Genomic DNA, 57,671 nt, shown 5'->3' with positions numbered 1-57,671 from the left:
AGCCTTAGTCAAAGGTAATCCCCTGCGCCAACGGCAACTCCAGCGAGTAGTTCACGGTGTTGGTCTGGCGGCGCATGTAGCCACGCCAGGCGTCGGAACCGGATTCGCGACCGCCGCCGGTTTCTTTTTCGCCACCGAATGCACCGCCGATTTCCGCGCCGCTCGGGCCGATGTTGACGTTGGCGATGCCGCAGTCGCTGCCCACCGCCGACATGAACTGCTCGGCTTCACGCACGTCAGTGGTGAAGATGCAGGACGACAGGCCTTGGGGCACTGCGTTGTTCAGGTGCAGGGCCTCGGCAAAGTCCTTGTAGCCGACCACGTACAGGATCGGGGCGAAGGTTTCGCTGCGCACCACATCGCTCTGCTCCGGCATCTCGACGATGGCCGGCGAGACGTAATAGGCATTCGGGAACTGGTCTTCAAGCTGGCGCTTGCCACCAAATACTCGCCCGCCTTCGCTCAAGGCCTGCTCCAGCGCATCCTGCATGTTGTCGAAGCTGTGCTTGTCGATCAGCGGCCCGACCAGGTTGCCTTCCAGTGGATGGCCAATGCGCACTTTCGAATAGGCGGCCTTGAGGCGGGTGACGATTTCTTCCTTCACCGACTCGTGGGCAATCAGCCGGCGCAGGGTGGTGCAACGCTGGCCGGCGGTGCCGACGGCGCTGAACAGGATGGCGCGCACGGCCATGTCCAGGTCGGCGCTCGGGGCCAGGATCATGGCGTTGTTGCCGCCCAGTTCCAGAATGCTGCGGGCAAAGCGCGCGGCGACTTTCGGCGCCACTTCACGCCCCATGCGGGTGCTGCCGGTGGCGCTGATCAAGGCCACGCGCGGGTCATCCACCAATGCTTCACCGGCGTCACGCCCACCGATGATCACCTGGCTCAGGTACGGCGGTGCATCGCTGAAGTTCTTCAGTACACGCTCGAACAACGCCTGGCACGCCAGGGCGGTGAGCGGGGTCTTTTCCGACGGTTTCCAGATCACTGCGTTGCCGCACACCAGGGCCAGCGTGGTGTTCCAGGCCCAGACCGCGACGGGGAAGTTGAAGGCACTGATCACCCCGACCACGCCCAGCGGGTGCCAGGACTCACGCATATGGTGGCCCGGACGCTCGGAGGCGATGGTCAGGCCGTACAGCTGGCGGGACAGGCCGACGGCGAAGTCGCAGATGTCGATCATCTCTTGCACTTCACCCAGGCCTTCCTGGGTGATCTTGCCGGCTTCCCACGACACCAATTCGCCAAGGTCAGCCTTGTATTCACGCAACAGGTCACCGAATTGACGTACCAGCTCGCCACGACGCGGGGCCGGTACCTGGCGCCACAGGTCGAAAGCGTGTTCGGCACGGCTGACCTGCTGCTCGACTTCAGCCGCGCCTTCCCAGTTCACGGCGCCGATGCGACTGCCATCAATGGGCGAATGCACCGGTTGTGTGCCGTTCTGGTACAGGGCCGAGTCGACGCCCAGGCGATCAAGCAATGCAGCAACCATGGAAAATTTCCTCACACGAAAGACAAAGAATTGGCAGCCGGACGAATACGGCTGATCAGACCTGTAGTTGTAGCTGGCCCGAGACTTGCCAACAAACGACCTTTAAGCGAGATATCATTCCGTTTATTCATGCTGGCCATGACCGGATAAGCAGAGCCACAAGAAATAAGGCCTCATCATGCTCAATAAACGCTATTTGCCGTCGATCACGGCACTGCAGTGCTTCGAAGCGGTGACCCGCCACCTGAGCTTCACCCGCGCCGCCGAAGAGCTGAACCTGACCCAGAGCGCAGTCAGCAAACAGGTCGCGCAATTGGAAGAGTTGCTACAGCACTTGCTGTTCCGGCGCGTACGCCGCCGCTTGCAGCTGACGCCAGCCGGAGACTTGTACCTGGGAGAAGTGCGAAAAATCCTCACGCAGGTGGAGATGTCTACCCATTACCTGCGCTCCTACGGCGGCGATACCGAAGTCTTGCGCGTTTCCACTCCCCCGACCTTCGGTGCCCGCTGGCTGGTGCCGCGTCTGAAGGGCTGGCGACTGCGGCATCCGACGATTCACCTGGACCTGTGCAGCGAGCAGGAGGCCGACGACTTGCTGCAAGGGCGCAGCGACCTGGCGTTCTATTTCGGCCAGGGTTCGCGGCCCGGCACCGAATCCCTGAAGCTGTTTGGCGAAGAACTGGTGCCGGTCTGCGCGCCCGGCAGCCTGCCTGAGCAGCCTTTCACCGACCCGACCCAACTGGCCGAGCTGGTGCTTCTGCAAAACGCCTCGCGCCCCCAGGCCTGGCACGACTGGTTCGACAGCCAGGGCTACCACACCGAACACAGCTACCACGGGCCGCGTTTCGAAACTTTCTACATGTGCATCCGTGCCGCTCAGGTCGGCTGCGGCGTCGCCCTGTTGCCGAGGTTCCTGGTGGAAGAAGAACTGGCCGACGGCAAACTGATCATCCCCTGGCAGCATGCGATGCCGAGCACCAATGCTTATTACCTGGCTTACCCCGAGCACTCGGCGGAAGTGCCCAAGGTGCGGTTTTTCGTGGAGTGGATGCTGGAGCAGATCGAGAGCCCGGATATGCCGCAATAGCAGCGCCAACACAAAATCCGTGGCAAAAATCACTGGCAATACCCACCCAGGTTATGCGCCACTAACCCTTCACCACAAAACGCAGCACCCCGTTGCCCACCGCAGCGGCCTGTCTGGAGATTCCCGTTATGAGCGAGAGCGTATTTGCCGATCGTATCGTGCAGAACCTGCTCGACACCGACTTCTACAAACTAACGATGATGCAGGCAGTGCTGCACAATTACCCCAACGTCGAAGTCGAGTGGGAATTTCGTTGCCGCAACAGCGAAGACCTGCGCCCGTACCTGGCGGAGATCCGCTTCCAGATCGAGCGCCTGGCCGAGTTGAGCCTGAGCACCGACCAGCTGGGCTTCCTGGAGCGCATCAGCTTTCTGAAGCCGGACTTCCTGCGTTTCCTCGGACTGTTTCGCTTCAACCTGCGCTATGTCCACACGGGTATCGACAACGGCGAGCTGTTTATCCGCCTGCGCGGGCCGTGGCTGCACGTGATTCTGTTCGAAGTGCCGCTGCTGGCGATTGTCAGCGAGGTACGCAACCGCTATCGCTACCGTGAAATTGTCCTGGAACAGGCCCGCGAGCAGTTGTATCGCAAGTTCGACTGGCTGAGCGCCAACGCCAGCGCCGAAGAACTGTCCGAACTGCAAGTTGCCGACTTCGGCACCCGTCGTCGTTTTTCCTTCCGCGTCCAGGAAGAAGTGGTGAACGTGCTCAAGCACGACTTCCCGGGGCGTTTCGTCGGCACCAGCAACGTGCACCTGTCCCGAGAGTTGGACATGAAACCGCTGGGCACCATGGCCCACGAGTGGATCATGGCCCACCAGCAACTGGGCCCGCGACTGATCGACAGCCAGATCGCCGCCCTCGATTGCTGGGTGCGCGAGTACCGCGGCCTGCTGGGGATCGCCCTGACCGATTGCATCACCATGGATGCGTTCCTCAAGGACTTCGATCTGTTCTTCGCCAAGCTGTTCGACGGTTTGCGCCACGACTCCGGTGACCCGGTGATCTGGGCCGAAAAAGCCATCGCCCACTATCACAAGCTCGGCATCGACCCGATGAGCAAGACCCTGGTGTTCTCCGATAGCCTGACATTGCCCAAATGCCTGGAGATTTTTCGGGCATTGCGTGGTCGCATTAATGTCAGCTTCGGTATTGGCACCAACCTGACGTGTGACATTCCTGGTGTAGAGCCGATGAGCATCGTGCTTAAAATGATCAGCTGTGACGGGCAACCCGTGGCCAAGATTTCAGACGAGCCCGGCAAGACCCACTGCAAAGACCCGAATTTCGTCGCCTACATGCGACACGTTTTCCAAGTACCTGCCGCCCTTTCTGACACATCAAGCAAGGAGTGAATTCATGCAAGCCGTACAGCGTGAGATTGCTGAACAGCTCAAGGTCCAGCCACCGTTCGCCGATGACGCCGCCCTCAAGGCCGAAATCGCCCGCCGGGTGAGCTTTATTCAGGATTGCCTGGTCAACTCCGGGCTCAAGTCCCTCGTGCTGGGCATCAGTGGCGGGGTCGACTCGTTGACCGCCGGCCTGCTGGCCCAGCGTGCCGTGCGCGAACTGCGGGAGAAAACCGGTAACACCGCCTATAAGTTCATCGCCGTGCGCCTGCCGTACGAAACCCAGTTCGACGAACATGAAGCACAAGCCTGTGTGGACTTCATCGACCCGGACGAGCGCCATACCGTCAACATCGGTCCGGCGGTCAAGGCCTTGGCCGAGCAAGTCGCGGCGTTCGAAGGCAAGGCGGCGGTGTCGCGGGATTTCGTGCTGGGCAATACCAAGGCGCGGATGCGCATGGTGGCGCAATACACCATCGCGGGCACCGAGCACGGCCTGGTGATCGGTACCGATCATGCAGCAGAAGCGGTGATGGGTTTCTTCACCAAGTTCGGTGACGGTGCTTGCGACCTGGCGCCGTTGAGCGGCCTGGTGAAAAACCAGGTCCGGGCCATCGCCCGTGACTTTGGCGCGCCGGAATCGCTGGTGGAAAAAGTCCCCACCGCCGATCTCGAAGACCTGTCGCCAGGCAAGCCGGACGAAGCGTCCCACGGCGTGACCTATGCCGAGATCGATGCGTTCCTGCACGGCGAGCCGGTGCGGGACGAGGCGTTCAAGATCATTTGCGAGACCTATCGCAAGACCGAGCACAAGCGGGTGATGCCGTACGCGCCGTGACCGGCAGTCCCTGTGGGAGCGAGCCTGCTCGCGATAACGGTGGATCAGTTTGCATTGATGTTGAATGTGCCGCCGCCATCGCGAGCAGGCTCGCTCCCACATGAGATGCGATTATTGGCCGGACAAAAAAAAGCGCCCTGAAACGGGCGCTTTTTGGTGCCTGAAGCGGATTACTTCAGGGTAACGGTGCCTTTCATCATCGAGATGTGGCCCGGGAACGAGCAGAAGAAACCGTATTTTCCAGCGGCATCCAGTTTCGATACATCGAAAGTCACCGAGTCTTTCTCACCGGCACCAATGATTTTGGTGTGGGCGATGACGCGAGCGTCATTTTCTTTCAGGTAGTTCTTGTCGATACCAGCAGCCAGGCCATCGGTGGCGATCGGCTGCATGTCCGCCTCTTTGCTCAGCACCCAGTTATGGCCCATGACGTTTTTCGGCAAGCTGCCCGAGTGAGTCAGTTCAACGGTGAAGGTCTTGCAGCTCTTGTCGATCTCAATGGCCTTGGTGTTGAAGGACATCTGGTCGGTCGAGTCGATGGTGGTCTTGCACTCCGCTGCCATCAGTTGGCTGCTGGCCAGCGTCAACAGGGATACTGCAACAAGTTTGGCAAACATCGTGAATCTCCAAGGCATGGTTAACAAAATTCCGTCAAAGGGGAAGACTGCCTGAATTTGAGACAAGTTCCTATGACCTGAATCAAACATTGTATACAACTTAAGGCTATCAGCCTGATGGACACAATCAACCAGCCAGAGGAATGACACCTCTCTATGATTGGCCCCATCACCTCTCTGGAGCGCCCATCATGAACCTCAACAGCCTGTTGTGCAGCTTGCTCGCCGCCTATGCCTGCGGCGCCAGTGGCACCTACGAAAAACCCCAACGCGAGGTTTAATCACTTTGCGCAACCCAGGCCAGGCTTTACTCTGGATCGGTTACTGATCATGGAGTAAAGCATGTCCATAGCGTCTGTTTGTGTATTTTGCGGCGCCAGCACCGGCAGCCACCCAGCCTATCGTGAAGCGGCTCAGGCCCTGGGGCGAGCGTTGGCTGAACGAAAGCTGACCCTGGTCTACGGCGGTGGCGCCGTCGGCCTGATGGGCATCGTTGCCGACGCGGCCCTGGCGGCCGGCGGCGAGGTCATCGGCATCATCCCGCAAAGCCTGAAGGACAAGGAAATCGGCCACGCCGGCCTGACCCGCCTGGAAGTGGTGGACGGCATGCACGCCCGCAAGGCGCGCATGGCCGAGCTCAGCGATGCCTTCATCGCCCTGCCCGGCGGCCTCGGCACACTGGAAGAGTTGTTCGAGGTCTGGACCTGGGGCCAGCTCGGCTACCACGGCAAGCCGCTGGGGCTGCTGGAAGTGAACGGCTTCTACAGCAAGCTCACCGGTTTTCTCGATCATATCGTCGGCGAAGGCTTCGTCCGCCCGGCCCATCGTGACATGCTGCAAGTGAGTCAATCACCGCACAACCTGCTCGATGCGCTGGACGAATGGCAACCATCCATGCAGCCAAAGTGGGCCGAACAAAAACCCAGCTAACGGCTCGGCCCCGATACAGGGCAGAATATGCGCCGCTCAACCTCACCTTCGACCCCAGAGGATCGCCCATGGCCAAACCCAATTATTCCTTCGCCAAACGTCAGAGAGACTTGGCCAAGGAGCAGAAGAAAGAGGAAAAGCTGCAGCGCAAGAAAGCCACAGCTGAAGAAGAAGCCGCACTGAGCCCGGATACCGAAGGCGAAGTAGCAGCAGAAGATGACGTTGATGCACCGAAAGATCAGGCACCCGACGCCTGATACCCCATCCAGGGCCGACAGCTCCTGCTGTCGACCCTTACAATCCCAGCGCCTTGGTAATCGACAGGCGATAACCGACAGGCAGGTTCACCGGCAATTGGCCCGGTGCGAACAGCCCGATCTCTTTGTGCTCATGACTGATGGTCGGCACGAAACCGCCCAGCAACTGGCAGCGGTACGTGGAGATGAAGACGTGCTTGCCGGGGATGACCTCGAACAGATACGAATCCAACGGCTCCCCCACACTCACCTCAACCGCCAGTTCCTCGGCAATTTCCCGCGCCAGGCATTGCGGCGCCGTTTCGCCCAGTTCGATCCGCCCGCCGGGCAACTCCCACTCATCGCGCTCGTTGAGCATCAGCACAACCAGGCCTTCGGGAGATTGCAGCACGCCTTTGATGGAAACCGGGAACATGCACCCTCCTTATCAATTCGATACATACCCCTGTGGAGCGAGCCTGCTCGCGATAGCGTCACGACAGTCAATTACATGTTGGATGTGATGGCCTCATCGCGAGCAGGCTCGCTCCCACAAGGGAACACTTCACGATTCAAGCGGCATCACCGTCACCCGCACTTCAGGATCATGGGCACCGCCCCCCAGGATCACCCCCCGCAACGGCGATACATCGGAAAAATCCCGGCCCCAGGCCAGGGTGATGTGCTCCAGGGCTGGCTGTACGTTGTTGGTCGGATCGAAGTCCACCCAGCCCAACACCGGACAATACACCGAGACCCAAGCATGGGACGCATCGGCGCCAATCAGCCGTGGTTGGCCAGGTGGCGGCTGGGTCAACAGGTAGCCGCTGACGTAACGCGCCGCCAAACCGCGAGAGCGCACGCAGGCCAGCATCAGGTGGGCAAAGTCCTGGCATACGCCTCGCCGCCGCTCCAGCACCTCCACCAGCGGCGTCGCCACCTGGGTCGCCTCGGCATCGAAGGTGAATTCCTCGAAAATCTTCTCCATCAGCGCTCGAACCCCCACCATCAAGGGGCGCCCCGGCGGGAAGCAGCTTTCGGAAAACTCGACGAAGCTGCGCTTGAGGTGCACATACGGTGACTCGAAACGAAAACGGCACGCCTCCAGCAGCGGCGCCGCGAGTGGTCGACCACTGTAGGTCAGCGCGTTGCAGGTCGACTCCCAGGCCGGGGACAGGTTGAAATCCAGCTCGGGGCGAGCCAGCACCTCGACACTCAAGCGGGCATTGACCAGCAACTCGTCATGGGGCCGTTCAAAGGCCAGGCGCGTCAGCGGATTGCCGAACACATCCTGCTCATCGCGACGGATCGTCGGCTCCGGGCTGATCAGCAACTGCTGTTCGGTGCACCGCTGCCAGTCACAGGCGCGCGGCCACAAGTGAGCGAGCTGCTGGGCCAGAGACACCGGGCTGTCGTAGTGATAATGGGTGTCGTGGAGAATCTGGTAACGAGCGCTCATCAGACGGACACCGTGCGTTGGCTGACATCATCGACATGGGCGAAATGACGCAATGCCAGGCGATCGGATACCTGGCCGCTGACGTCGGCCACTTCCTGCAACAGGTCGGCCAGCCCATCGAGTGCGGCGCGCAGGCTGGCTTCACCAAACAAGGGGTTTTCCAGGCATCGCAGGTCAAAGCGTGACAGACGTGCGACCAAATCCGGCAATGCGGTTTCCCTGGGCGCGGCAAAATCATCGTTCAAGCGCTTGAGGGTACGGGCCACCAGTTTCAGCTGGAAGAGCACCGCATGGGGGTTCTGTTCGTCCAGTAGCAACAGGTCCAGCACCGGGATCAACTGCGCCACCGCCAAATAGCGCGAGCGGTAAGTGATGCTGCTGTTGCCCAGTTCCAGCAACCACTCCAGGCCGGCCTGGTCGAACACTGCCTCGCCCCGCAGGAACGCGGCCAGGCTGCTGCTGAGAAACTGCAAGCGCTCCAGGCGCCGGCCCATCATCAAGAAGCGCCAGCCCTCGTCGCGGGTCATGTCGTCCAGGGCGAACCCGGACAATGCCGCCAGGGACATCACCAATCGGTTGAGGAAATCCAGCAGTTCGCCAAAATCCGGCTCCTCGGTTTCCAACTCCATGGCCTCGCGCTGCAACTCCACCAGCGCTTGCCAGTTTTCCCGGGACAACTTGCCGCGCACCTGCGAGGCTGCCCACTGCAAGCGTTGCAGGTTGGCGCGCAGGCTGAACGACCAGTCGTCCCCCAACAGCGCCGCCAACAAACGCTCGGGCAATTCGCCCTCCTCGGGCAGCAGCATCAGGCTTTCGCCCAGGGACACCGCCGATTGCAGGGCCTGCGGATCGTCGCCATCGACATAGCGCGCCAGCATGATCCGCAGCAGCCGCGCGCTGTCGTCGCAACGCTCGCAGTAACGACCGAACCAGAACAGGTTTTCCACCACCCGCGAAGGCAGATATGGATCGCGTCGAACCAGGTCGTGGACCCCCACGGTTCGCTGGGCCTTCCATTGTTCACCGCCGGGCGCCTGCTCCCCCAGCACCCAGGTGTCCTTGCTGGCGCCACCACGCTGCATCGACACCACTTCGGCGTCGGCCTCGGCGGCCACGCGGGTCAGCCCACCCGGTAGCACCCGGTAATCGTCCTTGCCGGACACGGCATACATGCGCATGCCAATCGCCCTGGGCTGGATCTGGCCATCTTCGGCCTGCCAGACCGGTGCCTGGGACAATTGCGCCAGCTCCTGGGCGACATAGGCATAGGGCCGTGCCTGCATGCGCGCCGCCAGTTGAGCGCGCTGCTTCTCGCTCAGGTCGCGGCCGAACACCGGGCTGAAACTCTGGGAAGGAAACGCCGGCTTGATCAACAGCTGCGGCAATTTTTCCAGGGCCTGGGCCAGCACCGGCGGCTCACCGCACCACCAGGTGGCGATGGACGGCAGCAGCAGTTCTTCGCCGAACAGATACTGGTTGATCTTCGGCAGGAACCCCAGGAGACCCGGCGATTCCAGCACGCCGCTGCCCAGGGCATTGGCTACCAGCACCCGGCCCTGACGCACCGCTTCCAACAACCCTGGCACGCCGAGGGCTGAATCGGTGCGCAGTTCCAGGGGATCGCAGAAATCGTCGTCGAGCCGGCGCATGATGGCGTGGACCCGCCGCAGGCCGCTGAGGGTCTTGAGGTAGACCGTGGCGTCCCGGACGGTCAGGTCACCCCCTTCTACCAGCGGATAACCCAACTGGCGCGCCAGGTAGAGATGTTCGAAATAACTTTCGTTGAACCGCCCCGGCGTCAACAGCACCACCAGTGGCGATTCGCCGTCGCTGGGGGCCTGTCGTGCCAGGGTTTCCTGCAAGGTGCGGAAAAAGCCGGACAAGTGCCGCACCTTCAGGTCGCGGTACAAGTCGGGGAAGGCGCGGGAAACGATCATGCGATTTTCCAGCGCGTATCCGGCACCTGAAGGCGCCTGAGTCCGATCCGCCGTGACCCACCAGCGCCCATCGGGCGTGCGCGCCAGATCCACCGCATACAGGTGCAGGAAGCTGCCGTCCGGCGGCACGATGCCCTGGCAAGGCCAAAGGAAATTGTTGTGCCCATACACCAGCTCTGCCGGCAACAGCCCTTCGCTGATCAGCCGTTGCGGCCCGTACAGGTCGGCCAGCACCGCGTTGAGCAGCCGAGCACGCTGGGCGATTCCGGCCGACAGTTGCTTCCACTCTTGCGGGTCGATCACGTGGGGCAACAGGTCCAGCTCCCACGGCCGGTCGGCGCCTTTGGGGTCCGCGTAGACGTTATAGGTCACGCCGTTTTCCTGGATCTGCCGGGTCAGCAAGGCCTGGCGCTGGACCAGTTGGGCCGGCGTGCTGCGCTGCAACTGGTCGAACAGCCGCCGCCAGTGCGTACGCACGGCACCGCTGTCGTCCAACAGTTCATGATAGGTGCCCGTTGTCAGCGGGTAATGGTCAAGCAGGTCAGGCATGGAAAGCTCGGCAGACGGCAATGAAAGGTGAGACTAGCGCAAGCGCATGACGCCCGGATAGTTGAAATATCCGGGCGTCGCGTAAGACTCAGAACCGTCGCAGATCGAGCGTGAGGGGAAACTCGTCATCCATGGCCAGGCTGGGTATAGGAAGTTTCCCAGGCGTGTGTCCGAGACGGAAGAAACGCGCCATCCGCCGGCTCTCAGCTTCATTGGCATTCACTGGCAGGCTGTCGTAGTTGCGCCCGCCCGGATGGGCCACGTGATACTGGCAGCCGCCCACGGAACGTTGCATCCAGGTGTCGAGCAAGTCGAAGACCAGCGGCGCATGCACCGGGATGGTCGGTTGCAGGCAGTTGGCCGGTTGCCAGGCGCGGAAACGCACCCCGGCGACGAACTCGCCAACCCGACCGGTGGGTTGCAACGGCACCGGCACGCCATTGCACGTCAGCAGATAGCGTTGCGGCGCCAGGCCGCTGAGCTTGACCTGCAAGCGCTCCAGGGAGGAGTCCACATAACGCACAGTGCCGCCCACCGCGCCCTCTTCTCCCAACACATGCCAAGGCTCGAGGGCCTGGCGTAATTGCAGTTCGATACCGCTGACCGCGTAATCGCCCACTTTCGGGAAGCGGAACTCCAGGTGTGCGGCGAACCACTCGGCCCGCAGCGGGTAGCCAGCAGCGTTCAGCTCATGGATGACGTCGGCAAAATCCTGCTCGATAAAGTGCGGCAACAGGAAACGGTCGTGCAGCTCCGTGCCCCAGCGCGCCAATTTCGCCGGCGCATAAGGCTCACGCCAGAACCGCGCCACCAATGCCCGCAACAGTAATTGCTGGGCCAGGCTCATGCGCGCGTGGGGCGGCATCTCGAAAGCCCGCAACTCCAACAGGCCGAGACGCCCGGTGGCGCCGTCCGGCGAATAGAGCTTGTCGATGCAGAATTCGGCGCGGTGGGTATTGCCAGTCACGTCGATCAGCAGGTTGCGCAGCAAGCGGTCGACCAGCCACGGCGGACATTCCTCGCCCGGCTGGGGCATTTGCGCGAAAGCGATTTCCAGTTCGTACAACGCGTCGTTGCGCGCCTCGTCCACCCGAGGCGCCTGGGAGGTCGGGCCGATGAACAATCCGGAAAACAGGTAGGACAATGAGGGGTGGTTATGCCAATAGCTGATCAGGCTGCGCAACAGGTCGGGACGTCGTAGGAACGGTGAGTCAGCCGGTGTCGCGCCACCCAGTACGAAATGGTTACCGCCACCAGTGCCGGTGTGCCGGCCATCGATCATGAATTTCTCGGTGGTCAGCCGAGTCTGCCGCGCCTGCTCGTAGAGGAACTCGGTGCGCTCGACCAACTCATCCCAGGTCGCCGAGGGTTGCACGTTGACCTCGATCACACCGGGGTCGGGGGTGATGCGGAAATTGCTCAGGCGCGGGTCGCTCGGCGGCTCGTAGCCTTCCAACAGCACTGGACAGTGCAGCTCCTCAGCCGTCGCCTCGATGGCGCTGACCAGCTCCAGATAATCCTCGACCCGCTCCAGCGGCGGCATGAACAGATAGAGCCGGCCTTCACGGGCCTCGGCACAGAAGGCGGTGCGGGTCAGCCAGTCAGCGGACTGGTCGATCTGTGGGACACGCTCCTGCTCGGTCGCCGACTCGCCATGACGCGCCAGCGCCTCGGTGCCGGGCAGTTCAGGCAAGTCCTGGTTCGGGTCGGTGGGATGAATGTACGGATACTCGGCCGCCGTCACCCAAGGCTGGGACGCCAGTGGCAAGCGATAGCCCAGGGGCGAATCCCCCGGCACCAGGCGGCAGTGGTTGTCGCGCAGGTACCAGCGACCGCTCTGCCATTGATCGCCCTTGGCGGTGCGAGCCAGCGGCAGGACCTGGCCAATCACTTTATCCAGGCCCTGGCTGAAGACCTTGCGCAATCGGGCCCGCTCGAGGGCGTCGTCCAGGCGTGGGTCCTCGGCCGTGACATTCGACGGCAACGCACCTTCGCGCCAGAGGTAATAGAAATTGTCTTCGTAGGCCGGAAACACGAACCGCGCAGGAATTTTCAAACGCTCGGCGACGCTTGCCAGGAAGCGTCCAGCCAGTTCGCCATCGGCGCCGTAGTCCTCCTGCTCGTCGGCAATCAACGCACTGTTGTGCCAGATCGGCACGCCGTCGCGCCGCCAATAGCAGTTGAGCGACCAGCGCGGCAATTGCTCGCCCGGGTACCACTTGCCCTGGCCGAAATGCACCAGCCCCTGGGGCGCATAGTGCTTGCGCATGCGCTGGAACAGCTCGGCGGAGAGCCGGCGCTTGTCCGGCCCGAGCGCCGCGGTGTTCCACTCGGCGCCGTCCGGGTCATCGATGGAGACAAAGGTCGGTTCGCCGCCCATGGTCAGGCGCACATCGCCCTCCAGCAGGTCGGCGTCGATCTGGCGCCCCAGTGCCTGGATCGCCAGCCATTGCGCTTCGGTGTACGGCTTGGTCACCCGCGGCGCTTCCCAGACCCGTTCGACGGACATTTCGTGGCTGAACTCACACTCGCAAGGCTCCACCAAGCCGCTGATCGGTGCCGCCGAGGACGGATCGGGACTACAGGCCAACGGGATGTGGCCTTCACCAGCGAACAGCCCGGACGTCGCATCCAGGCCGATCCAGCCGGCACCGGGCAAGTAGACCTCGCACCAGGCATGCAGGTCGGTAAAGTCCACCTCGGTGCCGGATGGACCATCGAGGCTCTTCACATCGGCGGTCAACTGGATCAGGTAACCGGACACGAAACGCGCCGCCAGGCCGAGGTTGCGCAACAACTGCACCAGCAGCCAGGCCGAGTCGCGGCAGGAGCCGGACGCGTGCTCCAAGGTGTGCTCCGGCGTCTGCACGCCGGGCTCCATGCGGATCAGGTAGTTGATGTCTTCGCTCAGGCGCTGGTTGAGCGCCACCAGGAAATCCACCGCCGGCAAGGGCGTGCGGTCGATGCCATCCAGGTACGCCTGGAACCTCGGCGTCAGCGGCAGGGTTTCCAGGTAAGGTGCCAGCTCCTTGCGCTCATCGGCCGCATAGGCGAACGGAATCTTTTCGGCGTAGGGCTCGAGGAAGAAGTCGAACGGATTGAACACCGCCATTTCCGCCAGCAGGTCGACCTCGATCCGCAGCTCCCGGGTTTTCTCGGGAAACACCAGCCGCGCCAGGTAGTTGCCCTGGGGATCCTGCTGCCAGTTGATGAAATGCTGGTCGGGCGAAACCTTCAGCGCATAGGAAAGAATGCGCGTACGGCTGTGGGCCGCCGGGCGCAGGCGAACGATCTGCGGGCCGAGCTCGACGGCGCGGTCGTAACGGTAATGCGTGACGTGATGCAATGCGACATGGATCGACACGACGTGCCTCCTGCGAGCCTGGGCGATATCGAAAGCGGCGCAAGACTTATGCCATGCAGGCAGGCCGGACACTTTCTTGATCTACTCAAGGCAGTAGAGCACTAAAAACGCGCGATGCCCGTATTCATCTGCAAAGCAACGCACATAAATGCGGCGCGGGCAGCGCGAATCGACTCAGCGACGCGGTCGTGGAGTCTTGGCGGCGTGGGTGATGAGCGCGCGTTGGCGGCGGATCTCCACCAGTTTTTTGCGCATTTCCCGGTGGCGTCTGCTGTTGAGCAACAACAGCCCCAGCAGTGGCAACAGCAGCGCGAACAGGTACACCCCCTGATGCGGTCGATAAGCGAGCATCGGCAGCACCGCCACCAGACAGGCCAGGAAATACCCCGCCACCCACCAGACTGCCCAGGCGCGCCCGCGAGCGATCAAGAGGTTGCCCAGGACCAGGACGAGCACCAGGGCCAAAGTGCCGAGCCCGATATAGTCGGTCCTGGCTGACGGCTCCAGGGCGCGCCAATAAGTGGTCCCGGCCAACACAAGCAGCGTCGACCCGGAAAAGCAGCCCAGCAGGATCGTCCCCATGAAAACCGGAAAATAACGGGCGAGGAATTGCTTGAGCGATCCGCCACCGATCATTCCGTGAATTCCTCATACAGGCCGACGGCAACCGTCCTCACGGCGCCCTCGCCGGTATAACTGCCAATGATCCCCAGCGCGCCTCCGAGGGAGTCCTGTATTTGCGTCAGCGTCGCATGCCTGATCTGCGCTGAAGAATAACGTTTGGGCAGGGCCCCCGCGCGTTGCTGCAGCTTGAGTAATTTGGCGGTCAGGCTCGGGTCCTTGAGCGTCAAAAGCTCCTTGGTCAGCTTGCTTCGCTCTTGCCGATTCAAGCCCTTGAGCAACTGATACCAACTCTTTCCCGTGCCAGCCGCTTTGTTGGCCTTGAGCAGTCGGACAGTCGTCAGGGCCGAGCCACCGACACCCACCAGGGAAACCCCATCGAGGATCGGCGTCACGATGTTGTACCAGTCGGCATCATTCATCTCATCGTTGCCAGTCGGATTGGTCAGCTCATTGGCCACCCGCATCCCGCCAATGACGCATTGCGCGGTGCTGGCCGTCGCGGCAGCGGCACCCAGGGCAACGACAAAGGCACTGGCCCCGGCCGTAAAGGGCACCGCGACGCTGCCACTGAACACCACCACCCAGCCAATCACCGCGGCGATACAGGACAATCCGGCATTGGTTGCTTCAAGCCCAAGCTTGGATTCACGCGGGCTGCTTTTTACCTGGTCGATGAACTGCTGCGGCGCGATGTATTTTTTTGCCTCGCGCAGAATGACGCGCTTGGGCGCGATGCTGCAAATCGGCTTGAATTCGCGCAGGGTCACGACGTTGTATTCGGAATCGACATACACCACACCCGCTCCGGCGATGCCAGGATCAGCGTCGATGGCAGCGAACAGGCGTGGCAGGTTGATCTGGCTTTCGATGCGTTTGCGGGCCATGAACTGGGAGAAGCTCAAGTCCATGCCGATGCCCGTTGAAGCGCTGCTCATATGAATCATCCTTGAGAGTCGGAGGGTGAAGTCTTTATCCCCACTGAACCCTGTGGCGAGGGGATTTATCCCCGCAGGGCTGCGCAGCAGCCCTAAAACAGGTTTAACACAATCAGCCTGCCCCACCGAGGCGGCAGATTTTTGGGGCTGCTGCGCAGCCCAGCGGGGATAAATCCCCTCGCCACAAGAGCGGTGTCCGGCTCAACTGGCTGGTATTGGCGGGCGCCACGATAACAAACAGCCAGCACCGTCGCTAGAAAGCAAAACGCCAGCACTCAAGGCTGGCGTTTTACGTTGTCGCTCAAGGATCAGCGTGGCACGACAGGCTTGCGCGCCGGCTTCGGACCTTTGCCCTTGGCGGCGTCCTTGCGTTCCTTGGCGGCCTGCTGGTTACGGGCAAATGCCGCGGCCTTGGCTTGCTCGCGCTTGTCCCACGGGTTGCCGCCGTCACTGGCACGCGGTGGCAGACCGGTGTGCTGGGTCAGGATCTTGGTGGTTTCCTTGCCCACCTTGTGGCTGCCAGCCGGCGTCGAGTTCTTGCGCCGGGCGCTCTGGTAGCTGTCGGTGGCCGGCTGGTGCAACGGAATCAGCTGGTTCTTGCCCGGCCCGATCAGGTCGGCGCGGCCCATGCGGGTCAGCGCCTCACGCAGCATCGGCCAGCCCTTGGGGTCGTGATAGCGCAGGAAGGCCTTGTGCAGGCGGCGCTGCTCCTCGCTCTTGACGATGGTCACCGCGTCGCTCTTGTAGGTGACCTTGCGCAGCGGGTTCTTGCCCGAGTGGTACATGGCGGTCGCGGTAGCCATCGGCGACGGGTAGAACGCCTGCACCTGGTCGGCGCGGAAACCGTTGCTCTTGAGCCACAAGGCCAGGTTCATCATGTCTTCGTCGGTGGTGCCCGGGTGGGCGGCGATGAAGTACGGAATCAGGTACTGCTCCTTCCCGGCTTCCTTGGTGTACTTCTCAAACATCCGCTTGAATTTGTCATAGCTGCCGATGCCCGGCTTCATCATCTGGTTGAGCGGGCCTTCCTCGGTGTGCTCCGGGGCAATCTTCAGATAACCACCAACGTGGTGGGTCACCAGTTCCTTGACGTATTCCGGCGACTCGACCGCCAGGTCGTAACGCAGGCCGGAGGCGATCAGGATCTTCTTCACCCCAGGCAAGGCACGGGCGCTGCGGTACAGCTGGATCAGCGAAGAATGGTCGGTATTGAGGTTCGGGCAGATGCCGGGGAACACGCACGATGGCTTGCGGCACGCGGATTCGATTTCCGGGCTCTTGCAGGCGATGCGGTACATGTTCGCGGTCGGGCCGCCGAGGTCGGAAATAACGCCGGTAAACCCCGGGACCTTGTCGCGGATCTCTTCGATCTCGCGAATGATCGATTCTTCAGAACGGTTCTGGATGATCCGGCCCTCGTGCTCGGTGATCGAGCAGAAGGTACAGCCGCCGAAGCAGCCACGCATGATGTTCACCGAAAAACGGATCATCTCGTAGGCCGGGATCTTTTCCTTGCCATAAGCCGGGTGCGGGACACGTGCGTAAGGCATGCCAAACACGTAGTCCATTTCCTCGGTAGTCATCGGAATGGGCGGCGGGTTGAACCAGACATCGACCTCGCCGTGTTTCTGCACCAGGGCACGGGCGTTGCCCGGGTTGGTTTCCAGGTGAAGTACACGGTTGGCGTGGGCGTACAGCACCGCGTCACCACGAACCTTTTCCACCGATGGCAGGCGAATCACGGTTTTGTCGCGGGTCATCTTCGGGCTCGCCAGGATCTGCACGACCTTGGCTTCGCTCGGATCCTCAACCGGCCCCTTCTCCTGCTCGATGGCGCAAGCAGCAGTGTCCTGGGTATTCACATACGGGTTGATGATCTTGTCGATCTTGCCCGGGCGGTCGATACGCGTGGAATCGACTTCGTACCAGCCTTGCGGGGTGTCGCGACGGATGAACGCCGTGCCGCGCACATCGGTGATGTCTTCGATCTTGTGGCCGTAGGACAGGCGCTGGGCGACTTCGACAATCGCCCGCTCGGCGTTGCCGTAGAGCAGGATGTCGGCGCAGGCGTCGATCAGGATCGAGTTGCGCACCCGGTCCTGCCAGTAATCGTAATGGGCGATACGGCGCAGCGAGGCTTCGATGCCGCCGAGCACGATCGGCACATGCTTGTAGGCTTCCTTGCAGCGCTGGCTGTAGACCAGGCTCGCACGGTCCGGACGCTTGCCCGCCAGGCCACCGGGGGTGTAGGCGTCGTCGGAGCGGATTTTCTTGTCGGCGGTGTAGCGGTTGATCATCGAGTCCATGTTGCCGGCCGCGACGCCGAAAAACAGGTTGGGCTCGCCAAGCTTCATGAAGTCGTCTTTGGACTGCCAGTTCGGCTGGGCAATGATCCCGACGCGAAAGCCCTGGGCTTCCAGCAAACGGCCAATGATCGCCATGCCGAACGACGGGTGATCGACATAGGCATCACCGGTCACGATGATGATGTCGCAGGAATCCCAGCCAAGCTGATCCATCTCCTCCCTGCTCATGGGCAGGAACGGCGCCGGACCGAAACATTCGGCCCAGTACTTGGGATAGTCAAATAACGGCTTGGCTGCTTGCATGTCGATGACCGGTATAAAGGATGAAAAATCGCGGGCGCGGAATATAGCACAAAAATTAACCAATTCCGACGGCTATGGTCGGAAATCGGTGGCGCACCTATCGCGAGCAGGCTCGCTCCCACAGTTGACCGAGTTCCTTCAGGGGGAATGCGATCCAATGTGGGAGCGAGCCTGCTCGCGATGAGGCCGGATCAGACGACGACGAACTTACTCATCGTCATCAAAATTGTAGCTACCCGGCGCCAGGTTCTCGAATCGGGTGTATTTACCGATGAACGCCAGGCGAATGAAGCCGATCGGACCGTTCCGCTGCTTGCCGATGATGATTTCGGCGATGCCCTTGTGTTCCGTCTCAGGGTGATACACCTCGTCGCGGTAGACGAACATGATGACGTCGGCGTCCTGCTCGATCGCTCCGGATTCCCGCAAGTCGGAGTTCACCGGGCGCTTGTTGGGGCGCTGCTCCAGGGAACGGTTCAACTGGGAAAGTGCCACCACCGGGCAGTTGAATTCCTTGGCCAGGGCCTTGAGGGACCGGGAGATTTCGGAAATCTCGTTGGTCCGATTGTCGCCGCTGGAACCGGGGATCTGCATCAATTGCAGGTAGTCGATCATGATCAGCGCGATATCACCGTGCTCACGCACCAGGCGACGGGTTCGGGCGCGCATCTCCGATGGGCTGATACCGGCGGTATCGTCGATGAACAGCTTGCGGTCGTTGAGCAGGTTGACCGCCGATGTCAGGCGCGGCCAATCGTCGTCTTCCAGTTGGCCGGAACGGACCTTGGTCTGGTCGATACGCCCCAGGGACGAGAGCATACGCATGATCAGCGATTCGCCTGGCATCTCGAGGGAGTACACCAGCACGGCCTTGTCGCTGCGCAGCACGGCGTTTTCCACCAGGTTCATCGCAAAGGTGGTCTTACCCATGGACGGACGGCCGGCGACGATGATCAGGTCGGACGGCTGCAGGCCACTGGTCTTCTCGTCGAGGTCGGTGTAGCCGGTGGACAGGCCAGTGATGGCGTTGTCGGTGTTGAACAAGGTATCGATGCGGTCGATGGCCTTGGTCAACAGGTCGTTGACGCTGACCGGGCCGCCGGTTTTCGGCCGAGCCTCGGCGATCTGGAAGATCTGCCGTTCGGCTTCGTCGAGGATCTCGGCGGCGGTGCGGCCTTCCGGGTTGAAGGCGCTGTCGGCGATCTCGGTGCTGATGCCGATCAACTGACGCAACGTCGCCCGTTCGCGGACGATCTGCGCATAGGCCTTGATGTTGGCGACAGACGGCGTGTTTTTCGCCAGTTCGCCCAGGTAACCGAGGCCGCCGACCTGGGATGTCTGCCCTTCCTTGTCCAATTGCTCGGCCAGGGTGACGACGTCGATCGGCATGTTCTGATCGGCCAGCCTGGCGATCGCACGGAAAATCAGGCGGTGGTCATGCCGGTAGAAATCGCCGTCGGAGACTTGATCGAGCACGCGTTCCCAGGCGTTGTTGTCCAGCATCAGGCCACCGAGCACGGCCTGTTCGGCCTCGATGGAATGCGGAGGTACCTTCAGGGCAGCGGTTTGCAGATCGTATTGCTCGGGAGCGGTGATTTCGTTCATGGCCACGTCTGGTTATGAAATTCAGCAATTGCAGAAAGACAAAGGGCACGACCTGTAAACAGGATCGTGCCCGATGTTACCGGCAAGCACCCGAGGGTGCCAGCCGACAGGTGTTGCTTAGGCTGCTACCACGACAACGCGTACGGTGGCTTCAACTTCGGCGTGCAGGTGCACGGCTACGTCGAATTCGCCTACGTTGCGGATGGTGCCGTTCGGCAGACGAACTTCGCTCTTGGCAACTTCAACGCCAGAGGCGGTCAGTGCGTCAGCGATGTCGTGAGTACCGATCGAACCGAACAGCTTGCCTTCGTCGCCAGCGGTGGCAGTGATGGTCACTTCCAGCTCGGCCAGTTGGGCAGCACGGCTTTCAGCCGATGCTTTACGGTCTGCGGCGGCTTTTTCCAGCTCAGCGCGACGCTCTTCGAACGCAGCCAGGTTGGCAGCGGTCGCAGCGGTGGCTTTGCCGAAAGGCAGCAGGTAGTTACGACCGTAGCCGGCCTTAACGTTTACTTTGTCGCCCAGGTTGCCCAGGTTGGCGATTTTTTCCAGAAGGATCAGTTGCATGTGAAAATCCTCTAACTTTTAACCTTCACCGTTCGCGTTGTCGGCGTCTTTCGGCGCCATACGACCGCGAAAATCAATCAGGCTGTCGACGATGGCCATGACCACGAGCAACGGACCGAGCAAGTGCATGAAAGGCAGCAACGTCACGTATATCCCCACCAGCCAGAACGAGGCCAGTCGTTTCTGCGCCACCAGCCCGTGAATCAGGGCCAGGCCGGCGAAGACCAGCGGTACACTGCACAACGGCAACAGGATCAGTGCATGCAGCCCGAAAAACGGAGCCACACACATGACGGCCAGCAGTGACAGCGCCACGCTCTTGGGGAATCGGATGGCGCGAAACTCGCGACCGAAACCACCGGGGTTATACAACGACGCCTGCCAATAGCGCCCAAGAATCAGGCACAGCACGCTAAAGATCTGCAGCGAAGACGCTATCGAGATGATCATCAGCGGAGCGCTCAGTGCGGCGAGAAATGCCTTCTGGTCTGCCGAGAATGTCTCGTAGACCTCACCCATCGCCAGCGGCAGGACGTGTTCGAACGTCTGCGCCAGTGACTCGATGAAGGAACCAAATACAGTCCCCAGGCTCACCGCGCCCAACAACCCCACGGCCACGCTGCACAGCAGCACGCGGTTCCAGGTATGGCCGGCGCGCAAAACCAACGCCAGGCCACTAGCCCCGAGCAACACCAGGAGTGTTGTCGGGTCCTTCAGGAAGTACCAGCTCACCAACGCCGATAACAACCCGACACCCAGGACGCTCAAGGCGTCCGAACCGCGCCGCAGGAGCACAAGGCACCCAGCGGCGGCACTCAACCAGAACAACAGCGGCAATGCCGCGGATCCGGCCACAACCAACGTGGCCTGCACACGTCCCCGCATGATGAAGTCAGCTAAGGCGCGCATGCATTCAATCCCTTACTACTCGTCGACTGCCCGGTCTCAGCGGCCGTGGCTGTCGGTGTAGGCCAGCAGGGCCAGGAAGCGGGCGCGCTTGATAGCGGTGGCCAGCTGACGCTGATAACGAGCTTTGGTACCGGTGATACGGCTTGGAACGATTTTGCCGGTCTCGGATACGTAGGCTTTCAGAGTGTTGAGATCTTTGTAATCGATCTCTTTCACGTCTTCAGCGGTGAAGCGGCAGAATTTACGACGACGGAAGAAACGTGCCATGTGATTGGCTCCTTAAAAGGTCCGTGGATTACTCGTCAGCGTTATCGCTGTTGTCGCTGTCGCTATCGCTGTCATCGCCATCGGCGCTGTCAGAGTGCTCAGGACGGTCGCGACGCTCACGGCGCTCACTGCGGTTTTCTTCAGCCTTGAGCATCTCGGATTGGCCGGTGACGGCTTCTTCGCGACGGATGACCAGGTTACGGATCACTGCATCGTTGTAGCGGAAGTTGTCTTCCAGCTCGGCCAGGGCCTTGCCAGTGCATTCAACGTTCAGCATCACGTAGTGAGCCTTGTGAACATTGTTGATTGCGTAGGCCAGTTGACGACGGCCCCAATCTTCCAGACGGTGGATTTTGCCGCCGTCTTCTTCGATCAGCTTGGTGTAACGCTCAACCATGCCGCCGACTTGCTCGCTTTGATCCGGGTGGACCAAAAAGATGATTTCGTAATGACGCATGAATGCTCCTTACGGGTTGTAGCCTGCCGCTCAAAAACGGTCAGACAAGGAGTGAATGACACTTATGGACTTGTGGACGCTAGACACATAAGTGCCTGCCATCACAGCAAGGGGCGCAATTGTAGAGAAGGGTCGAGGGAGGCGCAAGGTAATTGGCGATTATTTGAACAGCCGCCGATCCTCACCTCAACACAAACAATGTGGGAGCGGGCTTGCTCGCGAAAGCGGTCCGACATTCAGCCTATTTGCCGAATGACACTCCGCTTTCGCGAGCAAGCCCGCTCCCACAATTGATTTGCGTCTGGCTTAAGGCTTTTTGGCGACAGCCTTGACGCTACGCTGGCGCAGCGCTTCGAACAGGCACACCCCAGTCGCCACCGAGACGTTGAGGCTGCTGACGCTGCCAGCCATCGGCAACTTGACCAGGTAATCGCAATGCTCGCGGGTCAGGCGGCGCATGCCCTTGCCTTCGGCCCCCATGATCAGGATCGTCGGGCCGGTCAGGTCCTGGTCATAGATGCTGACCTCGGCCTCGCCCGCCGTGCCGACTACCCACAGACCGCGCTGCTGGAGTTTTTCCAGGGTGCGCGCCAGGTTGGTCACCGCCACCAACGGAATCACTTCTGCGGCGCCGCAGGCGACTTTACGCACCACTGGCGTCAAGGTGGCCGACTTGTCCTTGGGCACGATCACCGCCAACGCACCGGCGGCATCTGCCGAACGCAGGCAGGCGCCCAGGTTGTGTGGGTCGGTCACGCCATCGAGCACCAGCAGCAAGGGCGCGCCCTCGGTGCGATCGAGCAGTTCGTCGAGCATCGCTTCGCCCCAGACCTGGCTCGGGCTGACCTCGGCCACGACGCCCTGGTGCACGCCTTCGACCCAGGCATCCATCTCGCGCCGTTCGGCCTGGCCGACCGCGACGCGGCTTTCGTTGGCGAGTTCGACCAGGGTCTGGACCCGCGGATCGCTACGGCCTTCCGCCAACCAGATCTGCTTGACCCGCTTGGGGTGATGACGCAACAACGCTTCCACGGCATGCACGCCGTAGATTTTTTCCAACTGACTCATGACTTGGCCTTGGGTTTACGCGCCCCGCCGCTCTTGGCAGGGGCTGAGCCCGCTTTCGGCGGGCCTTTACGGTGCTTGCTCGGCTTGCTCGACGACTTTTCCGCCCCGTGGGACTTTCCCCCAGACGCCGCTTTACCACCGCTTTTGGCTTCGTTGAGCAACTGCTGCTTCAACTCGCGGCTCCTGCGCAGTTCGGCATTCTTCGCCGCTGCGTCGCTGGGGCGGTAGGCTTCGGGAGCCTTGTCCTTGACGGAAGAACGACGACCGGCCTTGGCTGGCTCAGGCTCTGCGGTCTTGGCAGGAGCACCTTTACCTTTGCCCTTGGTCGCAGGCGCTGCGGTCTCGCCGCCACGCTTTTTACGGCCAGTCGGTGCTTCGGCGGGCTTGTCAGACATTCCGAAGTCGATCTTGCGCTCATCGAGGTCGACGCGCATGACCTGCACTTCCACGGTGTCGCCCAGACGGAAGCTGCGGCCGGTGCGCTCGCCCGCCAGGCGGTGGTGCACAGGATCAAAGTGATAGTAATCACCCGGCAAGGCGGTGACGTGCACCAAGCCCTCGACGTAGATGTCGGTCAGTTCGACAAACAAACCAAAGCCGGTCACCGCCGTGATCACGCCTGGGAACGACTCGCCCACGCGGTCTTTCATGAACTCGCACTTGAGCCAGTTCACCACGTCACGCGTGGCTTCGTCGGCGCGGCGCTCGCTCATGGAGCATTGCTCGCCCAACTGTTCCAGGGCCGCTTCGTCGTACGGATAGATCCGTGCCTTCGGAATGGTCATGGCACCGGCGCGCTTGACGTGCGGGGTGTTCTGCTTGGAATGGATCACGCTGCGGATCGCGCGGTGCGTGAGCAGGTCCGGATAACGGCGGATCGGCGAGGTGAAGTGGGTGTACGCCTCGTAATTCAGACCAAAGTGGCCCTGGTTGTCGGCGCTGTACACCGCCTGGCTCAGCGAGCGCAGCATCACCGTCTGGATCACATGGTAATCCGGGCGGTCCTTGATGCTGGCCAGCAGCGCCTGGTAGTCCTTCGGCGTCGGGCCGTCCTTGCCCTTGTGCAGGGACAGGCCGAGCTCGCCGAGGAAAGCGCGCAGTTTTTCCAGGCGCTCCGGCGGCGGACCGTCGTGCACGCGATACAAGGCGGGAATCTCGTGCTTCTTGAGGAACTCCGCAGTGGCCACGTTGGCCGCCAGCATGCACTCTTCGATCAGCTTGTGCGCATCGTTACGGGTCGTCGGGGTGATTGCGGCGATCTTGCGCTCGGAACCGAAGACAATCCGGGTTTCCTGGGTCTCGAAATCGATCGCGCCACGCACGTGACGGGCACCCAGCAACACCTTGTACAGCGAGTACAACTGCTTGAGGTGCGGCACCACGCCAGCGTATTCGGCACGCAGCGCCTTGGCTTCACTGCTCTTCGGCGTCTCCAGGATGGTGCTGACCTTGTTGTAGGTCAGACGCGCCTGAGAGTGGATCACCGCTTCGTAGAACTGGTAGTCGGTCATTTCGCCGGTCTTGGAGATGGTCATCTCGCAAACCATGGCCAAACGGTCGACTTTCGGATTCAACGAACACAGGCCGTTGGACAACTGCTCAGGCAGCATCGGGATCACGCGTTCAGGGAAATACACGGAGTTGCCGCGCACCTGGGCTTCGTTATCCAGGGCCGAACCGATCTTCACGTAGCTGGACACGTCGGCAATCGCGACGAACAGCTTCCAGCCACCGGAGAACAGGCGCAGCTTGCCGGGCTTGGCTTCGCAGTAGACCGCATCGTCGAAGTCGCGGGCATCTTCGCCGTCGATGGTGACGAACGGTAGATGGCGCAGGTCGATGCGTTTTTCTTTGTCTTTCTCTTCGACTTCCGGCTTGAGCTTGGCGGCTTCCTTGAGCACTGCCTCGGGCCAGACGTGAGGAATGTCGTAGGTGCGCAGCGCAACGTCGATTTCCATGCCCGGCGCCATGTAGTTGCCGACCACTTCGACGATATCGCCCTGTGGCTGGAAGCGCGCAGTTGGCCAATGGGTGATTTTCACCTCGACGAACTGACCCACCTTGGCCGCGCCATTACGACCCGGGGTAATCAGCACTTCCTGCTGGACCTTCGGGTTATCCGGCACAACAAAACCGATGCCGCCTTCTTCGAAGTAACGGCCTACGATGCTTTCATGGGCACGGGACACCACTTCGACGATCACGCCTTCACGACGACCGCGGCGGTCCAGACCGGACACGCGGGCCAGGGCCCTGTCACCATCGAACACCAGGCGCATTTGCGCCGGGCTCATGAACAGGTCGTCGCTACCGTCGTCCGGGATCAGGAAACCGAAGCCGTCACGGTGGCCGGCGATGCGGCCCAGGATCAGGTCGAGCTTGTCCACCGGCGCATAGGTACCGCGCCGGGTGTAGATCAGTTGAGCATCGCGCTCCATGGCGCGCAGACGGCGGCGCAGGGCTTCGAGCTGGTCCTCGGTGGTCAGACCGAACTCTTCGACCAACTGTTCGCGGCTAGCAGGCGAACCCCGATCGGCGAGATGCGCCAGGATCAGTTCGCGACTAGGAATAGGGTTTTCATATTTTTCCGCTTCACGAGCGGCCTCGGGATCGAGGGACTGCCAATCGGCCATTAGAGAGTTTTCACCTTGTCTATATGCGGGTTAGTTTGGCATAGGCTTAATGAAACGGGAAATTTCAAACATGCAATGGCTTTTCCAGATCGATTTGGCCTGCCTTTGAAGCCCCGGAAAAGCACCGCTCGTGAAATTTAGCGGTTTTTTTCTCAGGAGGGGTTTACAGTTAAAAACACGCTCCGTATAGTGCGCGCCATCGACGACGTACACACGTTGCCGATACTGCCCAGATGGTGAAATTGGTAGACACGCCAGCTTCAGGTGCTGGTGACCGCAAGGTCGTGGAAGTTCGAGTCTTCTTCTGGGCACCAATTTCGAGCAACAGGTCAATGACCTGCAAGCCCAACAAAAACCCGCGAAAGCGGGTTTTTGCATTTCTACCCCCCTGGAATTGCGTTTGGCAATTACTAAAACAAAAACAGGGGTTTACAGATCAAAACGCGCTCCGTATAGTGCGCCACATCAACAGCGGCAACGCTGAAGATGCTGCCCAGATGGTGAAATTGGTAGACACGCCAGCTTCAGGTGCTGGTGACCGCAAGGTCGTGGAAGTTCGAGTCTTCTTCTGGGCACCAATTCAAGCTTCAAGGTCACGACCTTGAACCTCACAGAAACCCGCGAAAGCGGGTTTTTGCGTTTCTACCATCTGAACCTTTGCTCCCCTGGAGGACAAAGCCCTCCCCGACCGAACCAGGCCTGATGGAGGCACGACCGGAGAGACAGGTCGGCCGTAAGGCCGCCTCGAGCAAGCTTTGCTCCCACAAAATCTGATTGGTGTACCACCGGGAAGAACCAGGTCGGCTGTCAGGCCGCCTCGTGGTGGGGTGGACGTTGATCTCGGCGCCCCGTTAACCACGCTGGCCGAACGCAGGCATTGCGTAGTGGGCATCCCGGCATGGATGCCGGGATAGCCGCGCTGGACCATGGATGGTCCTTCGCGGCGGGCCCACGGAGCAATGCCGGAGTGAGGGCACACCGAGCCTAGGCGAGGTGCCGAGTGGTGGGGCATGAGCGCTTTGGTTACTTTCGCCTGGGCCGGCATTCCGGCTTTTCGAAAGTGACCCGCCGTAAGGGCGGAACCCTAAGCGGCCGTTACCGCAGAAATGGATATGTACTCAATCAAAGCAAGCTCGCTCCCACACAGGTTTTGGTCGCGCATAAGCCTGCGCAAACCCGATCAGGCCCTGAACTGCCCCAAACTCGCCTTCAACTGCGCCGCCAAACTATCCAGCACTTTACCGCTGGCCGTAGTCTCGACCACAGCCTGGGCCGCTTTCTCAGCCTGGGCGTGAATGGTCTCCACCCGCCCACGCACTGCTTGCGCACCCTGGGCCTGATGGGCCGCCGCTTGAGTCGCCAGGCCAATCGCCGCATGCACCTGCTCTACAGAGGCCTGCACCGACTGCTGCAACCGCGCGCTGTCTCGCAGCACCAACAACCCCTCGCTGGCCTGGCGCCCAGCCTGGCCAATCGCAGCCACGGCCTCGCGAGCCCCCTGCTGCAAGGCCACGATATGCGCCTGTATATCGCCCGTCGAGCTTTGGGTCTTGCTCGCCAATGCCCGCACCTCATCCGCCACCACGGCAAACCCGCGCCCGGTTTCCCCTGCCCGCGCCGCCTCGATGGCCGCGTTCAAGGCCAGCAAGTTAGTCTGCTCGGCGATGCCATGGATCACCGTCAACACCACTTCGATCTGCTCGCTTTGCTGCGCCAGCCGCTCGATCACTTTCGCCCCTGTGTCCACCTGCCCAGCCAGCGCCTCGATCAAGCCACTGACCTTGGCCGAAGTGCGGGTGTTTTCATCGGTGGCCTGGCGAATCTCTACGACCTGCTGCAAAGCCGCCTGCATCGCCTGGCTTTCCGACTGAGCTTCATCAGCCATTTGCGACAGTGCACGCAGACTCTCGGCCACTTCATCACGCTGCATCCCGGCCGCCGCGTCGGCACCGGAGTTACGCAAGGTCATCGCACCGATTTCCACACCGGTACGCTGGGCCACATCACCCGCCTCGCGCACGATGGGCTGCAACTTATCCACAAAGCGATTGACCGCCGAAGCCATGTCGCCGATTTCGTCCTTGCTGTTGATTTGCACGCGCTTGGTCAGGTCACCCTCGCCCGCCGCCAGGTCGTTCATGGCCGCGATCAGCAGCTTCAAGCGATTGACCACCCGACGCCCCAGCACCACAGCCAGCAGCGCCAGCACGCCAAAGCCCACCAGCGCCAAGCCCAGGCCGATGCGCCAGCGCAGGGTAGCCGCAGCTTCCTGCACGGTGGTGGCGGTGTTGGTCTGCATCTGCGTGGCGGTGGCCTGGGCCGACTCCAGGCGACCACGCATGGCGGTGGCGCTGTCGGCTGCCGCCCCCTTGAGGCTGTCGCCGACCAACTGGTCGCTGCTGGCGATCAAGGCCGAGAAGCGCTGGTCCAGCGCCTTCAGATCGGTTTCAACGGCAGCCGTGGAAACCCCCATCAATACTTTGCCGATCTCCACGCCGTTGGGATTGATCGACGCTTCAAGGTAATACACGGAAGGGTCGTTCTTCGCCGCATCCAGCACCTTGTCCAATGCCCGCTCGCCCTTGCCTTTTTCCAGCAGCGCCTTGTTGATCGGGTTTTCCCGGTTCAGGTAGCGGGTGAGGTGCTCACCATTCGCGTCGTCATAAATGACAAACAGCACATTGGGATTGCGCTGGGCCCGACGGGCGAATTCGGAGAGCGTGGGCACGTCGCTGTCCCACATGGCGCGAGGAGCGACGGAAGCCAGGAGTTGCGCCATATCATTGGCGGAATCCCTCAAGTCCTTCTCCAGTGTCCCACGCAGTTGCGCCTGCTCATCCTTCAGGCGAGCCGACAACCCGGCGTTGAGCCGCTGGCGGGTATTGGCAGAAAGACTATCCAGGCTCGACGTGACTTCACGCCCCGCCTGCTCCAGCTCGCCGGAAAGCTTCTGGCTGTCAGCCCCCAGCCGCGCACCGAGGTCGGCTTCTAGCGCCGTGACCGTGCTTCGGGTCAGCGCAACGGCCACCAGTACCTGCACCAAAAGGGCGATACCGAGGGTAATGAACACAGGCCGCAACAAACGGCTTTGTAACAGTGAGAGAACGGCCGACACGTGAAATCCCTCTACCAAACGCCATTAATTTGATGGCACTTATGGAAGCGGTGCCTTAATGAAGATGCATAGCAAGTGTCGTGCCGTGCGGCAACCAGAAACGACAAAGGACCCAAACGAGGGTCCTTTGTGTTTTACATCAATGACTTATCAGGCAAACGGATGACGCAGAACGATGGTTTCGTTGCGGTCCGGCCCCGTCGAAATAATGTCGATCGGCGCACCGACCAACTCTTCGACGCGCTTGATGTAGTTGCGAGCCGCTACAGGCAGTTCCTCCAGGGTCTTGGCACCCACGGTCGATTCAGTCCAGCCAGGCATCTGCTCGTACACCGGCTCCAGGCCAATGTAGCTGTCGGCGTCGGTCGGAGCGTCGATGACGGCGCCGTCCTGGTTCTTGTAGCCCACACAGATGTTGATGGTTTCCAGGCCGTCCAGCACGTCCAGCTTGGTCAGGCACAGGCCCGAGATGCTGTTGACGTCGATGGCGCGACGCAGGATGACGGCATCGAACCAGCCGCAACGACGGGCACGGCCAGTGGTAGCACCGAACTCGTGGCCACGCTTGGCCAGGAAGGCACCAACGTCGTCGAACAGCTCAGTCGGGAACGGACCGGAACCCACGCGAGTGGTGTAGGCCTTGGTGATGCCCAGGATGTAGTCCAGGTACATCGGGCCGAACCCCGAACCGGTGGCGATGCCGCCGGCGGTGGTGTTGGAGCTGGTGACGTACGGGTAGGTGCCGTGGTCGATGTCCAGCAACGAACCCTGGGCACCTTCGAACATGATGTCCTTGCCGGCACGACGCAGCTCGTGCAGTTCGGCAGTGACGTCGAGCATCATCGGCTTGAGCAGCTCGGCGTACTCCATGCACTCGTCCAGGGTTTTCTGGAAGTCGATGGCCGGCTCTTTGTAGTAATTGACCAGGACAAAGTTGTGGTAGTCCAGCAACTCGCCCAGCTTGGCGGCGAAACGCTCACGGTGGAACAGGTCACCGATGCGCAGGCCACGACGGGCCACCTTGTCTTCGTAGGCCGGGCCGATGCCGCGACCGGTGGTGCCGATCTTCAGCTCGCCACGGGCCTTTTCACGGGCCTGGTCCAGCGCAACATGATAGGACAGGATCAGCGGGCAGGACGGGCTGATACGCAGGCGCTCGCGCACCGGTACACCTTTTTCTTCCAGCTTGATGATTTCCCGCAGCAAGGCGTCGGGAGCAACCACCACACCGTTGCCGATCAGGCACTGGACGCCTTCGCGCAGCACGCCCGAGGGGATCAGGTGCAGGACGGTTTTTTCACCGTCGATCACCAAGGTGTGACCTGCGTTGTGGCCACCCTGGTAGCGCACTACGGCGGCAGCATGTTCGGTCAGCAGATCAACGATCTTGCCTTTGCCCTCATCACCCCACTGGGTGCCCAGGACTACGACATTCTTACCCATAACACTTGTCCTCATTCGCGCAAACTTGGTGCCGGCCGCGGCCGGCAGGAAAACTCAAGAAGCCAGCGGCAATACTTGCCAAAGCCCGTTCTGCTGAATCAATTGCCGGTCGCAGTCCGCTTCACGGGCGGCGGCCAATGGTTGCCCAGGCAAGGCCTGGACGACACGCTGACCCTCACTGCGCAACTGGCAGACTGCTTGCCAGAGTGCCGCATCCGTACTGTCAGGCATCCAGATACCGCCAGACGGTAGCTCGACTTCAGCACGCCCCAGGGTCACCAGGGTTTTCAAATCGGTAGAGAAACCGGTCGCCGGACGGGCACGACCGAAGTCGGCACCTATGTCGTCATAACGGCCGCCCTGGGCGATGGACTGGCCCACGCCCGGGACGAACACGGCGAATACCACGCCGGTGTGGTAGTGATAACCGCGCAACTCACCCAGGTCGAAATACAGCGACAACTCAGGGAAGCGCACCGACAGACGCTCGGCAATCGCCAGCAAGTCGTCCAGCGCCGCCAATACAGGCGCCGGCGCACGAGCCAGGCGCTCACGGGCAGCGGTCAATACCTCACGTCCGCCACACAGGTCCACCAGCGCCCGCAGCATGTCCGACAGATCGGCCGGCAGGCCCTCTGTCAGGCTGATGACTTCGTCGATGGCCTTGCGTTGCAGGGCATCGAACAACTGTTGCTCCACTTCGCCGGACAAACCGGCCGCACGCGCCAGGCCGCGATAGATGCCGACATGCCCCAGGTCCATGTGGACATCCGGCACATCAGCCAGTTGCAGCATGGCCAACATCAGGCTGATGACTTCTACGTCGCTGCTCGGGCTGGCGTCGCCATACAACTCGGCGCCCAGTTGGATCGGGCTGCGTGAAGACGACAAGGCACGCGGCTGGGCATGCAGCACACTGCCGGCGTAGCACAGGCGGCTCGGACCTTCGCGGCGCAGGGTGTGGGCATCGATGCGCGCCACCTGCGGCGTGATGTCCGCACGAAAACCCATCTGCCGGCCCGACTGCGGGTCGATAACCTTGAAGGTGCGCAGGTCCAGGTCCTGGCCCGCACCGGTGAGCAGGGATTCCAGGTACTCGATATGCGGGGTGACGACGAACTCGTAACCCCAACTCTGGAACAGATCCAACACCTGCCGACGCGCTACTTCGATACGCGCAGCTTCCGGTGGCAGTACTTCTTCGATGCCATCTGGCAGCAGCCAGCGGTCTACCGTTGCCATTACGCCATTCCCCTATGGTCCGGGCGGCCAGCCCTCGGGCAAGCCTTGAGTGAAGCAGAAAACGCCTGGCCCACACGCAAAACACGCGCATGAGCGACGTGACGAATGGCCCGCAATCGGCCTCGCCCAGCGCTTTCCTCGAAAAACCTGTCGAGTCGTTCAACCCGACGCCTGCAACCAAAACCGCAATCAAACGTGCAGACGCAAAAAAGCCGGGAATTTCCCGGCTGCCGCATCATACACACGTTTTCCCAAAGGATCACCCCGCCCGACGCTTTAGCCGCCGGGCGGAGTGTCTCAGGTCAACGTCGCATCAAGGCTTGGACTTTTCCAGGTAGTGGAAGAAGTCGCTGCTTGGGTCCAGGACCAGGACGTCGGATTTGTTCGCGAAGCTTTCACGGTAGGCACGCAGGCTACGATAGAACGCGTAGAACTCCTGATCCTGACCGTAGGCCTTGGCATAGATCGAAGCGGCCTGGGCATCACCATCACCACGGACCTCTTCCGATTCACGATAGGCTTCGGCCAGCAGCACACGGCGTTGACGATCGGCGTCGGCACGGATGCCTTCGGCCAGCTCGTTACCCTTGGCACGGTGCTCGCGGGCTTCACGCTCACGCTCGGTGCTCATGCGCTCGAACACGCTGCGGTTCACTTCCTTCGGCAGGTCGATGGCCTTGACCCGGACATCGACCACTTCGATACCCAGCTCTTTTTCCGCCATCGAGTTCAGCGAACGGGTGATGTCGGCCATGAGCGCATCACGCTCACCGGACACCACTTCATGCAATGTGCGCTTACCGAACTGGTCCCGCAGGCCCGATTCCAGGCGACGGGACAAGCGCTCGTCGGCGATCTGCTTCAAACCCGAGGTCGCGGTGTAGAAGCGCTCGGCATCCTTCACGCGCCACTTGGCATAGGCGTCGACCATCACGGCTTTCTTTTCCAGCGTCAGGAAGCGTTGCGTCGGTGCGTCCAGCGTCATCAGGCGGGCGTCGAACTTGCGCACCTTGTTGACGTACGGCACCTTCACATGCAGCCCCGGCTGGACATCAGCCTGGACCACGCGACCGAATTGCAGCAACACCGCACGCTCGGTCTGAGCCACGATGTAGAAGCAGTTCCAGGCAGCGATCGCCACGACGACACCGACAATAAGGGCGATCAGCGATTTATTGCTCATCAGCGACTCTCCCTGGTACGTGCTTGCTGTTGCTGCAGATCCGCCGCCGCACGAGCGTTGGCTTCATTGGTGGCGGCCGCCGAACTGGTCGCTGGCACGCTGGTGTTGCGACCGCTCTCGACCATCTTGTCCAGTGGCAGGTACAGCAGATTGCTCTGGCCGTTCTTGTTGCCGGTCACGAGGACCTTGCTGGTGTTGCTGAAGACTTCCTGCATGGTGTCCAGGTACAGACGCTGGCGGGTCACTTCAGGGGCCTTGCGATACTCGGCCACCAGCTTGGTGAAGCGATCAGCCTCACCCTTGGCGCGGGAGACCACTTCGTCGCGATAACCGTTGGCATCCTCGATGATGCGCTGGGCCTGGCCACGGGCTTCCGGCACGACGCCGTTGGCATAGGTTTCGGCCTGGTTACGCGAACGCTGCTCGTCTTCACGGGCACGGATCACGTCGTCGAAGGCTTCCTGGACCTCACGCGGTGCCGCTGCGCTCTGGACGTTGACCTGGGTCACGGTGATACCGGTGCGATAGGTATCGAGGAACCGTTGCAGGCGCTCCTTGATTTCGCTGGCCATCAGTTCACGACCTTCAGTCAGCACCTGGTCCATGGCGGTGGAACCCACCACATGGCGCAAGGCGCTTTCGGTCGCGTGCTGCAGGCTGATTTCCGGCTGGTCGACGTTCAGCACGAAGTCCTGCAGGTTGGTGATCTTGTATTGCACGGTCAGCGGCACTTCGACGATGTTCTCGTCTTCGGTCAGCATCTGGCCCTGCTTGGTATACGCCCGCTCACGCGTGACGTTTTCCATGTACTTCTGGTCGATCGGCGGGAAATAGATGTTCAGGCCCGGGCCAACCGTCTCGTAGTACTTGCCGAAGCGCAGCACCACGGCCTGCTCCTGCTCGTCCACGACATAGACCGCGCTGTATAGCCAGACAGCCGCCAGCACGACGAGGCCGATGCCGAGCAGGCCGAAACCGCCGCCCTTGCCCGGACGACCACCACCCTCGTCACCGCGTTTTTTACCACCACCGAACAAACCGTTCAGGCTTTCCTGCAGCTTTCGGAAGGCCTCGTCGAGATCCGGCGGCCCCTTGCGGTCGCCGTTGTTACGACGCTTGCCACCCCAAGGATCCTGATTATTCGAGTTGCCACCCGGCTCATTCCAAGCCATAGCGCTCTCCATCTGATAAAGCAAAGACGCACCCACGGCGCGCCGACCAATGCTACAGAATGCCTGACACAGCTTTCTCAGGCTTTTATTGCAAAGTGTGTTGCTCGATGAATTCCATCGGTTGCAGCCCTTCGCGGCTGACCAGCCGGTTGAGCTCCGACCGAGGCAGGCGAACAGCCAGCAGGCAGACGCCTTCGTCGTCGTGTTCTTCTTTTTGCACGGCCCCCAGCTCGAAAAACTGCGCACGCAGCCGGGCGAAACGTTGCGGCAACTTCAGGGTGCCGACAAACAGATCGTTGCCCAACAGCTCGGCCACGGCCTGCTTGAGCAGGTCCAGGCCGGTGCCATCACGGGCCGACAGCCAGACCCTTTGCGGCTTGCCATCGGCATCGCGCTGGATCTGCGGCTCCACGCCTTCGAGCAAATCGAGTTTGTTGTATACCTCGAGGATCGGCAAGTCCTGGGCTCCGATCTCGCCCAGCACCACCATCACCTGCTCGATCTGCAGCATCCGGTCCGGTTCGGCGGCATCGATCACGTGCAGCAGCAGGTCGGAGTTGCTCGACTCTTCGAGCGTAGCCCGGAAAGCCTCGACCAGCTTGTGCGGCAGGTGACGGATGAAGCCTACGGTGTCGGCCAGCACGATCGGCCCGAGGTCGTCCAGGTCGAGCCGGCGCAGGGTCGGGTCGAGCGTGGCGAACAACTGGTCGGCGGCGTAGACGTCGGATTGGGTGACGTTATTGAACAGAGTCGATTTGCCGGCGTTGGTATAGCCCACCAGTGAAACCGTCGGGATATCTGCGCGCTTGCGGCCGCGTCGCGACTGCTCGCGCTGGCTGCGGACCTTTTCCAGACGCCCCTTGATCTGGCGCAGGCGAACCCGCAACAGGCGCCGGTCGGTTTCCAGCTGGGTTTCACCCGGGCCGCGCAGGCCGATACCGCCCTTCTGCCGCTCAAGGTGGGTCCAGCCGCGAACCAGCCGCGTACTCATGTGCTCAAGCTGGGCCAGTTCGACCTGGAGCTTGCCTTCATGGGTGCGGGCGCGTTGGGCGAAGATATCGAGGATCAACCCCGTACGGTCGATCACGCGACACTCGAAGACACGTTCGAGGTTACGTTCCTGACTGGGCGTGAGGATGTGATTGAAAATCACCAGGTCGACCTGCTCGGCCTTGACCAGGTCGCGCAACTCCTCGACCTTGCCACTGCCGATCAGGAACTTGGCGGTTGGCCGATGACGCGGCACGCTGAAAAACGCGACGGTCTCGGCGCCGGCCGAAAGTGCCAATTCCTGAAACTCCTGCGGATCTTCGCGCGCCTCAGGGTCCTGTCCATCCAAGTGAACGAGAATGGCCCGTTCACCACCACCGTGGCGCTCAAAGAACAAAGGAGGCTCCTATCAGGCGTTACCCGGTTCAGCGTCACCGCCTTCGGATTCGGTTGCGCTAGGCAGACGAATTGGACGAACTGGCACTACTGTAGAGATCGCGTGCTTGTAGACCATCTGGCTGACGGTGTTTTTCAGAAGGATGACGAACTGGTCGAAAGACTCGATCGTGCCTTGCAGTTTGATCCCGTTGACCAGATAGATGGACACCCCAACTTTCTCTTTACGTAAAGTGTTCAAGTAAGGGTCTTGTAGCGAATGCCCTTTTGACATGTGCCGCACTCCTTTAAGGATCAATTATAAAAATCGGAATCAGATGGCTTGGGCCGTCACACCCCCAAGGATAGACGGCAATTGCAAGGACTCAGCTCAATATGGAGATGGTCCCAAGGTATTTCAAGGCGCGTGGCAGATTGTCGCAATCGAGACTGTCGAGCCAATGCAGGTCAGTCCAGCTGCGCAGCCAGGTGAACTGGCGTTTCGCCAATTGGCGCGTGGCAATGATCCCACGCTCCTGCATCTCGGCTGACGTCAGCTTGCCGTCCAGGTAATCCCAGACTTGTCGATAACCTACCGCACGTATAGACGGCAACCCGGGATGCAGGTCACTTCGCTCACGCAGGGCTACGACCTCGTCTATGAACCCCTGTTCCAACATTAATGTGAATCTTTGTTCAATTCGCCGATGCAGCACTTGCCGGTTCGCCGGAGCGATGGCCAGATTCGCGACAGTATAGGGCAATTGTTGCAGTCCCGAAGCGGCTGCTTCAGTACTTTGCGCAGATTGTCGTTGGCGCAGGGCCGTCATGCTCTGGCCGCTGACCCGATAAACCTCCAGGGCCCGACTGAGCCGCTGCGGGTCATTGGGGTGAATACGCGCCGCCGACTCCGGATCGATGACCGCCAATTGCTCATGCAGGGCCTGCCAACCCAGGCGCGCGGCCTCTTCTTCAATCTGCGCGCGCACCTCGGGGTCGGCCGCCGGCATGTCCGCCAATCCCTCGACCAGGGCCTTGTAGTACAGCATCGTGCCGCCCACCAGCAGCGGAATCTTGCCCCGCGCGGTGATCTCGGCCATGGCCTGGAGGGCATCACGGCGAAAGTCCGCGGCCGAGTAGGCTTCGACCGGGTCGAGGATATCGATCAGGCGATGGGGATATTCGGCCAGCAGCTCTTTCGACGGCTTGGCGGTGCCGATGTCCATACCCCGGTATACCAGGGCCGAATCGACGCTGATCAACTCGCAAGGCAACACCTTGGTCAATTCGATGGCCAGGTCGGTCTTGCCGGCGGCGGTCGGCCCCATCAGGAAAATCGCGGGTGGCAACTGGCTCATCAACGACCGCGCAGGAACAGTTTGTCCAGGTCATCCAGGCCCAGTTGGGTCCAGGTTGGCCGGCCATGGTTGCATTGGCCGCTGCGCTCGGTGTTTTCCATGTCTCGCAGCAGACCGTTCATTTCCGGCAGGGCCAGGCGCCGGTTGGCGCGGATCGCGCCGTGGCAGGCCATGGTGCCGAGCAGTTCGTTCAGGTGCGCCTGGATCCGGTCGCTGGTGCCGTATTCCATCAGGTCCGCCAGTACGTCACTGACCAGGCGGTTGGCCTCGGCCTGTTTCAACAACGCCGGAATCTGGCGGATCGCCAGGGTTTCCGGGCCCAGGCGTTGCAACTCGAAGCCCAGACGCTGGAACCAGCTCACATGCTCTTCGGCGCAATCGGCTTCGCGCTGGCTGACCGCCAGGGATTCGGGCACCAACAGCGGCTGGCCGCTCAGGCCTTCGCTGGCCATGGCGATTTTCAACCGCTCGTACATGATTCGCTCGTGGGCCGCGTGCATGTCCACCAGGACCAGGCCCTGGGCGTTTTCCGAGAGGATATAAATTCCCTTGAGTTGCGCCAGGGCATAGCCCAGCGGCGGGATATCGCCCTGGCCGTCGGGCAATGCCACCGCTCCGGGTTCAGGCAAGGGTTTGAAGAACTCGCGATAGGCCGCCTGAGCCTCGGCCGCCGGCACGCTGGATTGCGGGCGCGGGGTGTATTGATACTGATAGCCGCTGCCAGCACCGCTACCGGCCGTGTTGTAGCTCGGTTGCGACTGGGGCTGCTCCAGCAGCGCGTTGGCCGCCAGGCGCATTTCGCCCTGCGGGCCGAACTCGCCCGCCTCCAGCCCCGTTGGCCGGACCATGCCAGCCACTGCCGCCGGAGCCGCCAATTGATCTTCCGGACGCACATCGCCCAAGGCACGGTGCAAGGTGCCGTAGAGGAAATCGTGGACCATGCGCCCGTCGCGAAAGCGCACTTCATGCTTGGTCGGGTGCACGTTGACATCCACCACCGCCGGATCGACTTCGAAAAACAGCACGAAGGTCGGATGCCGACCGTTGAACAGCACGTCGCGATAAGCCTGGCGCACCGCGTGGGCCACCAGCTTGTCGCGCACCGCCCGACCGTTCACGTAGAAATACTGCAAGTCCGCCTGGCTGCGGGAAAAAGTCGGCAGCCCGACCCACCCCCACAGGCGCAGGCCATTGCGCTCCACCTCGATGGGCAACGCCTGTTCCAGGAAACCGGCACCGCACACCGCCCCAACCCGCCGGGCGCGGGCCGCATCGTCGTGGGCCTCGTGCAGGCTGAGGATGGTCTTGCCGTTGTGGCGCAAATGAAACGCCACATCAAAACGCGCCAGGGCCAGGCGCTTGATGACTTCTTGCAGATGATCGAATTCAGTCTTCTCGGCCTTGAGGAACTTGCGCCGGGCCGGGGTGTTGAAGAACAGGTCGCGCACTTCCACCGAGGTGCCCACCGGATGAGCCGCGGGCTGCACGCGAGAGGCCATGTCCCGGCCTTCGGTCTCGACCTGCCAGGCCTGCTCGGCGTCGCGGGTACGGGAAGTGAGTGTCAGGCGCGACACCGAACTGATGGACGCCAGCGCCTCACCACGAAAGCCCAGGCTCATGACCCGCTCGAGGTCTTCCAGGTCGCGAATCTTGCTGGTGGCGTGACGCGCCAGGGCCAGCGGCAGGTCCTCGGAAGAAATACCGCCGCCGTCATCGCGCACCCGCAGCAGCTTGACGCCGCCTTGCTCGACATCCACATCGATGCGCCTGGCCCCAGAGTCGAGGCTGTTTTCCAGCAACTCCTTGATGACCGACGCCGGCCGCTCGACCACTTCGCCGGCGGCGATCTGGTTCGCCAGCCGGGGGCTGAGCAGCTCGATGCGGGCGTTGCTGCCGATCACTTCATCACTCATTGCTGAACCGCCACGTCATTGCCGGGAATGGTCAGGGTCTGGCCGATCTTGAGCTCATCGCTCTTGAGGTTGTTGGCGCTACGCAAGGTCGCGGGCGACACCTGGTAACGCACGGCGATCATCGCCAGGGTTTCGCCGGGATTGACCCGATGGTCCCGCGGGCCCTGGGCGATCTTGCCGGAATCGCGCAGCCAGGCAATGTAGGTGCCTGGCGGTGGGTTCTGCTGGAAGAACTGCCGCACGCCACTGCTGATCGAGCGGGCCAGCGCCTGTTGATGATTGGCGGAGGACAGCTTGGACGCTTCGTTGGCGTTGGAGATGAAGCCGGTTTCCACCAGGATCGATGGGATGTCCGGCGACTTGAGCACCATGAACCCGGCCTGTTCGACGCGCTGCTTGTGCAGCGGCGTGACGCGACCGATGTTGCTCAAGACTTTCTGGCCGACGTTCAGGCTGGAGGTCAACGAGGCCGTCATCGACAGATCGAGCAATACGCCGGCGAGCATCCGATCCTTGTCGTCGAGGCTGACGTTGCCGGCACCGCCGATCAGGTCGGAACGGTTTTCGCTGTCGGCCAGCCAACGGGCGGTCTCGGAGGTGGCGCCACGGTCGGACAGGGCAAACACCGAGGCCCCGAACGCAGCGGCCGAAGGCGCGGCGTCGGCGTGGATGGAGACAAACAGGTCGGCGCCCTTCTTGCGGGCGATTTCGGTACGCCCGCGCAGGGGAATGAAGTAGTCGCCGGTACGGGTCAGCTCGGCACGGAAGCCTTTCATGCCATTGACCTGGCGCTGCAATTCGCGGGCGATGGACAGCACCACGTCTTTTTCACGTTGCCCGCGCGAGCCCGAGGCCCCGGGGTCTTCGCCGCCGTGACCGGCATCGATCACCACGATGATGTCGCGCTTGCCGGCTGGCGCCGGTGGCAGCTTGAGCGCAGGTTCGGTCGGGGTCACCGGCACCGCTGGAACCGTGGCGACATTGGTCGGCGGCGGTGGAGGTGGCGCCGCATCGGCCGGGTTGTCGAACAGGTCCACCACCAGCCGATTGCCATATTGGGCGTTGGGAGCCAGGGTGAAGCTTTTCGGGGTCACGGCTTTTTTCAGGTCGATGACCACCCGCAGATCGGTCGGCGTGCGCTGGGCCGAGCGCATCGCGGTAATCGGCGTGTTGGCGGTCGCCACGTTCAATGGCGCGCCCAGGGTCGCACCATTGATGTCGATCACCAGGCGATCCGGGGCGGTCAGGGTGAATACGCTGTGCTGCACCGGGCCCGTCAGGTCGAACACCAGCCGTGTGTTGTCCGGCGCCCGCCAGAGGCGAACGCTGTTGACCTTTGTCTCGGCCACAGCATCGACGGCCAGTGCCGTAAGCAACAGTCCTACGACAGCAACCACCGCGCGAAAGCGCATACCAAACCCCATCATTAATTAGTTTCCAATGCCAAAGCGGCACACCACGACTCGCCACGCGAGCCTTGCGGCGTCAGTTTCAGCGAACGCCCGCCGTTCTGCGCGCCAATGGTAATGGTCAGGTCGGGCTTTGGCAAAAAGCCTGCACCCTTCTGGGGCCATTCGATCAGGCACAAGGCGTCATCTTCGAAATAATCGCGAATACCGAGAAACTCCAACTCCTCAGGATCCACCAGTCGATACAGGTCGAAATGGAAGGCGCGGATATCGCCGATCTCGTAGGGCTCGACCAGGGTGAACGTGGGGCTTTTGACGGAGCCGACGTGTCCGAGGCCGCGAATGATGCCACGGGACAAGGTAGTTTTCCCCGCGCCAAGGTCGCCTTCGAGAAAAATCAGGCCATGGCCGGCGGTGATTTGTGCGATGCGAGCGCCAAATTGTGTCATGGCGTGTTCGTCGGCCACGTACAGGGTTACTTCAGACACGGTGAATGCTCCTCCAACAACTGACGAATGGTCGGGATCAGATCGGTCGCCGCCAATCCCCGGCCCCCGCGACCGGCCTGGGCGCCGGCACTGGCATGCAGCCAGATAGCCAGGCATGCGGCCTCGAAACCGTCCAGGCCTTGGGCGAGCAAGGCTCCGACCACGCCGGCCAACACATCCCCCAGGCCGGCCGTGGCCATGGCCGGATGGCCCTGGCTGCAAACCGCCAGACGACCGTCCGGGCTGGCAATCAGGCTGCCGGCGCCCTTGAGGATCACCGTGGCGGTGAATTTCTGACTCAATGCATGGGCCGCCGCCGGACGATCGGCCTGCACCTGGGCCGTGGATATCCCCAGCAATCGCGCCGCCTCGCCCGGGTGCGGGGTGATGACACACTGCTCGGGCAAACCAACGTCGCCGTTGCTCAACAGGTTCAACGCGTCGGCATCCCACACTTGCGGCAGCGACGCATTGGCCGCCGCCGACAACAGGCTACGCCCCCAGGCAGCTTGCCCAAGACCTGGCCCGACCACCAGTACGCTGGCCTGTCGGAGCAAACCCATCAATTGATTCGCCGAATGGGTGCCCTGCACCATGACTTCGGGCAAACGGGTCAGCGCAGCCGATACATGCTCGCAGCGAGTCGCCATCGACACCATGCCCGCGCCACAACGCAGGGCGCTTTCGGCACTCATCTGGATCGCACCGCCAAAGCCCCGGTCACCACCGATCAACAGCACGTGACCGAACTTGCCTTTGTGGGACGTGGCAGCGCGAGGTGTCAGACGTGGCAGATTATGGGGTAAGAGCAGTCGAGCACTGGCCGGTGCGGCTTCAACAATATCTGGGTCGGCGTGCAGATCATTGAATACCAGTTCACCGACCCGGTCCGCCGCTTCGCCGGTAAACAGGCCCACTTTCAGGCCAATGAAGGTCACGGTCAGGTCAGCCGCCACCGCCGTGCCCAGCACCCGCCCGGTGTCGGCGCACAACCCCGAGGGGATATCCACCGCCGCGACCGGCAGGCCGCTGACATTGATCGTATCGATGGCCTGCACATAAGGCTCGCGCACATCGCCACTCAGGCCCGTGCCCAGCAGCGCGTCCAGCAATACGCCACGCAACTGCGCCTCATCCGACCACGGCTCCATCGGCACGCCCACCGCCACGGCTTCGGCATGGGCATTGGCCGCGTCGCCCTGCAATCGCCGGGGCTCGCCCACCGTCAGCACCCGCACCGACCAGCCAGCGCGCCGGGCCAGGGTCGCGACCAGGTAGCCATCACCTGCATTGTTGCCATGCCCGGCCAGCACGGTCAGCTCGCGAGCGTCGGGCCAGCGCCGGACGATCGCTCGCCAGGTGGCACGGGCAGCGCGTTGCATCAATTCGAAGCCAGCGGTGCCGGCCGCGATCAGTTGTGCGTCGAGGGCCCGGACTTGCGCGGCACTGTACAGCGCGTCGGGAAAATCATCTTTAGTGTGCGGCATGCGTCTTCGGGCTCCGATGTCTGGCAGAATTATACGCATCTCAGCTCTGGTTTCTCTCGCCTCATGCCCGCCATTCCCACAGACCTCCCCGCCCTCGCCCAATCCATCAAGGAGTGGGGCCGCGAGCTGGGTTTCCAGCAGGTCGGCATCAGCGGCCTGGACCTTGCCGAGCATGAGCAACACCTGCAACGCTGGCTCGACGCCGGCTACCACGGCGAAATGGACTACATGGGCGCTCACGGCAGCAAGCGCTCGCACCCCGAGGAACTGGTGCCGGGTACGCTGCGGGTGGTGTCCCTGCGCATGGACTACCTGTCAGGCGACACGCACATGGCGCAGATGCTCGGCCAACCGGAGAAAGCCTACGTCTCGCGTTATGCGTTGGGCCGCGATTACCACAAATTGATCCGTAAACGCGTGCAACAACTGGCAGAAAAAATTCAGGCGGTCATCGGCCCCTTCGGTTATCGCGCCTTCGTCGACAGCGCGCCTGTGCTGGAAAAAGCCATCGCCGAACAGGCCGGGCTGGGCTGGATCGGTAAAAACACCTTGGTGTTGAACCGCAAGGCCGGCAGCTATTTCTTCTTGAGCGAGCTGTTTGTCGATCTGCCCCTGCCGGTGGACCCGCCCCATGCCAGCGAACATTGCGGAAAATGCACCGCATGCCTGGACATCTGTCCTACGAATGCCTTCGTCGGGCCCTACGTGCTCGATGCCCGGCGTTGCATTTCCTACCTGACCATCGAGCTGAAAAGCGCCATCCCCGAAGAACTGCGGCCGTTGATCGGCAACCGGGTGTTCGGTTGCGATGACTGCCAGATCGTCTGCCCGTGGAACCGCTTCGCCCGACCGTCCGGGGAAAGCGATTTCAAACCACGGCACAATCTGGACAATGCCGGGTTGGCCGAGCTGTTCATGTGGGACGAGGCGACTTTCCTCAGCAGCACCGAAGGTTCACCGCTGCGCCGCGCCGGCTACGAGCGCTGGCTGCGCAACCTGGCGGTGGGACTGGGTAATGCGCCCTCGACGATTCCCGTGCTGCAAGCGCTGGAGGCCCGGCGCGACTACCCGTCGGAGCTGGTGCGCGAGCACGTGGAGTGGGCGTTGCGCCAACATGCCGAGCGTCAAACTTCGTCGTTATAGACGAACTTCGGCATTTCCCAGTGGAAGCGAATCGCCAGGAGCCGTAACAGGAAACCACCGAACAAGGTGATGAGGATCGCTTGTTCGTTTGGCAGTTGCAGGAAGACACACAGCAGATAACACCATGCAGCGGCAAACGAGACGCTGGCGTAGAGTTCACGACGGAAGATCAGCGGAATATCGTTGCAGAAGATGTCCCGCAGGATGCCGCCGAACACGCCCGTGATCACCCCGCTGACCGACGCCACCAGCATGCCATGGCCCATTTCCAGGGCCGTCATGCAGCCGATCAGGGTGAACGCCACCAGGCCCACGGCGTCGAGCACCAGGAACAACGAGCGCAAATGGCGCATCCAGCGCGCCAGGAACACCGTCAGCATCGCCGCTGCCGTGGTCAGCACCAGGTATTCGGGGTGCTTGACCCACGTGAGCGGGTAATGACCAAGCAGTACGTCACGCACCGAGCCGCCACCCAGCGCCGTGACACAGGCGATCAGCACCACGCCGAACCAGTCCATGCCCCGGCGCCCGGCAGACAAGGCGCCAGTCATGGCTTCGGCAGTGATGGCGATCAGATAAAGCATCAGCAACATGATGGCGGTCCATACGGAAAGGCGCGCAGTCTAGCCAGTTTGGGCAGGCACCAAAAGAGGGCAGCCATCAACATGCCCAACATACAGAACCTGTGGCGAGGGGATTTATCCCCGCTGGCTGCGCAGCAGCCCAAAAATGCCACTCATAGTGCCAGGCGGATCGTGTGTTGGCTTTTAGAGGGCTGCTGCGCAGCCCCGCGGGGGTAAATCCCCTCGCCACAGATAAATCCCCTCGCCACAGAAGCTCCGTGCGTTTCAATCAGAACTTGATGAAGTGCTTGCGGTAATGCTGCAACTCGGCAATGGACTCGCGAATGTCGTCCAGGGCCAGGTGGCTGCCACCCTTCTGGAAGCTGTCGCGCACTTCCGGGGCCCAGCGGGCAGCCAGTTCCTTGAGGGTGGAGACGTCCAGGTTGCGGTAGTGGAAGTAGCTTTCCAGGGATTTCATATGGGTATAGAGGAAGCGACGATCCTGGCAGATGCTGTTGCCACAGATCGGCGACTTGCCCTTCGGCACCCATTGTTCCAGGAAGGCGATGGTCTGGGCCTCGGCCTCGGCCATGCTGATCTTGCTCTCGCGCACCCGCTGGGTCAGGCCCGAGCCGCCGTGCTGGCGGGTGTTCCATTCGTCCATGCCGGCCAGGATCTCGTCGCTGTGATGGATCGCGATCACCGGGCCTTCGGCCAAAGTGTTGAGGTCGCTGTCGGTGACGATGGTGGCCATTTCGATGATGACGTCGGTATCAGGGTTCAGACCGGTCATTTCCAGGTCGATCCAGATCAGGTTCTGCGGGTTTTGCATAGGGAAGCTCCTCGGCGTAGCCACGCAGTTTAGCCTAGGCCGGCCTTTGGGCGTGCTAAACTCGCGGCCGTTTTACCCTATTCGCTGCATTTCTTCATACGGAACACCCATGGCCAAACGCCAACTCAATCGTCGTCAGAACTGGCGCATCGAAAAGATCCAGGGCGAGCGCGCCGCCCGCGCCGCCAAACGCGAATCCAGTGCTGTCGAAGCCTTGGAGGGTGGCGACCTGGGCCCTGAACAGACTGGCCTGGTGATCGCCCACTTCGGCGTGCAGGTCGAGGTCGAGGCCCGGGAAGGCGAATTGGCCGGCCAGGTGTTCCGCTGCCACCTGCGCGCCAACCTGCCGGCGCTGGTGACGGGCGACCAGGTCGTCTGGCGTGCCGGCAACCAGGGCATCGGCGTGATCGTCGCACAATTGCCGCGCCACACCGAGCTGTGCCGCCCGGACAGCCGTGGCCAGCTCAAGCCGGTGGCCGCCAACGTCGACATGATCGTCATCGTCTTTGCGCCGCTGCCCGAGCCTCACGCCAACCTGATCGACCGGTACCTGGTAGCCGCCGAGCACGCCGGCATCCGGCCGTTGCTGCTGCTCAACAAGTTCGACCTGATCGACGAACACAACGCTCCTGCGCTGAACGCCTTGCTGTCGGTCTATCGGGACTTGGGTTACCCGGTGCTGGAAGTCTCGGCTCATCACGGCGACGGGATGGAAAAATTGCAGGAACAACTGGACGGACGCATCAGTGTGTTCGTCGGCCAGTCCGGTGTCGGCAAGTCGTCGCTGGTCAACAGCCTGCTGCCGGACGTCGAGACCCGTGTCGGGCCGTTGTCCGAACTGTCTGGCCAAGGCACCCATACCACCACCACCGCGCGGCTGTTCCACTTCCCCGGCGGCGGTGAGTTGATCGACTCGCCGGGCATCCGCGAGTTTGGCTTGGGTCACGTGAGCCGGGCCGATGTCGAAGCCGGGTTCATCGAGTTCAACGAGCTGATCGGCACCTGCCGCTTCCGCGACTGCAAGCACGATCGCGAACCCGGCTGTGCCCTGCTCAAGGCCTTGGAAGAAGGTCGTGTGCATCAGCAACGGATGAACAGCTACCGCTCGATCATCGCCAGTCTGCCGGAAAGCAGTTACTGACCTGAAAGGAACGCAAGCCGGACACAGTTGTGGCGAGGGGATTTAGCGAAACGTCGCACCGCCCCGCTGGGGCGCGAAGCGCCCCCCTTCGTATTCACCCCGAATATCAGATGAAAAAAGAGGGGCTGCTTCGCAGCCCAGCGGGGCGGGGCGACGTTTCGCTAAATCCCCTCGCCACTGATTTTCGCTGCCAGTCAGATCACTGCGCAGGCGTTCCGGCAGGCTTGGGCGCGGCGTCGTCGAACAGGTTCAGACGTTCGCGCAGCTCATGGGCCGGCACCGGTTGCTTGTCCGCCGGCAAGGCGTTCGGATCAACCGCAGCCCCAGGCGTTGCCGGCACTTCACCTGGCGCGCCTTGGCCCTGGGCCGGATCCGGCGCCGGGTCGTCGGTTTGCGAACCTTCGATGGCTTGCTGGGCCTTCTTGGTCAACACCACGATATCGATACGCCGGTTGACCGGGTTGAACGGGTCCTTGCGATCGAACAACGCCGAGGATGCGTAACCGACCACCCGCGCCACCTGTTCGTCCGGATAGCTGCCGGCCACCAGGGCACGACGTGCCGCGTTGGCGCGGTTGGCGGACAGCTCCCAGTTACCGAAATCACCTTTGCCGACATAAGGCTTGGCATCGGTATGACCGCTGATGCTGATTTTGTTCGGCACCGCTTTGATGGTGTCGGCCATGGCCAGCAGAATGTCTTCGAAATAAGGTTTCAGGCGCGCACTGCCGGAATCGAACATCGGCCGGTTCTCGGCGTCCATGATCTGGATACGCAAGCCGTTCGGCGTGATCTCGAACAGGATCTGGTCCTTGAATTTCTGCAGCTGCGGGTTCTCCTCGACCTTGTTCTGCAATTCCTGCAGCAACAATTCCAGGCGCTCGCGCTCGATCTGCTCGGCCATGCCTTCGACCTGCTCGGAATCCACCGTCACCTTGTCCGGCTGAGGCTGGGACTTGACCTCGGGGTTGAGGGTATTTTCCGGCGCCAGGGTCGGCGAGCCGCCCAGGTCGATGATGTAGGGCGTGCCACTTTCGGAAAAGCCGACCGGGTCCTTGAAGTAACCGGCGATGGCGATCTTCTGTTCCGGGGTTGCCGTGGACAGCAGCCACAGCACCAGGAAGAACGCCATCATCGCCGTCGCAAAGTCGGCGAAGGCGATTTTCCAGGCGCCCCCGTGATGCCCCGCGGCTATGCGCTTGACGCGCTTGATGATGATCGGCTGGTTATTTTCCATGACTTAACGACCGCGAACCGCTTGTTCCAGCTCGGCGAAGCTTGGACGGTGCGCCGGGTACAGGACCTTGCGACCGAACTCCACCGCCAGCGATGGCGGCATGCCCGAGGCCGAGGCCACCAGGGAAGCCTTGATGGCTTCGTAGACGTTGAGTTCTTCCTTGGCGTCATGGGCCAGGGAGTGGGCCAGTGGGCCGAAGAAACCATACGCAGCCAGAATACCGAAGAAGGTCCCCACCAGTGCCGCACCCACGTGCAGGCCGATGGACTTCTGGTCGCCGTCGCCCAGGGAAGCCATGGTTACCACGATGCCCAATACCGCCGCGACGATACCGAAGCCGGGCATGGCGTCGGCGATGCCGGTGACTGCGTGGGAAGGGTGCTCCAGGTCTTCCTTGAGGCTGTAGAGCTCCATGTCGAACAGGCCTTCGAGTTCATGGGGCGCCATGTTGCCGGACGACATGATGCGCAGGTAATCACAGATGAACGCCGTCATGCGGGCATCTTTGAGCACCGCAGGATACTTGGCGAAAATCGGGCTGGCGGCGGCGTCTTCGATATCGCCTTCGATCGCCATCATGCCTTCGCGGCGGCTCTTGTTGAGGATCTCGTAGATCAGGCCCAGCACTTCGAGGTAGAAGGTGTGGCTGAAACGCGAACTGAACATGCCCAGGGACTTCTTGAGCACGTGCATCGTCATGTAGCCGGGGTTGGCCTGCAGGAATGCGCCAAGGGCCGCGCCACCAATGATCATCACCTCGAAAGGCTGGATCAGGGCGGCAATCTTGCCGTGAGAAAGCACGTATCCGCCGAGTACGCTCGCGAACACGACAATGATGCCGATAATTTTAGCCATAGATAGAAAGTACTTATTTAAGTCGGGTTCAAGGTCATATTCGGAAGCTGAAAAATCTCTTCTTCTACTTATCGGCAAAACTGCGCCAGACTATAGCCAGTTCTGGCGAAAAGCCAGTTTGGCCCGCTCCGGGCGTAGAGAATTCATACGATGATCACGTCCAGCCATGACTAACGAAACGAAGGTTCCAACGCCGCGACCGACCACGCTCGAAGGCTGGGTTAAGCTGCTGGACGGTGTGCACCTGCCAGTGCCCCAGGCCAGTCATGACCTGGTCTGCAAGGCCATCGCCGACAGCCGCCGCTCGTTGCGCGACATCGCCGAACTGATGCAGGACAGCCCGGCCCTGGCCCTGAGCGTTATCCGCGAGGCCAACCATCACACCCATGGCAGCCTTGCAGAACCTGCGGAAAATCTCGAAGTGGCCATCAACCGTCTCGGCCTCAAGCGCACCGAGGAACTGCTCGCTCGCTTGCCGTCGTTGCCAGGGCACGAAATCCCCGTTGCCTTGCGCCAGCTGCAATTGATCAGCCAGCACGCCACGCAACAGGCCAATGGCTTTTTTGCCAGCCGCCTGGCGCGACTGTGGCAGGACATACACTGGGGCAGCCTGTTGTTTCTGGCGCCGCTCTGGCCCCTGGCCCTGACTCACCCGCGGTTGCTGGGGGAGTGGGAGTTGCGGGTCGTCCATAAAGGCGAGCCGGCGAGCAAGGTCGAGCGTGAATTGTTCGGCGTCAGCCTGCTGAAGATCTGCCTGGCGTTGGTAGAGACCTGGCGCTTGCCGATCTGGGTGATGCAGGGCTATCGCCTGCTACTCAATGAACGCCGCGAACTGGTGAAGGTTCTGCGCATCGCCCGAGATAGCGAGCACCCGCTGCGCCAGCAGAATCGCCTGGACGATGACCCGACCCTGCGGCGCTGGCTCAATCAACCGGCCAATACCGTGTTACTGGCCAACGGCCTGGCACTTTCAGCACAACAGGCTTGGGACAGTCCCCACATTGCCCGCTGGCAATACCTCACCAGTTTGTATCTGCAGATGCCGCTGGATGAGGTACAGCAACAGATGCACCAGCAAGCTGTCACCAGCGCCCGTCATGACGCCATGCCGGACCTCTGGCACCCCGCCGTGGCATTGATCTGGCCCTGGGGCAGCCGCCGCATCCACCCCGGCCTGCTCCCCCCCGCCCCACCCAGCGCCGAAGACCTGAGCCAGTGGCGCAAACAATGTTCCGCACTGCTGGTGGAACCGAGCCCTTTTCGCAATGCCATGCACTTGACCAGCTCGGCCCGAGACGTGTTGGTGGCCTGCGGCATGCGTCGGGTGATGATCCTGATGGCCGACCGCAGCCAGACCAGCCTGCGCGTACACCAGACCGCCGGCCTGCCCAAGGAAGCCGCGGCCATGAGCTTCGCCATCAGCCAGAGCAAGATATTGCAGCGGTTGCTGGCCCAGCAGGCCCAGGTTCGCCTGAACCCGGACAACAACGCGCAGTTTTCGGTACTGCTGCCGCCGGGCCTGCGCAGCCTGTTTCGGGGTGAGCACTTGCTGTTGCGCTCGCTGACCTGTAACGGTCGGGTCATCATGCTGGTGGCGGTGGATCAAGGCGGCGGACCGTTCTCGGACGTGACCGTGCAAGCCTTCGGCAAAACCGTGCAATGCATCGAAAGGGCCCTGCATACCTTTACCAACCGCGGCCGCTGAACTTGCTACAATCCTTTCCCTTTGCGCCCCTGGAGACCTCACATGCCTGACTTCTCTGGCTTGCCGCTGGTGATCGAGCCGAGCGAACTGCTACCGCGCCTCGACGCCCGCGAACTGATTCTGGTGGACCTGACCAGCGCCGCCCGCTACAGCACCGGGCATATTCCCGGTGCACGCTTCGTCGATCCCAAGCGCACCCAGCTCGGCCAACCGCCAGCGCCGGGCCTGCTGCCGGCCAAAGCCGACCTGGAAGCACTGTTCGGCGAGCTCGGGCACAACCCGGATGCGGTCTACGTGGTCTATGACGATGAAGGCGGCGGCTGGGCCGGGCGTTTTATCTGGCTGCTGGACGTGATCGGTCACTCGAACTACCACTACCTCGACGGCGGCTTGCTGTCGTGGCTGGCCGAAGGCCTGCCGGTGTCCGTCGAAGTCCCCGCACCGGTTGCAGGCCCGGTCAGCCTGACACTGCACGATGCTCCCACCGCCACCCGCGAATACCTGCAAAGCCGTCTCGGCGCTGCCGACCTGGCCATCTGGGACGCTCGCGGCCCGCTGGAGTATTCCGGCGAGAAAGTCGTCGCGGCCCGAGGCGGGCACATTCCCGGCGCGGTCAATTTCGAATGGACTGCCGGCATGGACAAGGCGCGTAACCTGCGCATCCGCAAGGACATGCCGCAAATCCTCGAACAATTGGGCATCACGCCCGACAAAGAAATCATCACCCACTGCCAGACTCACCACCGCTCCGGCTTCACCTACCTGGTGGCCAAGGCGCTCGGTTATCCACGGGTCAAAGGCTATGCCGGTTCCTGGGGTGAATGGGGTAACCACCCCGATACCCCCATCGAGCTTTGAAGGTTCTTAAGGACAGTTAATGAAAAACCGTTTGTTCATCCTCTCTCAATACCTGCTGCCCCACCACCTGCTGTCGCGGCTGGCCGGCTGCATTGCCGAATGCCGCGTGCGCTGGTTCAAGAACGCCTTCACCGCGTGGTTTGCCAAGCGCTACCAAGTGGACATGTCCCAGGCCCTGGTGGAAGACCTGACCGCGTACGAGCACTTCAACGCCTTCTTCACCCGCGCCCTGAAAGACGGTGCGCGCCCGCTGGACCCAACCCCGGGCGCCATCCTCAGCCCCGCCGACGGTGCCGTCAGCCAGCTCGGCCCGATCGAACACGGCCGGGTATTCCAGGCCAAGGGCCACAGCTTCAGCGTGCTGGAGCTACTGGGTGGCGATGCAGCCAACGCAGCGCCGTTCATGGGCGGCGATTTTGCCACCATCTATCTTTCCCCCAAGGACTACCACCGCGTGCACATGCCGCTGGCCGGTACCCTGCGGGAGATGATCTATATCCCAGGGCGAATTTTCTCGGTCAACCAGACCACCGCCGAAAACGTTCCGGAACTGTTTGCTCGTAACGAACGCGTGGCGTGCATTTTCGACACCGAACGCGGGCCGATGGCCGTGGTGCTGGTGGGCGCGATGATCGTGGCGTCCATCGAAACCGTCTGGGCCGGCCTGGTGACACCGCCCAAGCGCGAACTCAAGACTTTCCGCTACGACGAAGCCGCCCGTGCGCCGATCCACCTGGAAAAAGGCGCCGAACTGGGCCGCTTCAAGCTGGGTTCGACCGCCATCGTGCTGTTCGGGCCGGACCAGGTGAAATGGGCCGAAGAGCTGGTGGCCGGTTCGCCCGTGCAGATGGGCCAGGGGCTGGCGCTGCCGAAAGTTTAATCAAGCCAGCCAGACCGAGTCGCGGCTTTCGCGAGCAAGCCCGCTCCCACAAGGATTTACTGTGGACATGAGTTTTGTGTTTACCAGAGATCCAATGTGGGAGCGGGCTTGCTCGCGAAGGCAATGTGTCAGTCACCCAGGTGCTTGCTGAGCCGGCGCTTTACCGAGCATTAATGCCACACCCTCTTCGACTACAACTGCTAGAGTTGGAAACATCACGTTTATTTCCCGCCGGAGCCCGTCCACGGCATGAATGAGACCAGCCCTCTCCAGCTATTGCGCGTCCAGCCCCCAACGCAATCACGCCTGTCGTTCTGCGACGCCACGCCACGGGACCTCAAGCGCTGGATCGCCAACCTGCCCAAGGCCAACATCGGCGAAACGGCCCGTTTGTTGTACCAGGCCCTTGGTGAACTCAACCAACTGCTCACGCCCAGCGACAATCGCCTGCAACTGCTCGAGCTGCTGCGGCCCGAGGTGTATTACGTCTGCAAGCACCTGGAGCGGCACTTCCTGCAACAAGCCATCGTGCTGGATGAGCGTTCGCGCAAGATCGTCAACCTGTGCCAGGCCCTGCAAACCCAACTGGCGATGGGCTACAAACAGATCGTGGCGCGTATCGCGTCGAAATACACCAAGGATCGGGCCCGCCTGCTGAGCACCGCGCTGCAACGGGCGCTGCATGCCCTCAACGGCCCGCTATTGCGTGCTAGCCAGCTGTATAGCCCGGTGCCTGAAGGGCTGTGGCTCGATTTGCATCAGCTGTACCGGATCGCCTGCCAGCACCGGCTGCAGCACTTGAACGTGAGTGATGAACTGGCCAGCCAGGTTCATCAATTGAACGCCGAGCAAACCTATGTCGTCGCCCTGCTGCTGGGCGCGTCACGCAGCAATCAACTGCGCCAGAGCCAGATCGGGCGACTGACCCAAGTGCTCGAATCCTGGAGCCAGTGGGTCAAGCTGGACCCGGCCACTACCGCTACCAGCCTGTTCGCCGTCGCTCCGCAGCTGGATGTCGGGCCACGCTATCGCTCCAAGTTCCGCGCCGAACAGCAGCCGACCTTGCAGGGTTTCGACCCACAACCCCTGGTGCGAGCAATCGCCACTCACCTGGAACAACCTGCCGAGAACAACCTGCCAGTCCCCGGCGGCATGAGCGTCGACACTCTGCATCACCTGCAAGCGGCCTGGGGCGAAGCGACCGAACGCAGCTTCCAGCGCACCGAGGGCAACGGCACGCTGACCCTGTGCGTGGGCATGAGTGCGCTGCACTACTACCTCGGTGGCGAGCGCTCCTTCAACGAAATCCTGAAAAGTCCCACCACCCGCAAAGCCCGCTTCGAAGCCTCGCAGAGCAAGACAAACGACGCCTGGAAGCAGGCCTTCGACGCCGCCCCCGCCGGTGACAGCGACCTGCTGCCCTATGAAGAGATCGAATACCCGGTCAACCCGGCCGATGACGACGGCACCAGTTCCGACAACCAGCATCACTTCCCCACCTACGACCTGCCGATCATCAACCACAGCCCTGGCGGCTACTGCCTCGGCTGGCCCAAGGAAGTGCCGGAACAGCTTCAAGCCGGGGAAATGATCGGCATTCGAGACAGCAGTGACCAAGCCTGGAGCGTTGCCGTGGTGCGCTGGATCCGGCAAGTGCGCAATGGCGCCATGCAAATGGGCATCGAACTGGTCGCACCCCATGCCCAGCCTTGCGGGCTGCAACTGGTCCGGGAAGAGAACGAGCACGGTCACTACCTGCGCGGGTTGTTACTGCCCGAGATCAGCGCCATCGACCTGCCCCCCACCATGATCGCCCCACGCCTGCCGTTCCAGGAGGGTCAGCGCGTGTTGATCAACACCAACGGCCAGGAACGCCGGGCCGGCCTGGACCGCCGGGTGACCAGTACCCACAGCTTCAACCAGTTTTCCTATCACCCGGAAGACTCAGCCGAGACTGGGGATAGCGGTGACCAAGAGGGGAATTTTGATTCGTTGTGGAAGTCGCTTTAAGCAGCCGCTATAGCCCCCCTGTGGCGAGGGGATTTAGCGAAACGTCGCACCGCCCCGCTGGGCTGCGCAGCAGCCCCAAAACCTGACGATTCGCTATGTCAGGTTGAGTGGGGGTGCATTGGGGGGCTGCTGCGCAGCCCAACGGGGATAAATCCCCTCGCCACAGATAAATCCCCTCGCCACGGATAAGTCCCTGGCCACAGGAAATGTCGCAAGCTCAGAGTTAGAGCTGCCCGTCACGATCCCTGAAGCCCAGCAGGTACAACACCCCATCCAGCCCCAGGGTTGAAATCGCCTGCCTGGCCGACTGCTTGACCAGCGGCTTGGCCCGGAACGCGACGCCCAGGCCGGCGATGGCCAACATCGGCAAGTCGTTGGCACCGTCGCCCACGGCGATGGTCTGTTCCAGGCGCAAGCCTTCCTTCTCGGCCAGTTCACGCAGCAGGTCGGCCTTGCGCTGGGCATCGACGATCGGCTCGACGGCCACGCCGGTCACCTTGCCGTCCACCACTTCCAGTTCGTTGGCGAACACGTAGTCGATGCCGAGCTTGGCCTGCAACTGCTTGGCGAAATAGGTGAAGCCGCCGGACAGGATGGCAGTCTTGTAACCCAGACGCTTGAGTTCGGCGAACAGGGTCTCGGCACCTTCGGTCAGGCGCAGGGAAGCGCCGATGGAATCCAGCACGCTGACGTCCAGGCCCTTGAGCAGCGCCAGGCGCTCCTTGAAGCTGGCGCGGAAATCCAGTTCGCCAGCCATGGCGCGCTCGGTGATGGCCGACACTTTGTCACCGACGCCGGCAGCCTTGGCCAGTTCGTCGATGACTTCGGCTTCGATCAGCGTCGAGTCCATGTCGAACACCGCCAGGCGACGGTTACGACGGAACAGTGAGTCTTCCTGGAACGCGATGTCGACGTTCAGCTCCTGGGCCACGCTGAGGAACTCGGCACGCAATGCCTGGGGATCGGCCGGCTCACCGCGCACCGAAAACTCGATGCAGCCCTTACCCTTGTTGTCCGGAGTGTCCAGCGGCATGCGCCCGGACAGTCGGTCGATATGGTCGATGTTCAGGTCATATTTGGCGGTGATCGAGCTGACGCGCTGCAATTGTTCGGCAGTGACCTTGCGGGTCAACAGGGTAACGATGTGGCGCTTCTTGCCCTGACCGGCCACCCAATGCCGGTAATCGTCCTCGGACACCGGGGTGAAACGCACCTGTTGGTCGAGCTTGTAGGCGGTGAACAGGATGTCCTTGAGCACCGACTTGCCTTGTTCGGCGTCCGGGATCTCAACCAGGATGCCGAACGACAGCGTGTCGTGGATCACCGCCTGACCGATGTCGAGAATGTTCACACCACCCTGGGCCAGAACGCCGGTAATGGCCGCAGTCAGACCCGGACGGTCGCTGCCAGTGATGTTTATCAGGACGATTTCGCGCAAGGCGCACCCCCGCAGGTGGAAAAAAACCGCATTCTACCCACATTCAGTGACCATCGGGCACCGCCAGTGCTTTGCCGGTCATGGGGCTGTCGCTATACTGCGCGTCAATTTCACGGACAAAGAGCCGAGCTCAGTGAACCGGCCCACGCCAGTCAAAACCGACAACTTCTTCCTGCTGATCTTCCGTGCACTGCGTCATCGTCGTGTGCCGATTGCATTGCGCATTGCCAGCCATAACGTGATCCTGGTCGCCCTGGCCCTGGTTATCTATGCCTGCGTGATGGGTTTGCAATTCAAGCAGGCGATGCACGAGCAGGCCGATGCCCTGGGTGAAAGCCTGACCACCCAGACCGCCACATCCGCCACCGAGCTGCTGGTGTCCAACGACATCCTCAGCCTCAACGTGCTGCTCAACAACCTGACCAAGAACAAACTGGTGGCCCACGCCGCCATCTACAGCGTGGACAACCGCATCCTCGCCGAGGCCGGCCAACGGCCCAAGCCAGGCCTGCTGGGCGAATCCGGCGGCATGTACCAGAGCAAGATCACCTTCCAGGACGTGACCGCCGGTCAGTTGCGCATCAGCCTGGACATGGACCAGTTCCAGCAGCCGATGACCATCAGCCTGCAAAGCATGGGTATCCTCAGTGCAATCCTGCTGGCCCTGGCTTTGGCCTTGAGTCTGCGTCTGGGGCGGCACATCTCCACGCCGCTGTTGCAGTTGCGGGTCTGGCTGCGGGACATCGACGAACACACGCCGGCCACTCAGCGCCAGGATGAAATCGGCGACCTGGCCCGGCAACTGCACGCCAGCTTCGCACCGGAACCTGAGCCTCTGCCGGAACCTGAAGACCTCGACTACGTGGACGACGAGGACACTGAGCCGGGCTTCGAAGTGCGTAACCTGCGTGACCCAGGCTTTGATGAAAGCCAGCCGATGCCCGCCTCCAAGCCGGCGCCGCGCCATGTGGTCCGTACGGTGGAGGACGAGGAAGACGACGACGCGTTCGCCGACCTGCGTGACGAATCGGTCGATGGCGCACCTCAACCGGTCGCCAGGCCTGCTGTCTCGAACCTGCCCCAGCACAGCGCCGTACTGGCCGTACAACTGGGCGCCCAGGACCAACTGCGCCGCTTGCCCCAGGCCCGCCTGAAGGAACTGCTCGAACGCTACCGCGACTGCCTCGACCAGGCCGCCTCGCTTTATCAAGGTGAACTGCACACCCTGAACGACGGCAGCACGCTGATGCTGTTTCATACCGAAGACAGCGGCGACGACTACCTGACCAACGCCATTTGCTGCGGTGAGTTGCTGCGCGCCCTGGGCCACCAGTTGCAGATCGAAGTCGCTGACAGCGGCATCACCTTGCAACTGCAATTGGGCCTGACCCTGGGCGATGGTCTGTTCGGCCTGAGCCAGATCGACCTGCTACTGACCGAAACCGCCCAGGACGCCCTGGCGTTGTCGCAACACAGCCGCAACCTGCTGCTGGTGGAACGCAAGATCAACGACGACGCCCTGATCCGCCAACGCGCCCGCATCCGCCCCATCGCCAGCCCCGAAGGCGCGTGCTGCGTGGAGCGCTTGATGGAGCCTTATCCATCGTTGCTGGAGCGGCAACTGGCGCGGATGCATGAGCGCCAGGCCTGAGTCCCGGGACTTGAAGTAACGAAGCCCGCAGATGAGTGATTGTCTGCGGGCTTTTTTGTGCCTTTGCTGGCCTCATCGCGAGCAGGCTCGCTCCCACAGGGATTGCTGCCGCCCACAGATCCAGTGTGGGAGCGAGCCTGCTCGCGATGAGGCCGGCACGGACACTGAAGAACCAACCCGCAGAAACAACAAAGCCCGCATCAATGCGGGCTTCGCTTTGCATCCAGGCCTGGAGTCAGAACCTGAACACTTCCATGTCCGTACGAATCGGCAAGGCCATGGGAATCTTGTCCTTTTCCTTTTCCACCGGCTTGGCTGGGGCTGGAGCGGGCTTGCGTGGCACTTCGGCGACAGGCGGCTGGTTGGCCAGGGGCTTGAGCGATACAGACAGTTGTTCGGCCAGGCGTTGCAGGAGCACGCCTTGGGCCTGGACTTGCGCGGCGGTGGTGCCGGCATGTTGTTCTTGCAGATGAATGATGCGGTTCTCACGCACCTTGCCACGACGGTCGATCAACCGCCATTGGGCATCGAGCACTGCCGGTTGCGCTTTACCCGAGTCCAGGCGAGTAATCGATAGCAGCACCTGCACATCCGGGGTGAAGCCCTGGGTCGCAGGCGCCAGTACCACACGCTGGCTGTCCAGATGCCCGGCGACCTGACGCAACAACAATTGGTCGATGTCGGAAGACAGGCTGCCAGCCCAGCGTCCGTCGGTGGCGGCCTGCAGGCTGCCATCCGGCTGGCGTTGCAATAAGGTTTCGCGTTGCAGGTAATCGGCGATCAGGACCGGCCCCAGCAATACTGCCATGCCTGTGCTTTGCGCAGGCTGGGCCGGGGTTCCGCTGTCCAGTTGGTACAGCGATACCGGCTGGTTCATGCTGCAACCCGCCAGGCCAAGCAGGCCGGCGAGCCACAAAATAGGAAGGCGCAGAGCAGTCATCGTTCCGTCCAGGTGGCAGCCACAAGGCTTGCCACAGTGAAAAAATACTCGGTCATTATGAAGAACGCTCGGCCACGCCGGCGCTTGAAAGGGCCTATCATCCGTGAATATGCGCCGCGACTCCAGCGCCAAAGCATCGATCTGCGGCTTTTAATCGCAGACCGAGCCCTCTAGCACGCCTAATTGAGGTTTTCGACGAGCAGTGCATCCACCCGCTGGAAACCTCTTGGAAGCTTGTTGCCTCGCCGCCCGCGTTCACCTTTGTAATGTTCAAGGTCGTCTGCTTTCAACGAAAGGGTACGTTTTCCAGCCTGTAGCACAAGCGTGGCGCCTTCCGGTAACACTGCAATATCCGTGACATATTCCTCGCGACTGGCCACCCGTTCGCCGGAAATACCGATGATCTTGTTGCCCTTGCCTTTACCCAACTGAGGCAAGTCGCTGATTTTGAACACCAGCAAGCGACCTTCGGTCGTGACCGAAGCCAGCCAATTGTTCTCCCGATCACTGACCGGACGCGGCGCAATGACCTTGGCGTTGTTCGGCAAGCTCAACAACGCCTTGCCCGCCTTGTTCTTGGCTTGCAGGTCTTCACCCTTGACCACGAACCCGTAACCCGCGTCCGATGCAATAACGTACAGCCCATCATCATCAGGCATCAGCACGCATTCAAAAGTTGCACCCGGTGGCGGAGTTAATCGTCCGGTCAGC

General features: G+C 61.8%; 47 protein-coding genes, 2 tRNA genes and 1 pseudogene (1 of these 50 only partly in view). 14 read left to right on the top strand and 36 right to left on the bottom strand.

The features are described 5' to 3' along the window. Nucleotides 1-4: 4 nt before the first annotated feature. Nucleotides 5-1,495: an L-piperidine-6-carboxylate dehydrogenase gene (gene amaB / locus AC30D9_RS15520; protein WP_109752184.1), complete on the bottom strand. Its 1,491-nt coding sequence runs from the start codon at nt 1,493-1,495 to the stop codon at nt 5-7. A 178-nt stretch (nt 1,496-1,673) separates the two neighbouring features. Here amaB and AC30D9_RS15515 point away from each other — a divergent pair, with 178 nt between their 5' ends. The 3 genes from AC30D9_RS15515 (at nt 1,674) to nadE (ending at nt 4,769) form a co-directional block, all read left to right on the top strand. After that, entirely contained in the window at nt 1,674-2,582 is a 909-nt protein-coding gene (locus AC30D9_RS15515; protein ID WP_307575892.1) for a LysR family transcriptional regulator, read from the top strand. Between the two features lie 128 nt (nt 2,583-2,710). After that, a complete protein-coding gene (gene pncB / locus AC30D9_RS15510; RefSeq protein WP_490144340.1) occupies nt 2,711-3,937 on the top strand; it encodes a nicotinate phosphoribosyltransferase in 1,227 nt (408 codons plus the stop codon). A 4-nt stretch (nt 3,938-3,941) separates the two neighbouring features. Further along, the gene (nadE, locus tag AC30D9_RS15505; protein WP_134922641.1) at nt 3,942-4,769 is read left to right on the top strand and encodes an NAD(+) synthase; all 828 of its coding nucleotides are present in this window, start codon (nt 3,942-3,944) and stop codon (nt 4,767-4,769) included. Nucleotides 4,770-4,939: 170 nt separating this feature from the next. Here nadE and azu read toward each other — a convergent pair whose 3' ends face one another. Further along, entirely contained in the window at nt 4,940-5,386 is a 447-nt protein-coding gene (azu, locus tag AC30D9_RS15500) for an azurin (protein ID WP_490144339.1), read from the bottom strand. 342 nt (nt 5,387-5,728) lie between these two features. On the opposite strand from azu, the gene AC30D9_RS15495 reads away from it, so the two are divergent. Together AC30D9_RS15495 and AC30D9_RS15490 are read left to right on the top strand one after the other, a co-directional pair. After that, nucleotides 5,729-6,316 carry a cytokinin riboside 5'-monophosphate phosphoribohydrolase gene (locus tag AC30D9_RS15495; RefSeq protein WP_134922639.1) on the top strand — a complete coding sequence of 196 codons (588 nt, stop codon included), beginning with the start codon at nt 5,729-5,731 and terminating at the stop codon, nt 6,314-6,316. Between the two features lie 68 nt (nt 6,317-6,384). After that, entirely contained in the window at nt 6,385-6,573 is a 189-nt protein-coding gene (locus AC30D9_RS15490) for a hypothetical protein (protein ID WP_060739407.1), read from the top strand. A gap of 37 nt (nt 6,574-6,610) precedes the next feature. On the opposite strand, the gene AC30D9_RS15485 is transcribed toward AC30D9_RS15490, so the two are convergent. The 14 genes from AC30D9_RS15485 to rnr all read right to left on the bottom strand — a co-directional run bounded on the left by AC30D9_RS15485 (nt 6,611) and on the right by rnr (nt 25,532). Next, on the bottom strand, nt 6,611-6,988 hold the full coding sequence (locus AC30D9_RS15485) for an NUDIX hydrolase (RefSeq protein WP_134922638.1): 378 nt from the start codon (nt 6,986-6,988) through the stop codon (nt 6,611-6,613). Between the two features lie 129 nt (nt 6,989-7,117). Beyond that, the gene (locus tag AC30D9_RS15480) at nt 7,118-8,011 is read right to left on the bottom strand and encodes a transglutaminase family protein (RefSeq protein ID WP_134922637.1); all 894 of its coding nucleotides are present in this window, start codon (nt 8,009-8,011) and stop codon (nt 7,118-7,120) included. Next, nucleotides 8,011-10,497, bottom strand: a complete 2,487-nt coding sequence (locus AC30D9_RS15475) for a circularly permuted type 2 ATP-grasp protein (RefSeq protein WP_307575884.1) — start codon at nt 10,495-10,497, stop codon at nt 8,011-8,013. Before AC30D9_RS15475 ends, AC30D9_RS15480 begins: the two co-directional genes overlap by 1 nt. A gap of 88 nt (nt 10,498-10,585) precedes the next feature. Beyond that, nucleotides 10,586-13,861 (bottom strand): transglutaminase family protein, encoded by a 3,276-nt coding sequence (locus AC30D9_RS15470; RefSeq protein WP_307575882.1) that lies wholly within the window; start codon nt 13,859-13,861, stop codon nt 10,586-10,588. Between the two features lie 174 nt (nt 13,862-14,035). Next, nucleotides 14,036-14,497 (bottom strand): hypothetical protein, encoded by a 462-nt coding sequence (locus tag AC30D9_RS15465; protein ID WP_307575880.1) that lies wholly within the window; start codon nt 14,495-14,497, stop codon nt 14,036-14,038. After that, a complete protein-coding gene (ssp4, locus tag AC30D9_RS15460) occupies nt 14,494-15,420 on the bottom strand; it encodes an Ssp4 family T6SS effector (RefSeq protein WP_307575879.1) in 927 nt (308 codons plus the stop codon). The genes AC30D9_RS15465 and ssp4 overlap by 4 nt, the downstream gene beginning before the upstream one ends. A 308-nt stretch (nt 15,421-15,728) precedes the next feature. Beyond that, nucleotides 15,729-18,029, bottom strand: coding sequence for a YgiQ family radical SAM protein (locus AC30D9_RS15455; RefSeq protein WP_109752171.1), 2,301 nt, complete (start codon nt 18,027-18,029; stop codon nt 15,729-15,731). Between the two features lie 207 nt (nt 18,030-18,236). After that, nucleotides 18,237-19,634, bottom strand: coding sequence for a replicative DNA helicase (gene dnaB / locus AC30D9_RS15450; protein ID WP_027911801.1), 1,398 nt, complete (start codon nt 19,632-19,634; stop codon nt 18,237-18,239). Nucleotides 19,635-19,751: 117 nt separating this feature from the next. Further along, nucleotides 19,752-20,198: a 50S ribosomal protein L9 gene (gene rplI / locus AC30D9_RS15445; RefSeq protein WP_003186385.1), complete on the bottom strand. Its 447-nt coding sequence runs from the start codon at nt 20,196-20,198 to the stop codon at nt 19,752-19,754. 18 nt (nt 20,199-20,216) lie between these two features. Continuing rightward, the gene (locus AC30D9_RS15440; RefSeq protein ID WP_307575874.1) at nt 20,217-21,107 is read right to left on the bottom strand and encodes a YybS family protein; all 891 of its coding nucleotides are present in this window, start codon (nt 21,105-21,107) and stop codon (nt 20,217-20,219) included. 36 nt (nt 21,108-21,143) lie between these two features. Further along, the gene (gene rpsR / locus AC30D9_RS15435; RefSeq protein ID WP_002551829.1) at nt 21,144-21,374 is read right to left on the bottom strand and encodes a 30S ribosomal protein S18; all 231 of its coding nucleotides are present in this window, start codon (nt 21,372-21,374) and stop codon (nt 21,144-21,146) included. A 28-nt stretch (nt 21,375-21,402) separates the two neighbouring features. Beyond that, nucleotides 21,403-21,831: a 30S ribosomal protein S6 gene (gene rpsF, locus AC30D9_RS15430; protein ID WP_003186395.1), complete on the bottom strand. Its 429-nt coding sequence runs from the start codon at nt 21,829-21,831 to the stop codon at nt 21,403-21,405. A 306-nt stretch (nt 21,832-22,137) separates the two neighbouring features. Then, nucleotides 22,138-22,899, bottom strand: coding sequence for a 23S rRNA (guanosine(2251)-2'-O)-methyltransferase RlmB (rlmB, locus tag AC30D9_RS15425; RefSeq protein WP_109752169.1), 762 nt, complete (start codon nt 22,897-22,899; stop codon nt 22,138-22,140). Further along, nucleotides 22,896-25,532, bottom strand: a complete 2,637-nt coding sequence (rnr, locus tag AC30D9_RS15420) for a ribonuclease R (RefSeq protein WP_134922633.1) — start codon at nt 25,530-25,532, stop codon at nt 22,896-22,898. The genes rlmB and rnr overlap by 4 nt, the downstream gene beginning before the upstream one ends. 227 nt (nt 25,533-25,759) lie before the next feature. Between rnr and AC30D9_RS15415 the strand changes: the two genes are divergently transcribed. Together AC30D9_RS15415 and AC30D9_RS15410 are read left to right on the top strand one after the other, a co-directional pair. Then, nucleotides 25,760-25,846, top strand: a tRNA-Leu gene (locus AC30D9_RS15415). Between the two features lie 177 nt (nt 25,847-26,023). Next, a tRNA-Leu gene (locus AC30D9_RS15410) sits at nt 26,024-26,110 on the top strand. A 602-nt stretch (nt 26,111-26,712) separates the two neighbouring features. Here the strand turns inward: AC30D9_RS15410 and AC30D9_RS15405 are convergent. The 13 genes and pseudogenes from AC30D9_RS15405 to AC30D9_RS15345 all read right to left on the bottom strand — a co-directional run bounded on the left by AC30D9_RS15405 (nt 26,713) and on the right by AC30D9_RS15345 (nt 41,707). Continuing rightward, nucleotides 26,713-27,417: a methyl-accepting chemotaxis protein gene (locus tag AC30D9_RS15405; protein WP_370873794.1), complete on the bottom strand. Its 705-nt coding sequence runs from the start codon at nt 27,415-27,417 to the stop codon at nt 26,713-26,715. A gap of 201 nt (nt 27,418-27,618) precedes the next feature. Beyond that, a pseudogene (locus AC30D9_RS15400) lies at nt 27,619-27,672 on the bottom strand (hypothetical protein); the annotation flags it as partial. Between the two features lie 1,125 nt (nt 27,673-28,797). Further along, on the bottom strand, nt 28,798-30,090 hold the full coding sequence (locus tag AC30D9_RS15395; protein ID WP_003186407.1) for an adenylosuccinate synthase: 1,293 nt from the start codon (nt 30,088-30,090) through the stop codon (nt 28,798-28,800). A 54-nt stretch (nt 30,091-30,144) separates the two neighbouring features. After that, nucleotides 30,145-31,332 (bottom strand): ATP phosphoribosyltransferase regulatory subunit, encoded by a 1,188-nt coding sequence (locus tag AC30D9_RS15390; RefSeq protein ID WP_109752166.1) that lies wholly within the window; start codon nt 31,330-31,332, stop codon nt 30,145-30,147. A 313-nt stretch (nt 31,333-31,645) separates the two neighbouring features. Beyond that, on the bottom strand, nt 31,646-32,515 hold the full coding sequence (hflC, locus tag AC30D9_RS15385; protein ID WP_109752165.1) for a protease modulator HflC: 870 nt from the start codon (nt 32,513-32,515) through the stop codon (nt 31,646-31,648). Beyond that, the gene (hflK, locus tag AC30D9_RS15380) at nt 32,515-33,687 is read right to left on the bottom strand and encodes an FtsH protease activity modulator HflK (protein ID WP_490144338.1); all 1,173 of its coding nucleotides are present in this window, start codon (nt 33,685-33,687) and stop codon (nt 32,515-32,517) included. Before hflK ends, hflC begins: the two co-directional genes overlap by 1 nt. An 85-nt stretch (nt 33,688-33,772) precedes the next feature. Beyond that, entirely contained in the window at nt 33,773-35,074 is a 1,302-nt protein-coding gene (hflX, locus tag AC30D9_RS15375) for a ribosome rescue GTPase HflX (RefSeq protein ID WP_134922630.1), read from the bottom strand. Nucleotides 35,075-35,086: 12 nt separating this feature from the next. After that, the gene (hfq, locus tag AC30D9_RS15370; protein ID WP_003186419.1) at nt 35,087-35,347 is read right to left on the bottom strand and encodes an RNA chaperone Hfq; all 261 of its coding nucleotides are present in this window, start codon (nt 35,345-35,347) and stop codon (nt 35,087-35,089) included. A 91-nt stretch (nt 35,348-35,438) separates the two neighbouring features. Then, nucleotides 35,439-36,410, bottom strand: coding sequence for a tRNA (adenosine(37)-N6)-dimethylallyltransferase MiaA (gene miaA / locus AC30D9_RS15365; protein WP_134922629.1), 972 nt, complete (start codon nt 36,408-36,410; stop codon nt 35,439-35,441). Then, a complete protein-coding gene (gene mutL, locus AC30D9_RS15360; RefSeq protein ID WP_490144337.1) occupies nt 36,410-38,323 on the bottom strand; it encodes a DNA mismatch repair endonuclease MutL in 1,914 nt (637 codons plus the stop codon). The genes miaA and mutL overlap by 1 nt, the downstream gene beginning before the upstream one ends. Then, a complete protein-coding gene (locus tag AC30D9_RS15355) occupies nt 38,320-39,750 on the bottom strand; it encodes an N-acetylmuramoyl-L-alanine amidase (protein ID WP_134922627.1) in 1,431 nt (476 codons plus the stop codon). The genes mutL and AC30D9_RS15355 overlap by 4 nt, the downstream gene beginning before the upstream one ends. Next, entirely contained in the window at nt 39,750-40,220 is a 471-nt protein-coding gene (gene tsaE / locus AC30D9_RS15350) for a tRNA (adenosine(37)-N6)-threonylcarbamoyltransferase complex ATPase subunit type 1 TsaE (RefSeq protein WP_109752159.1), read from the bottom strand. The genes AC30D9_RS15355 and tsaE overlap by 1 nt, the downstream gene beginning before the upstream one ends. Next, nucleotides 40,208-41,707 carry an NAD(P)H-hydrate dehydratase gene (locus tag AC30D9_RS15345; RefSeq protein WP_490144336.1) on the bottom strand — a complete coding sequence of 500 codons (1,500 nt, stop codon included), beginning with the start codon at nt 41,705-41,707 and terminating at the stop codon, nt 40,208-40,210. Before AC30D9_RS15345 ends, tsaE begins: the two co-directional genes overlap by 13 nt. Nucleotides 41,708-41,770: 63 nt before the next feature. Between AC30D9_RS15345 and queG the strand changes: the two genes are divergently transcribed. Continuing rightward, complete coding sequence (queG, locus tag AC30D9_RS15340; RefSeq protein ID WP_014336297.1) at nt 41,771-42,850, top strand: tRNA epoxyqueuosine(34) reductase QueG; 1,080 nt, start codon at nt 41,771-41,773, stop codon at nt 42,848-42,850. Here the strand turns inward: queG and AC30D9_RS15335 are convergent. Continuing rightward, entirely contained in the window at nt 42,832-43,446 is a 615-nt protein-coding gene (locus AC30D9_RS15335; RefSeq protein WP_170866829.1) for a trimeric intracellular cation channel family protein, read from the bottom strand. The genes queG and AC30D9_RS15335 overlap by 19 nt on opposite strands. Nucleotides 43,447-43,702: 256 nt before the next feature. Then, on the bottom strand, nt 43,703-44,245 hold the full coding sequence (gene orn / locus AC30D9_RS15330) for an oligoribonuclease (RefSeq protein WP_024780809.1): 543 nt from the start codon (nt 44,243-44,245) through the stop codon (nt 43,703-43,705). Nucleotides 44,246-44,354: 109 nt separating this feature from the next. Here orn and rsgA point away from each other — a divergent pair, with 109 nt between their 5' ends. Continuing rightward, complete coding sequence (gene rsgA / locus AC30D9_RS15325; protein WP_210642584.1) at nt 44,355-45,386, top strand: small ribosomal subunit biogenesis GTPase RsgA; 1,032 nt, start codon at nt 44,355-44,357, stop codon at nt 45,384-45,386. A 199-nt stretch (nt 45,387-45,585) separates the two neighbouring features. On the opposite strand, the gene motB is transcribed toward rsgA, so the two are convergent. Together motB and motA are read right to left on the bottom strand one after the other, a co-directional pair. Beyond that, nucleotides 45,586-46,623: a flagellar motor protein MotB gene (gene motB, locus AC30D9_RS15320; protein WP_307575859.1), complete on the bottom strand. Its 1,038-nt coding sequence runs from the start codon at nt 46,621-46,623 to the stop codon at nt 45,586-45,588. 3 nt (nt 46,624-46,626) lie between these two features. After that, nucleotides 46,627-47,478, bottom strand: a complete 852-nt coding sequence (motA, locus tag AC30D9_RS15315) for a flagellar motor stator protein MotA (RefSeq protein ID WP_003197198.1) — start codon at nt 47,476-47,478, stop codon at nt 46,627-46,629. Between the two features lie 166 nt (nt 47,479-47,644). Between motA and AC30D9_RS15310 the strand changes: the two genes are divergently transcribed. The 4 genes from AC30D9_RS15310 to AC30D9_RS15295 all read left to right on the top strand — a co-directional run bounded on the left by AC30D9_RS15310 (nt 47,645) and on the right by AC30D9_RS15295 (nt 52,931). After that, nucleotides 47,645-49,183 (top strand): HDOD domain-containing protein, encoded by a 1,539-nt coding sequence (locus AC30D9_RS15310; RefSeq protein WP_490144335.1) that lies wholly within the window; start codon nt 47,645-47,647, stop codon nt 49,181-49,183. A gap of 42 nt (nt 49,184-49,225) precedes the next feature. Next, on the top strand, nt 49,226-50,041 hold the full coding sequence (gene rhdA / locus AC30D9_RS15305; RefSeq protein WP_490144334.1) for a thiosulfate sulfurtransferase: 816 nt from the start codon (nt 49,226-49,228) through the stop codon (nt 50,039-50,041). 19 nt (nt 50,042-50,060) lie between these two features. Further along, on the top strand, nt 50,061-50,921 hold the full coding sequence (asd, locus tag AC30D9_RS15300; RefSeq protein ID WP_490144333.1) for an archaetidylserine decarboxylase: 861 nt from the start codon (nt 50,061-50,063) through the stop codon (nt 50,919-50,921). Nucleotides 50,922-51,170: 249 nt separating this feature from the next. Next, nucleotides 51,171-52,931, top strand: coding sequence for a cyclic-di-GMP receptor FimW-related protein (locus AC30D9_RS15295; RefSeq protein WP_490144332.1), 1,761 nt, complete (start codon nt 51,171-51,173; stop codon nt 52,929-52,931). 223 nt (nt 52,932-53,154) lie between these two features. Here AC30D9_RS15295 and serB read toward each other — a convergent pair whose 3' ends face one another. After that, nucleotides 53,155-54,369, bottom strand: coding sequence for a phosphoserine phosphatase SerB (serB, locus tag AC30D9_RS15290; protein WP_072340113.1), 1,215 nt, complete (start codon nt 54,367-54,369; stop codon nt 53,155-53,157). Between the two features lie 133 nt (nt 54,370-54,502). Between serB and AC30D9_RS15285 the strand changes: the two genes are divergently transcribed. Beyond that, on the top strand, nt 54,503-56,020 hold the full coding sequence (locus tag AC30D9_RS15285; protein ID WP_134922620.1) for an AhpA/YtjB family protein: 1,518 nt from the start codon (nt 54,503-54,505) through the stop codon (nt 56,018-56,020). Between the two features lie 235 nt (nt 56,021-56,255). On the opposite strand, the gene AC30D9_RS15280 is transcribed toward AC30D9_RS15285, so the two are convergent. Together AC30D9_RS15280 and parC are read right to left on the bottom strand one after the other, a co-directional pair. After that, nucleotides 56,256-56,960, bottom strand: a complete 705-nt coding sequence (locus AC30D9_RS15280) for a PqiC family protein (RefSeq protein WP_134922619.1) — start codon at nt 56,958-56,960, stop codon at nt 56,256-56,258. A 179-nt stretch (nt 56,961-57,139) separates the two neighbouring features. After that, nucleotides 57,140-57,671 carry the 3' portion of a DNA topoisomerase IV subunit A gene (gene parC, locus AC30D9_RS15275; RefSeq protein ID WP_490144331.1) on the bottom strand. The gene runs 1,733 nt beyond the window's last position, so the window shows 532 of its 2,265 coding nt (coding positions 1,734-2,265); the start codon falls outside the window, past its right edge — the gene reads right to left on this strand; it ends in the stop codon at nt 57,140-57,142.

Source organism: Pseudomonas sp. DF11 (assembly GCF_058148565.1).
The sequence above is the reverse complement of the archived record's forward strand: the minus strand, read 5'-3'. Positions and strand labels throughout refer to the sequence as shown.

Bases quoted from the DNA above. Each gene is read 5' to 3' on its own strand.
- amaB (WP_109752184.1), bottom strand. From the start codon at position 1,495: ATGGTTGCTGCATTGCTTGATCGCCTGGGCGTCGACTCGGCCCTGTAC.
- AC30D9_RS15515 (WP_307575892.1), top strand. From the start codon at position 1,674: ATGCTCAATAAACGCTATTTGCCGTCGATCACGGCACTGCAGTGCTTC.
- pncB (WP_490144340.1), top strand. From the start codon at position 2,711: ATGAGCGAGAGCGTATTTGCCGATCGTATCGTGCAGAACCTGCTCGAC.
- nadE (WP_134922641.1), top strand. From the start codon at position 3,942: ATGCAAGCCGTACAGCGTGAGATTGCTGAACAGCTCAAGGTCCAGCCA.
- azu (WP_490144339.1), bottom strand. From the start codon at position 5,386: ATGTTTGCCAAACTTGTTGCAGTATCCCTGTTGACGCTGGCCAGCAGC.
- AC30D9_RS15495 (WP_134922639.1), top strand. From the start codon at position 5,729: ATGTCCATAGCGTCTGTTTGTGTATTTTGCGGCGCCAGCACCGGCAGC.
- AC30D9_RS15490 (WP_060739407.1), top strand. From the start codon at position 6,385: ATGGCCAAACCCAATTATTCCTTCGCCAAACGTCAGAGAGACTTGGCC.
- AC30D9_RS15485 (WP_134922638.1), bottom strand. From the start codon at position 6,988: ATGTTCCCGGTTTCCATCAAAGGCGTGCTGCAATCTCCCGAAGGCCTG.
- AC30D9_RS15480 (WP_134922637.1), bottom strand. From the start codon at position 8,011: ATGAGCGCTCGTTACCAGATTCTCCACGACACCCATTATCACTACGAC.
- AC30D9_RS15475 (WP_307575884.1), bottom strand. From the start codon at position 10,497: ATGCCTGACCTGCTTGACCATTACCCGCTGACAACGGGCACCTATCAT.
- AC30D9_RS15465 (WP_307575880.1), bottom strand. From the start codon at position 14,497: ATGATCGGTGGCGGATCGCTCAAGCAATTCCTCGCCCGTTATTTTCCG.
- ssp4 (WP_307575879.1), bottom strand. From the start codon at position 15,420: ATGAGCAGCGCTTCAACGGGCATCGGCATGGACTTGAGCTTCTCCCAG.
- AC30D9_RS15455 (WP_109752171.1), bottom strand. From the start codon at position 18,029: ATGCAAGCAGCCAAGCCGTTATTTGACTATCCCAAGTACTGGGCCGAA.
- dnaB (WP_027911801.1), bottom strand. From the start codon at position 19,634: ATGAACGAAATCACCGCTCCCGAGCAATACGATCTGCAAACCGCTGCC.
- rplI (WP_003186385.1), bottom strand. From the start codon at position 20,198: ATGCAACTGATCCTTCTGGAAAAAATCGCCAACCTGGGCAACCTGGGC.
- AC30D9_RS15440 (WP_307575874.1), bottom strand. From the start codon at position 21,107: ATGCGCGCCTTAGCTGACTTCATCATGCGGGGACGTGTGCAGGCCACG.
- rpsR (WP_002551829.1), bottom strand. From the start codon at position 21,374: ATGGCACGTTTCTTCCGTCGTCGTAAATTCTGCCGCTTCACCGCTGAA.
- rpsF (WP_003186395.1), bottom strand. From the start codon at position 21,831: ATGCGTCATTACGAAATCATCTTTTTGGTCCACCCGGATCAAAGCGAG.
- rlmB (WP_109752169.1), bottom strand. From the start codon at position 22,899: ATGAGTCAGTTGGAAAAAATCTACGGCGTGCATGCCGTGGAAGCGTTG.
- rnr (WP_134922633.1), bottom strand. From the start codon at position 25,532: ATGGCCGATTGGCAGTCCCTCGATCCCGAGGCCGCTCGTGAAGCGGAA.
- AC30D9_RS15405 (WP_370873794.1), bottom strand. From the start codon at position 27,417: ATGGCTGATGAAGCTCAGTCGGAAAGCCAGGCGATGCAGGCGGCTTTG.
- AC30D9_RS15395 (WP_003186407.1), bottom strand. From the start codon at position 30,090: ATGGGTAAGAATGTCGTAGTCCTGGGCACCCAGTGGGGTGATGAGGGC.
- AC30D9_RS15390 (WP_109752166.1), bottom strand. From the start codon at position 31,332: ATGGCAACGGTAGACCGCTGGCTGCTGCCAGATGGCATCGAAGAAGTA.
- hflC (WP_109752165.1), bottom strand. From the start codon at position 32,515: ATGAGCAATAAATCGCTGATCGCCCTTATTGTCGGTGTCGTCGTGGCG.
- hflK (WP_490144338.1), bottom strand. From the start codon at position 33,687: ATGGCTTGGAATGAGCCGGGTGGCAACTCGAATAATCAGGATCCTTGG.
- hfq (WP_003186419.1), bottom strand. From the start codon at position 35,347: ATGTCAAAAGGGCATTCGCTACAAGACCCTTACTTGAACACTTTACGT.
- miaA (WP_134922629.1), bottom strand. From the start codon at position 36,410: ATGAGCCAGTTGCCACCCGCGATTTTCCTGATGGGGCCGACCGCCGCC.
- mutL (WP_490144337.1), bottom strand. From the start codon at position 38,323: ATGAGTGATGAAGTGATCGGCAGCAACGCCCGCATCGAGCTGCTCAGC.
- AC30D9_RS15355 (WP_134922627.1), bottom strand. From the start codon at position 39,750: ATGATGGGGTTTGGTATGCGCTTTCGCGCGGTGGTTGCTGTCGTAGGA.
- AC30D9_RS15345 (WP_490144336.1), bottom strand. From the start codon at position 41,707: ATGCCGCACACTAAAGATGATTTTCCCGACGCGCTGTACAGTGCCGCG.
- queG (WP_014336297.1), top strand. From the start codon at position 41,771: ATGCCCGCCATTCCCACAGACCTCCCCGCCCTCGCCCAATCCATCAAG.
- orn (WP_024780809.1), bottom strand. From the start codon at position 44,245: ATGCAAAACCCGCAGAACCTGATCTGGATCGACCTGGAAATGACCGGT.
- rsgA (WP_210642584.1), top strand. From the start codon at position 44,355: ATGGCCAAACGCCAACTCAATCGTCGTCAGAACTGGCGCATCGAAAAG.
- motB (WP_307575859.1), bottom strand. From the start codon at position 46,623: ATGGAAAATAACCAGCCGATCATCATCAAGCGCGTCAAGCGCATAGCC.
- motA (WP_003197198.1), bottom strand. From the start codon at position 47,478: ATGGCTAAAATTATCGGCATCATTGTCGTGTTCGCGAGCGTACTCGGC.
- AC30D9_RS15310 (WP_490144335.1), top strand. From the start codon at position 47,645: ATGACTAACGAAACGAAGGTTCCAACGCCGCGACCGACCACGCTCGAA.
- rhdA (WP_490144334.1), top strand. From the start codon at position 49,226: ATGCCTGACTTCTCTGGCTTGCCGCTGGTGATCGAGCCGAGCGAACTG.
- asd (WP_490144333.1), top strand. From the start codon at position 50,061: ATGAAAAACCGTTTGTTCATCCTCTCTCAATACCTGCTGCCCCACCAC.
- AC30D9_RS15295 (WP_490144332.1), top strand. From the start codon at position 51,171: ATGAATGAGACCAGCCCTCTCCAGCTATTGCGCGTCCAGCCCCCAACG.
- AC30D9_RS15280 (WP_134922619.1), bottom strand. From the start codon at position 56,960: ATGACTGCTCTGCGCCTTCCTATTTTGTGGCTCGCCGGCCTGCTTGGC.